Below are 55,526 nucleotides of genomic sequence, written 5' to 3'. Positions count from 1 at the left end.
CTGCCTTCTATGCTGTATGGCTGATCAGTGTAGACCGGAATACCGCAGCCGATACACCGGCAGTTACCCGAAGCAGCGCTTCTGACGGCAGCAGCTTCAGAAATCTTTCCTATAAGAAAAAAGAGGCCTGACTTTATTTTAGCTTTGATAAAATAAGAGGAAATGTGATCTGTTTTTACACTGTCACATTTCCTTTTTTGTTTACGCGTAAGCCCCTCTGGCGCTTACAGCTTATATGCGTTCGAAATCCAGTATCATGATTTTGAATGGCCGCAAATTGATTTCATCTATATTTCTCATACTATCCTCATAACATATCAATATGCTCTGTAACTTGTTTAAACATTCCACGGTATTTACATTGCGCTTACCGGGAAAATCTTTTATAATTATTCCAGAAATCATAAATCCTGCTATATATTTTTGACCGAACATGAATGGAGAATTGAAATGCCCAAAAGTATTTACGAAGATATCTATAAAGATCTGAAAATGAAAATAGAGGACAACACCTTTGCCTATCAGGAGCTTCTGCCTTCCGAAAACACTCTGATCCAGACTTACGGCTGCTCCCGCAATACCCTGCGACGTGCGGTCAGTCTTCTTGTCAGTGACGGCTATGTACAGACCATGCAGGGAAAAGGTGTCCGCAATATCTACCGTCCAAACGAGAAGACTGCTTTCACCATCGGAGAGATCGAAACCTTCAAGGAATCTGCTGCAAGGAACGGTCAGAATGCCCATACGGAGGTGGCTCTTTTTACAGAGCTTTGTATCAGCAAAAATCAGTCAGCTTACACAGGATTTCCCGCTGGTGCAGAAGTATATTATATTCAGCGTATCCATTATCTTGAAGATATCCCGCTGATCATCAACCATAATTATTTTCTGAAGGAATCCGTTCCCGGCCTTACTGCCGAGATTGCCAGTCATTCTATCTATGAATATCTGGAACAGGTGCTTCATATGACCATTGTCAACAGCAAACGTATCATGACTGTGGAAAAGGTTACAGAAATTGATGAAAAATATCTTCATCTGAATGTAAAGGATTATAACTGCGTGGCTGTGGTGTCCAGCCAGACTTATAACAGTGACGGTGTGATGTTTGAGTATACCCAGTCACGGCACAGACCGGATCATTTTCGATTTTATGATAATGCCCTGCGCCGATGAGCCCGGCTCATAACTGCTTCGCAGCTATACGGTTATGAGCAGGTGACAAATGTGGCTCACAAATATCCGCCTAGATCTGTATAGATACCTGGATCTGTATAGATGCTGCAGTTTCCTATTTTCCAAAATTATGTTATACTGAAACGATCAACGGAGAGAGGAAATTTTATTTTTATGAAAAAACGAGAATCTTTTAACAGCCGCTGGGGGTTCATTCTGGCCTGCATCGGGTCTGCGGTTGGAATGGGAAATATCTGGATGTTTCCCACCAGAGTTTCCCTGTATGGCGGGGGATCGTTCCTGATCCCGTATTTTATTTTTGTGGCACTGATCGGCTTTACCGGGGTGATCGGTGAGATGAGCTTTGGCCGCGGGACACGTTCCGGGCCCATTGACGCCTTCGGCATGGCCTGTGAAACCAAATGCAGACGAAGGCTGGGTGAAACACTGGGCTGGATACCGGTGATCGGTGCACTGGCCATGGCTATCGGTTATACCGTTGTTATGGGATGGATCTTCCGATATATGCTCGGAGCCTTTACAGGATCTACTCTGGCACCGGCAGATATTGAGTCCTTTGGCACCAAATTCGGAGGCATGGCCTCTGCCTGGGGAAATAATCTCTGGCAGCTGGCTGCTCTTGTGATCTGCATGTTTATCCTGATGTACGGCGTTGGAAGCGGCATCGAAAAAGCCAATAAAGTGATGATGCCCATCTTCTTTATTCTGTTTGTGATCCTTGGCATCTATGTTGCCTTTCAGCCGGGAGCTGCTGCCGGATACCGCTATATCTTCCGCGTGGAGCCGGAAGTTCTGGCAAAGCCTTCCACCTGGATCTTCGCACTTGGACAGGCATTTTTCTCCCTGTCTGTTGCAGGTAACGGTACACTGATCTACGGATCTTATCTTCCGGACAGCGAAGATATCCCTGCATCTGCTGCAAGGGTAGCACTTTTTGATACTCTGGCTGCTATGCTGGCAGCACTTGTTATCATTCCGGCCATGGCTACCACAGGTGCCAAGCTTGACCAGGGCGGTCCCGGACTTCTGTTCATCTACCTGCCGCACCTGATCAAAACCATGCCTGGCGGACGGATCATTGCCATCATCTTTTTCGTAGCTGTGTTCCTTGCAGGCATGACCTCGCTTATGAACCTTTATGAAGCTCCTATTGCCACAGTTCAGGAAAAAACAGGTCTTGGCAGGATTCCCTCCTGCATGGTGATCGCAGTGATCGGTGTTGTGGTTTCGCTTCTTATCCAGGGCATTGTTTCTGACTGGATGGATGTGCTTTCCATCTATATCTGTCCTCTCGGCGCGGGACTTGCAGGGATCATGTTCTTCTGGATCTTCGGCCGGAGCTATGTGGAAAGCCAGGTCAACAAAGGCCGCGAGAAACCATTCACGAAATATTTTTATCCGGTGTGTAAATATCTTTATATTCCGGTGTGCTTTCTGGTGCTGATCCTTGGTGTTGTGCTGGGCGGGATTGGATGATAAGGTGATAACATAAGTAAAATAAAAAATTATCTGCATAAACAAATCCCCCGAAAAATGATTTTTTAATCATTTCCGAGGGATTTTTATGTTTTATCTTATAATATTCGTAAAGCCAGGATTTTCGATTTGCTGCATATCCCGAATACACTCACTTCACAGTTTGTCAACAAGTTTAAGTTTTACACTGATTTTCAATTATTCTGCATTCTTAGAGTGTATCCGGTTTCTCCACTTCGTAGTCAGACCAGGATGCAGCCGTATCGCTGCCTGAGAAACGTAAAAAAATGTGAGTGATAAATTCCACTTCAGATTCTTTTCTGCAGAAAAGGCAAAAAAAGACCCGGCAGCTTGACGCCACCAGGTCATCTTTTACAATATTTCTTATTTATCTCTCCAGATGATTCTTCCTTTGGAAAGATCATACGGAGAAAGTTCGATCGTTACTTTATCTCCCGGGAGAATACGGATAAAATTCATACGGAGCTTGCCACTGATATGTGCAAGTACCACATGTTTGTTTTCCAGTTCCACTTTAAACATCGCATTAGGCAGTTTCTCCAGAACAGTGCCTTCTACTTCGATCACATCTGCTTTTGACATTTTTTACCTCCTATGTCATGACAACAATTGCTGCTTACAGATTCGTAAGCGTCAGAATCTCTGGTTCCCCATCGGTGATGAGGATCGTATTTTCATAATGGGCGGAAAGTGAACCATCCATGGTTACCACTGTCCACTCATCGTCCAGCCATGCCACGTCCGCACGACCAAGGTTGATCATGGGCTCGACGGCCAGGGTCATTCCCGGAAGGAGCTTGATGCCCCTGCGCTTCTGCGGGAAGTTTGGAATCTGCGGATCCTCATGAAGATGAGTTCCGATTCCATGTCCTACAAGGTCACGTACAATACCATAACGGTATTTCGCTGCGTGGGCTCCGATGGCTTTGGAAATATCATTTAAATGATTTCCGGCTTTTGCCATTTTCAGTCCTTCAAAAAAGCACTCTCTTGTAACCTTAATGAGCTGCTGTGCTTCTTTGGATACTTCACCTACCGCATAGGTACGTGCTGCGTCAGAATGGTAGCCCTTGTAAATCAGGCCGGCGTCGATCTTAACCAGATCCCCGTCCTGGATAATCTTCTCTTCGGATGGAATTCCATGCACAACCTCATCATTCAGGCTGATACAAAAAGAAGCCGGAAAACCTCCGTAATTCAAAAAGTTCGGAATACAGCCCATAGACCGGATCATTTCTTCTCCAATCTTATCAATCTCCTTGGTGCTGACGCCTGGTTTGATATAAGGGATCAAACCATCATGCACCTTCTCCAGAAGATGGCCGGATTCTCTCATAAGTTCTATTTCATGCTGTGTCTTAATTGTTACGGACATTCTTATTCTCCTAAGATGTCAACGATCTCCTGGAATACCTCATTCAGATCCCTGGTTCCGTCTACCGTCTTCAAAACACCCTGTCTGGTGTAATAGTCAATCAATGGCTGTGTCTGCTCATGATAAACATTCAGACGCTTCTGGACTGTTTCCGGCTTATCATCGTCACGGAGTACAAGCTTGTCACCACAGGTATCACAGACACCTTCTGTTTTCGGTGCTGCGAACTCAACATGATAAGTTGCACCGCATTTTACGCAGGCACGACGACCGCCCATACGTTTCACGATATTATCATCCGGTACATCCACATCGATTGCATAGTCAATTTTGCTTCCAAGTTTGTTCAGAGCCTCTGTCAGACATTCTGCCTGCGGAATTGTTCTCGGAAAACCATCAAGAACATATCCTTCTCTTGCATCCTCCTGCTGGATTCTGTCAACAACAAGGTCACAGGTCAGTTCATCCGGAACAAGAAGTCCCTGATCCATGTAAGTTTTTGCTTTGTTTCCAAGCTCGGTACCGTTTTTGATGTTGGCACGGAAAATATCTCCTGTGGAGATGTGCGGAATCCCATATTTCGCCGCAATTTTCTTGGCCTGAGTACCTTTGCCTGCCCCCGGTGCACCCAACATAATAATTCTCATAGCATACCCTCCATTTTCCTGTTTGCTGCCTGATTTTCAGACAGTCCTGTTTACAAATCAAGGCTGCGACACTTTCGCACCGCAACCTTCATTTTCAATTAGTTCAGGAAGCCTTTGTAATTACGTACAAGCAGCTGAGATTCCATCTGCTTAACGGTCTCCAGGATAACACCTACGATGATGATGATAGATGTTCCTCCGAAGGAAACGTTCGCGCCAAATACACCGTTAAAGAAGAACGGAATAACGGCCACGATAACAAGACCTACTGCACCTATAAATATAATATAATTCAGGATTTTAGTCAAATAATCTGAAGTCGGTTTTCCCGGACGGATGCCTGGGATAAAACCGCCCTGCTTTTTGATATTATCGGCTACTTCCAACGGATTAAAGGTAATGGATGTATAGAAGTATGCGAAGAATACGCAAAGTACTACATACACGATCAGACCCCAGCTATACTGGATCTGACTTGGATTACACCAGTTATTAGAGGAAAGTCCTCTTAAGATCTCACTTCCAATGCCTGTTCCGTTTCCTTTGCCAGCAAACTGTGCAATGATTGACGGGAATGACATAATGGAAGAAGCAAAAATAACCGGGATAACACCGGCAGTATTTACCTTGAGCGGGATGTTTGTGGACTGACCGCCCATCATCTTACGTCCAACCATCTTTCTGGAATACTGAACCGGAATTCTTCTCTCTGCTCCGTTGAGGATAAGTACGAGCACTACAACAAACAGGATGATCACAGCAATAATGCAGGCTGCGAGCATGCCTTTTGCAATTGTTTTGCCCTTGACGAAGTTCTCATAAAGAAGGGATACATCGCTCGGGATCCTGGACACGATATTGATTGTCAGGACGATGGAAATACCATTTCCAACACCCTTCTCTGTAATACGCTCGCCCAGCCACATAAGCATTGCGGAACCCGCTGTTAAACTTGCAACAACTACGATTCCTTTAAGGAAGTTCATGTTCGGGATCATACCCTGACGTCCGAATCCGATTGCCATGGCAACAGACTCAAACAGAGCAAGACCAACGGTTACATAACGTGTGATTGCTGTAAGCTTTTTTCTGCCTTCTTCTCCGTCACGCTGCATTTCTTCCAGTGCCGGAATGGCAATGGTAAGAAGCTGAATGATAATGGAAGAAGTAATGTAAGGTGTGATGTTCAATGCAAAAATTGACATCTGAGTAAAGGAACCGCCGGTGAACGCATCAAAGAAATTGAATGCGTCACCGGTATTAGATTCAAACCACTGCTTGAAGAAGTCACTGTCGACTCCCGGTACAGGAAGCTGGGATCCAATTCTGATCACGAATATCATCCAGATCAGATAGAGAAGTTTCCTTCTCATTTCCTTTACTTTGAAAACACTCTTAAGAGTCTCAAACATTAGATCACCTCTACTGTACCACCAGCAGCTTCAATTTTTGTTTTTGCAGTCTCGCTGACAGCGTTTACTTTAACATTGAGTTTTTTTGTAAGCTCGCCGTTTCCAAGGATCTTAACACCATCACCGATCTTGGAGATTGCACCGCTTGCAAGTAAGCTGTCAACTGTAACCTCTGCGCCATCCTCAAAACGATTGAGAACGTCTACATTGATTGCGATAATTTCTTTGGAGTTTCTGTTAGTGAAACCTCTCTTAGGAAGACGTCTGTATAAAGGCATCTGACCTCCCTCGAATCCCGGTTTCTTGTGTCCGGAACGAGCAAGCTGTCCTTTATGTCCTTTACCAGCAGTTTTGCCGTTTCCTGAACCATGTCCACGGCCTCTTCTGAAGTTATCGCTATGCTTGGAACCCTCTGCGGGTCTTAAGTTTGATAATTCCATTCTGGCACCTCCTTAATCTTCTACTTTTACCAGGTGCTGCACCTGCTGAATCATTCCTCTGGTTGCAGCGTTGTCTGGCATCTCAACTGTTTTATGCATCTTTGTAAGACCCATAGCTTTTACAGTTTTTTTGTGCTTCGGTACTGCACCGATTGGAGATTTTACCAGTGTAACCTTGATTGTATCTGCCATTTCCATTTCCTCCTTAACCCAGAATCTCATCTACAGATTTTCCGCGGAGCTTTGCAACCTCTTCCGGAGTCTTTAACTGGCTCAGGCCTGCGATTGTTGCCAGAACTACGTTCTGTTTATTTCTGGAACCCATACATTTTGTACGGATGTTTTTGATACCAGCAAGCTCGATTACGGCACGTGCCGGGCCACCGGCGATAACTCCAGTACCTTCCGGAGCTCTCTTCAGAAGCATCTCAGCGCTTCCGAATTTTCCGATGAAGTCATGTGTAATGGAATTGTTCTCGTCTCTTGCAACAGTAACAAGTTTCTTCATAGCGTCCTCTTTACCTTTGCGGATCGCCTCCGGAATTTCTGCTGCTTTTCCTAAACCTGCACCAACGTGTCCATTGCCGTCACCTACAACAACTAAAGCTGTGAAACGGAAGTTACGACCACCTTTAACAACCTTGGTAACACGCTTGATTGATACTACTTTATCTTCTAACTCTAACTGACTAGCATCAATAAGATTACGTTTCATGTGTTCTTTTCCTCCTCTTAGAATTTCAGTCCAGCTTCTCTTGCTGCATCTGCCAGTGCTTTAACTTTTCCGTGGTAGATATATCCACCTCTGTCGAAAACAACGTTCTCGATACCAGCCTCGATGGCTTTTTTACCGATTACTGTTCCGACTTTTGCTGCAGCCTGTACATCGTCAGTGTTCTCAAGCTCTGCTTTTACGTCCTTCTGGAGAGTAGAAGCGGATACTAAAGTCTTACCAACTGTGTCATCAATAATCTGTGCATAGATGTGCTTGTTGGAACGAAATACTGCCAGACGAGGAGTAGTTGCAGTTCCGTTTAAATGATGACGTAATCTTCTATGCTTCTTTTCGCGAATTTCGCTTCTGGATGCTTTGTTAATCATATTCTCACTCTCCTTAATTATTTCTTACCGGTCTTACCGACTTTACGTCTGATAACTTCGTCAACGTACTTGATTCCCTTGCCCTTGTATGGCTCAGGTCTTCTCTTGTCTCTGATCTCAGCTGCGTACTGGCCAACTTTTTCTTTGCTGATACCAGATACGATGATCTTGTTTCCATCAACTGTGGACTCAAGACCTTCTGGATCTTCCATTTCTACCGGGTGAGAATATCCAAGGCTAAGTACGAGCTTCTTGCCCTGCTTAGCTGCTTTATAACCAACACCGTTAACCTCAAGCTCTTTTTTGTAGCCTTCGCTTACACCAACAACCATGTTGTGGATAAGGCTTCTTGTTAATCCGTGAAGGGATTTGATTCTCTTTAAGTCGTTCGGTCTTGTTACTACTACATGACCGTCTTCAACTTTGATCTCTAACTCTGTCGGGAGTGCTCTCTCAAGTGTTCCCTTAGGTCCTTTTACTGTTACAACGTTTCCATCAGCGACTGTAACCTCAACGCCAGCTGGAATTGCAACCGGAAGTCTTCCGATTCGTGACATAAATTTGTCCTCCTTACTTAGATTGTCGGAGAGGGCCCATGCCCTCTCTGTTTTCAGTTTAAAAGCTATATGACTGCCCTGTATGGACTACCATACGAATGCAAGTACCTCGCCACCAACCTGAAGCTTACGAGCCTCTTTGTCAGTGATAACGCCTTTGTTTGTGGAAAGGATTGCGATACCAAGTCCACCAAGAACCTTCGGAAGCTCATCCTTGCCTGCGTATACACGAAGACCTGGTTTGGAGATTCTCTTAAGTCCTGTGATGATCTTCTGATTTTTGTCCTCACCGTATTTCAGTGTGATGTGAAGAGTTTTAACAACTCCATCCTCAACCAGATCATATTTTGCGATGTATCCCTCATCTACAAGGATGTTTGCGATAGCAATTTTCATCTTGGATGCCGGTACGTCTACAGTGTCATGTTTTGCAGTGTTTGCGTTACGGATTCTTGTAAGCATATCTGCGATCGGATCGCTCATTGTCATGTAAGTTTCCTCCTCTTTCTTCAGACTTTACATGTCGTGTGAATTAATATATATCTAATCAAAAAGTTGCTTGCAGCCTACCAGGACGCTTTTTTAACACCCGGAATCTGACCTTTGTATGCCAGCTCACGGAAGCAGATTCTGCAAATTCCGTATTTTCTCAGGTATGCATGTGGACGGCCACAGATTCTGCAGCGAGTATACTCTCTTGTGGAGAATTTAGCTTTGCGCTGCTGTTTAATTTTCATTGCTGTCTTAGCCATGAATCTTTTCCTCCTATTTAGCAAATGGCATGTTGAATAATGTCAGTAATTCGCGTGCCTCTTCATCTGTTTTAGCAGTTGTAACGAAGATAACGTCCATTCCTCTTACTTTATCAACCTTATCGTACTCAACCTCTGGGAAGATCAACTGCTCTTTGATACCAAGAGCGTAGTTTCCTCTGCCGTCGAATGCGTTCGGGTTAACACCACGGAAGTCACGTACACGTGGAAGAGCAAGGTTGATAAGACGATCAGCGAATTCATACATCTTCTCACCTCTCAGAGTAACTTTACATCCGATCGGCATACCCTCTCTGATTTTGAAGTTAGCGACAGATTTTTTAGCTTTTGTAGCGATTGCTTTCTGTCCTGTAACAAGTTCCATATCTGCGATTGCAGCGTCAAGAAGTTTAGCGTTCTCTTTCGCCTCGCCAACACCCATGTTAACAACGATTTTCTCGAGTTTTGGCACTTCCATTACGTTTTTGTATCCGAATTTCTTGGTCATGGCATCCATGATCTCGTTCTTGTAAAGATCTTTTAATCTACTCACCTTTATATGCCTCCTCTCTTAATTAATCGATTGTCTTTCCTGTTGCCTTTGCAACACGGACTTTTTTGTCTCCATCCATCTTGAATCCAACTCTTGTAGCTTTTCCGTCTACAACGAGCATTACGTTGGAGATGTGAAGCGGAGCTTCTTTTGTCACGATTCCACCGTTCTGATTAGCTGCGGACGGTTTAGCGTGCTTTGTAACCATGTTTACGTTCTCAACAACTACTGTGTTGTCTTTTACGTTAACTGCAAGAACTTTTCCGTCCTTACCTTTATCTTTTCCAGCGATAACTTTTACAGTATCACCTTTTTTAATTTTCATAGCTGACATTCGGCACCCTCCTATAATACTTCCGGAGCTAAGGAAACGATCTTCATGAATTTCTTCTCACGAAGCTCTCTGGCAACTGGTCCAAAGATACGAGTTCCTCTCGGAGTTAAGTCATCCTTGATAATTACGGCAGCATTTTCATCGAAACGGATGTAGGATCCGTCTTTACGACGAGCGCCTTTTTTAGTTCTAACAACTACAGCTTTAACAACGTCACCTTTTTTAACAACGCCGCCTGGTGTTGCATCTTTAACCGTAGCAACGATTGTATCACCGATGTTTGCATATCTTCTTGTAGAGCCGCCCATAACACGAATACAAAGGATTTCTTTTGCACCAGTGTTGTCGGCAACTTTCAGTCTAGTTTCCTGCTGAATCATACTGGTTTCCTCCTTATTTAGCTTTCTCTACGATTTCAACCAGTCTCCATCTCTTGTCCTTGGACAGCGGTCTGGTCTCCATTACCTTAACGGTATCTCCGATGTTGCACTCATTGTTCTCATCATGAGCTTTTAATTTATATGTTCTCTTCACGATTTTTTTGTAAAGAGGATGTTTTACATGGTCTTCAATTGCAACTACGATGGTCTTATCCATTTTGTCGCTGATAACCTTACCCACGCGGGTTTTTCTCAGATTTCTTTCCACGATCTATGTCCTCCTGTCCTATTTGGAAGCGTTTGCCTGCTCAGTGATTACTGTCTGGATTCTGGCAATATTTTTACGAACCTCTTTGATTCGTCCTGTATTGTCTAACTGGTTTGTTGCATTCTGAAATCTCAGATTGAAAAGCTCTTTTTTAGCAGCTACTAATTCTTCATTCAGTTCTGCAACTGACTTTGCTTTTAAATCTTCAACGAACTTATTAATTTTCACTGTTATCACCGCCTTCTAAGTCTGCACGAGAAACTATTTTACATTTACATGGTAACTTGTGCATTGCAAGACGTAATGCTTCACGGGCAACCTCTTCGGACACGCCTGCAATCTCAAACATAACACGACCTGGTTTAACTACTGCTACCCAGTACTCCAGAGCGCCTTTTCCGGAACCCATTCGAGTCTCAGCTGGTTTAGCTGTTACCGGTTTATCCGGGAAAATCTTAATCCAAACTTTACCGCCACGTTTGATGTAACGGGTCATAGCAACACGGGCTGCCTCGATCTGATTAGATCTGATCCAGCACGGCTCAGTAGCAACAAGACCGAAATCACCATAGTTGATAGCATTGCCTCTCAGGGCTTTTCCTCTCATGGAGCCACGGAATTGTTTACGACGTTTTACTCTTTTTGGCATTAACATTATTTATCGCTCCCTTCCTTAGTTCCTTTTGTCGGAAGAATCTCACCATTGTAGATCCATGCCTTAACACCAACTTTACCGTATGTGGTGTCTGCTTCCGCAAAGCCATAATCGATATCTGCACGAAGTGTCTGAAGCGGGATTGTTCCCTCGCTGTAGAACTCTGTACGAGCCATATCAGCTCCACCGAGACGTCCGGATACGGAAGTCTTGATTCCCTTAGCGCCAGCCTTCATTGTTCTCTGCATTGTGGACTTCATAGCACGTCTGAAAGAAATACGGTTCTCAAGCTGAAGAGCAATGTTCTCAGCAACCAGCTGTGCATCTTTGTCCGGTCTCTTTACTTCTTTGATGTCAACGATAAGCTTCTTGTCTGTGTATTTCTGAAGCTCAGCTTTAACTTTCTCGATCTCTGCGCCGCCCTTACCGATTACGATACCAGGTTTTGCTGTGTAGATGATGATCTTAACTCTGTCAGATGCTCTCTCGATCTCGATCTTGGAAACACCTGCGCTGTATAATTTCTTTTTAAGGAATGTTCTGATGTTGTAGTCTTCTACCAGGTAGTCAGCAAATTTATCTTCTGCATACCATCTGGAATCCCAATCCTTGATAACTCCGACTCTAAGGCCATGCGGATTAACTTTCTGTCCCATGCTTTTCCTCCTTACCTTTCATCAAGCACAACAGTGATATGGCTTGTTCTCTTCTCGATTCTGTAAGCTCTACCCTGTGCTCTCGGCTGAATTCTCTTCATTGTAGGTCCCTTATCTGCATAGCATGCTGCAACATAAAGGTTGTCTGCGTTCATTCCGTTGTTGTTCTCAGCGTTTGCTACTGCTGACTCAAGCAGTTTTTTGATCACGCTGGAAGCGTATCTCGGATTGTATGTCAGGATACCAAGTGCTGTCTGTACATCTTTGCCACGGATTGCATCTAATACGTAGCATGCTTTCTGAACAGAAATTCTTGCATAAGATAACTTTGCAGACGGCCTTGTCTCTCTATTATTCTCATTTCTGGCTCTCTTTATCTGGCTTCTATGTCCTTTTGCCATCTTAAAGTGCCTCCTTTCCTAAATTCGATATCTGAGTTATCTGCCAGCTGTCTTAAACTGACAGCGGGCAGTTATAAATCTGATGACTAGCGTACTCCGGACTTCTTCTCGTCTTTTCCGTGTCCTCTGTAAGTTCTTGTTGCAACGAACTCACCAAGTTTGTGTCCTACCATATCCTCTGTGATATATACCGGCACATGTTTTCTTCCGTCATGAACAGCGATTGTGTGTCCTACGAAAGACGGGAAGATTGTGGAACGGCGAGACCAAGTTTTGATTACGGATTTATCATTTGCAGCGTTAAGAGCGTCTACTTTTTTAAGTAAGCTCTGGTCTGCAAAAGGTCCTTTTTTCAGTGAACGAGACATGCTTTCTCCTCCTTATTATTTCGATAATGCTTTTCCATCGCGTCTTCTTACGATGTACTTGTTGGACTGTTTGTTTTTCTTTCTGGTCTTCAGGCCGAGAGCAGGTTTGCCCCACGGTGTGCAAGGACCTGGGCGTCCGATACCGGTCTTACCTTCACCACCACCATGTGGATGATCATTCGGGTTCATTACGGAACCACGAACTGTAGGTCTGATACCCATGTTACGTTTACGTCCGGCTTTACCGATGTTAATAAGGTTGTGATCTCCGTTTCCGATTACACCAACAGTTGCGCGGCATACGATCGGAACCATTCTCATCTCACCGGAAGGAAGACGAAGTGTTGCGAACTTTCCTTCTTTAGCCATGAGCTGTGCGCCGTTTCCTGCAGAACGAACCATCTGTCCGCCTTTTCCAGGATGAAGCTCAATGTTGTGAACCATAGTACCAACCGGGATAAGCTCCAACGGGAGGCAGTTTCCAACACGAACCTCAGCTTCCGGACCATTGTAAACCTTCTGGCCTACTTTAAGTCCCTCTGGAGCGAGGATGTAAGCTTTCTCGCCATCTGCGTAGCAGATAAGAGCGATGTTAGCTGTTCTGTTCGGATCGTACTCGATTGTTTTAACTGTTGCAGGGATTCCATCTTTTCTTCTCTTGAAGTCGATGATTCTGTATTTTCTTCTGCTTCCGCCACCCTGATGTCTTACAGTGATCTTACCCTGATTGTTACGTCCGGCGTTCTTCTTAAGGGAAGTAACGAGGGATTTCTCTGGTTTTGCAGCTGTAATCTCAGAGAAGTCGGAACCAGTCATATGTCTTCTTGACGGTGTATATGGGTTATAGCTTTTGATTCCCATGATGTTTCTCCTTTCAATCTTTATCATCACGCTTTTGACTGCGTATATTCGCGATAATCAGAGTGACACAGATTCATGAGGAAGCAGGCTCGTCATGCTTGCATGTAAGAGACTGATTACTTATGAAGCTGTAGAAGCGTGAAACGCGACCGAGGAAGCTTCTGCTTCCGAGGTGTCACTCGTACCGCTTGATGCTGATCTTCTAATTAAAGTCCTTCGAAGATCTCGATATCTTTGCTCTCTTCTGTAAGAGCTACGATAGCTTTTTTGGTCTTAGCAGTTTTTCCAACTACCATTCCACGGCGTTTTTTCTTTCCATCGTTGTTGATGGTGTTTACGCTTTTAACTTTGGTTCCCTCGAACATCTTCTCAACAGCCTCTTTGATCTGAGTCTTGTTTGCTTCCGGATGTACAAGGAATGTATATTTTTTCTCACCCATGGCGTTCATGGATTTCTCTGTGATAACCGGACGGATGATTACGTCATAGTACTGAATACTTGCCATTATGCGTATACCTCCTCGATAGATGCAACGGCATCCTTTGTAACAACTACGGTGTTGTGTTTCATAACATCGTATGTGTTGATTGTAGCCGGTGTTGCAGTTTCCACGTCAGCGATGTTTCTTGCAGAAAGAATTACGTTCTGATCGTTATCAGCTGTGATTACAAGAGCTTTCTCTGCTTTCAGGTTTGTAAGGACCTTCTGCATCTCTTTTGTCTTAACCTCAGCAAGTGCAAGGCTGTCAACAACAACAAGTTTATTATCCTGAACCTTGGATGTCAGAGCGGATTTAAGAGCTGCTCTTCTTTCCTTCTTGTTCATTTTTACTTCATAGTCTCTCGGAACCGGAGCGAATACAACACCGCCGCCTGTCCACTGTGGTGCACGGATGGAACCCTGTCTTGCATGACCTGTTCCTTTCTGTCTCCACGGTTTTCTTCCGCCGCCTCTTACCTCAGAACGAGTTTTCGCTTTCTGAGTTCCCTGACGGTTATTTGCAAGCTGACGAACAACTGCAAGATGAACGAGATGCTCGTTGATCTCAACGCCGAATACTGCGTCATTCAGCTCCATTGTGCCAACTTCATTGCCTTCCATATTATAAACAGTTACATTAGCCATTCTGATGCTCCTCCTTTCCTATTATAAGGACTTTACTGTCTCTTTGATTGTAACCAAAGATTTCTTAGGTCCTGGAACAGCACCTTTAACTAACAGTAAGTTATTTTCTGTATCTACACGTACGATCTCAAGATTCTGAACAGTTACCTGAACATGTCCCATGTGACCTGGCATATGTTTTCCTTTGAAAACCTTGCTCGGATCGGAGCAAGCGCCGTTGGAACCTGCATGACGATGATATTTAGAACCGTGAGCCATAGGTCCTCTGGACTGGCCATGTCTCTTGATGGCGCCCTGGAAGCCTTTACCTTTGGAAACTGCAGTAGCATCGATGTGATCTCCTGCTGCAAAGATGTCAGCCTTGATTTCCTGTCCAACCTCATACTCGCCGGCATTGTCAAATCTGAACTCTTTTACAAATCTTTTTACAGCTACACCAGCTTTATCGAAGTGGCCTTTCTCCGGTTTGTTGACCAGTTTCTCTCTGATCTCGCCGAATCCAACCTGAACTGATGTGTATCCATCGTTCTCCTCAGTTTTAACCTGAGTTACAACGCAAGGACCTGCCTGTAAAACAGTTACCGGAATTAACATTCCATCTTCATTGAAGATCTGAGTCATTCCGACTTTAGTAGCTAAAATAGCTTTCTTCATTTCTTTCTTCCTCCTTATAGCGGATTACCATTCGGCAATCATATAGTTAATGTCAAATGACATTATTAGCGGTTTTTCATCTTGATATCGATGTGAACACCAGCCGGCATTTCCAGTCTGGAAAGTGCGTCTACTGTTTTCTGAGTTGGTGTCAGGATATCGATAAGTCTCTTATGAGTTCTCTGCTCAAACTGCTCTCTGGAATCTTTGTATTTATGAACAGCTCTTAAGATTGTAACAACCTCTTTCTTAGTAGGAAGCGGAACCGGTCCACTTACCATTGCTCCGTTCTTCTTTACTGTCTCGATGATCTTTGCTGCAGATGCATCAACGAGCTGATGATCATATGCCTTTAATGTGATTCTCATTACCTGATTTGCCATAAAAAAAGTCTCCTCCTATTCGTACTTATATAGCAGTACGACAAGCGGCGACTGTACACATCTCCGTGTGTGTCATGGTATATTTGCACACACGTCCCATCCCAAGATGGTTATTGAACTTTGTACAGTGACTTGTCGTCAGTTTCCTAACTTGACATTCGCTCCACGGAAAACCTGCCAGTGTGGCAGCAACCTCGCGCTTCATAGCTATCAATGTCACAGCAAGGATTAGTATATACGATGATTCTTCAGAATGCAAGCCTTTTTTTAAATTTTTTTGATTTTTTTTAAAAAAGAAGAAAATGGCTCATTTCTGAACCATTTTCTTCTTATATAATAGGTACTTATTTTATTCTTCCATATCGTCCACATCACCACTGATGATATCCGAGTAATCAAACAGTGTAACCTTCGTGATGTCATCCTTAACGATATCCGGTGCATCACCGGCCTTCTTTACGCGGCTTGCAAGCTGCGCTGCGGAATAAGACGGCATCGCAAGGCTTCCAATGGTAACCGGCTCCTCTTCCTCTTCCGGAACCTCTTCGACCTTTCCGGCCGGATGCGGCTTTCTGTTTTCTTCAACCGTACGTTCTGCCATTTCCAGTCTGGAAAGCATATCTGCTTCTTCTGAAGTGGCTGCTGCAATCTCTTTCTTAAGTTCCGCATGAGCTTCACTTGCGGCAGTCTGTGCAGTCTGCTGTATGGCAACCTTCTTTTTATTCTCCGAATAGCCTGTAACATCCTCCTCGTCAATCTCATCTACGAAACCGCCCGTACGGACCTTACGCTTATCTGCTTTTTTATTTTTGTGTTTTCGTGCCTTTTCTTCCTGAATGATCTCTTTTTCTTCTTCCTTCATTCTTCTGGCACGTGCTTTTTCTTCCTGCTTCAGTTCTTTCCTGGACTTCACATAACCCGGTTCCGGATCGTTCACATCTTCCTCAATATCATCCGGCTCTTTCTTCCAGAGTTCTGCGATCACATACAGGATGATCAGGAACAATACGACCAGACCAAGAATGATCAGGCCTTCAATACTTTCTGTAGCCACCATAAGATATCCCACATAGCCAATGGTAACTACAACTTTTGGAACATAATCTCCAACCTTAATGGTAAAAGTCTTTCCTCCGGAAACGGACTGATCTGTTACTGTTCCGGTTCCCTTGGAGGCATCGAGATTGGTGATCGTATATTTATATGTCTCGGAATCTTTCTGTACAAGGATCGGAGTACCTGCGCTGATCGCAGAACTCTTCTCCGGGATCGCATATGTAACAGATCCGACTGGGAGGTTCGTTGCCTTATCGGATTTATCCACGATCACTGTTCTCACCCCGAAGAACGGCGGAAGAGCAAGTCCCAGTACACAGATCAGTGTGCATATCACAACAAAATGTACGATAAATTTCAATACTTTTGACATAGGTAATCTTCCTCTTTCATATTTGTAGGTACTTTGAAGCGTAAAGGGATACAGCGGGAATCGGTCTTCCTTTCCGTCTGTATCCCTTTATATTCCACATCCGCAGGAATCTACCCTTTTCCGCGGACTGCTCTGTCCCAACTGATTACTGGTTGCTTAAATACTGTTCAATGCTCTCCATCGCTGCATTCTCATCATCACCGTTGGCAGACAGTGTAATCTCTTCTCCAGCGTCAAGTCCCAGGGTCATCATTCCCATAATGCTCTTTGCATTGACTCTTTTTTTGCCAATCTCAACATAAATTTCACTGTTAAACTGGCTTGCCACCTGAACAAGCTGTGCTACAGGTCTTGCCTCCAGTCCAGTGGATAAGTTGATAGTGATTGTTTTTTTAATCATAATAGCTCCTCCTTGTTCTCCCGCAGCTCATCTGCGATCTCACTCAGCTTGCGAAGCCGGTGATTCACACCTGATTTGCCCACCTGCGGATTCAACATCATACCTAATTCTTTCAGTGTGGCATCCGGATACTGCAGTCTCAGCCTGGCTATCTGTGCCAGTCCATCGCTTAAGCTCTCAAAGCCGATAGTTCTGCTGATCAGCTGTATATCTTCCACCTGTCTCACTGCCGCATTTACCGTTTTATTGATATTCGCAGCCTCACAGTTCACCTTACGGTTTACCGTGTTACGCATTTCCTTAAGTATCCGGATGTTCTCCAGATCCATAAGGGCTACGTTCGCCTCCATGACTGCCAGCATGTCAACGATCTGCGCGCCTTCCTTCACATAGACCACATATGATTTCTTGCGCACCACAATTTTAGCTTCTACGTGAAAACTGCGGATAATCCCCTGTAATTGTTCCGCTTTCCTGCTGTCCGGACACACGATCTCAAAATGATACCCTTTCTCTGGATCACTGATCGAACCGGACGACAAAAAAGTACCGCGAATAAATGCCCGCTTGCAACAGTTCATCTGAACCACAAGCGAATTATCCATTTCAAGTAAACCGGTTTCGTTATCCACAGAAAGCTTTGTCCCCTGCAGTACTTCCTCTGTTCTGGCAGGATCCGTAACCTCAACAAGATATACCTTACCCCGTTTGAGATGAGACCCTTCCCGGATAACAATCGCTGTCTCTATATTAAAGGTTTTTCGCAATAATGTAAAGCTTTTTCTTGCAACTGCTTCATTTTCTGTCTGGATCCATAGTTTTCTGTTTCCATCCGACATTTTTTCCACACGGCCGCAGCCGCAGAGCAGTGCCGCCAGTTCTGCCACCTGACAATGCCTGGCCAGACTAAGCTGTCCTGCAAGTTCTTCTTTGACTTTTCCTGAAAATGACATCCCGAACCCTCTTTTACTGTTTCCCTGCCACCCTTTTCATCGCGGCAGTTATTTTTTCAGAAGTCTGTCCTTCTCCGCATCCCTGTGCTCCAGGCGGATGCCGTATTCATCCGATTTGGAAAGCCTGGAAAAAAGTTCTCTGGCAATAGTAACAGAACGATGTTTTCCCCCTGTACATCCGATACCGATCACAAGGCTTGTTTTCCCTTCTTTAATGTAGTTAGGGATCAGAAAACGGATCATATCCTCCAGTTTGTCCGCGAAGGCTTTCGCCGTATCACTGGCCATCACATAATTGAACACTTCATCGTCAAGGCCTGTCAGAGGACGCAGTTCATCCACATAATAGGGATTGGGAAGAAATCGCACATCAAACACAAGATCTGCATCTGCCGGGATTCCATACTTAAAGCCGAAGGAAAGCACAGAGATCATGATATTGCTGAACTCTCTGTCATCCACAAAGATCTTTTCGATTTCCTGGCGAAGCTCCCTGGTAAGCAGATGGCTGGTATCAATGATATAATCCGCACGTTTCCGGAGAAATTTTGTTTTCTCACGTTCCAGGCGGATTCCCTCATCCACTCTCCCTGCTCTTGCCAGCGGGTGGCTTCTTCTGGATTCTTTATAGCGTTTTACAAGGACAGAATCCTCTGCATCCATAAACAGGATCTCGTAATCATACCCGGTCTGCTTCATACGGTCCAGAACTACTTCCAGTTCATCAAGGGCACTTCCGCTTCTGGCATCGATCCCCAGAGCCACATTTCTAACATTTTCGCTCTGCATCTCAGGAAGAAGGGAAGCAAATTTTTCCAGAAGCTGGATTGGAAGATTATCCACGCAGAAATATCCCATATCCTCCAACATTTTAAGTGCAGCTGTTTTTCCTGCTCCTGACACTCCTGTAACGATCACAAAACGCATAGTCTCTCTTCCTTTCCATTTCTTCTTCCGTTATCTGCAAAGCGTACATACGCATTCCTGTTCCCTCTGTTTCATATCCTGGGTACCTGAAAGCCGGACTACGCTGAGCCTTTTAGGTCTGTGCGATCGGATCCACAGACAAGTAAGTGGTATAATTATTTTGAAAACGATGTACCAGAAATGGTCATCAGGCTTCAAAATCACCCAGGAACTTCACCTCCGGTTCCAGCGTAACTCCATATTTCTTATAAACGATATCCCTGACATTATCCATCAGCGTGCGGACATCCCTGGCAGTTGCACCGCCTGCATTGATCACAAAGCCACAGTGTTTCTCAGAAACCTGTGCACCACCTACCTGATATCCAGCAAGACCGCTGTCCATGATCAGCTTACCTGCAAAATATCCCTCCGGTCTCTTAAAGGTACTTCCAGCACTGGGATACTCCAACGGCTGTTTGGTGGTACGACGGATCGTCAGATCTTTCATGGTCTCACGGATCACTTCCGGATTTCCCTCCTTCAGCTGTAGCTTTGCTTCCAGCACGATATAACCTGCGGTTTTGATGATGCTGGTACGATATCCCAATTCCAGTTTATCTGCCGGAAGGGTAACGATCTCTCCCTCCTCATCCATCACAGTTACCTCTGTGAGAACATCCTTCATCTCGCCGCCATAGGCACCTGCATTCATCACAACCGCACCGCCCATAGTTCCCGGGATCCCGCCTGCAAACTCAAAGCCTGTAAGAGCTGCATTTTTTGCTGCTGCTGCCACCGATGAAAGCAGCGCACCTGCCTGTACGGTGATCTCTGTTCCTTCTACGGTAACGGCAGACATATTTTTGTAGATCTGGATAACCGCGCCACGGTAACCGCCGTCTCCTACCAGAAGATTGCTTCCGTTTCCGAGGATAAAATAAGGGATCGCACTTTCTTTACAGATTTTTACGATACGACCCACATCTGTGTCTTTATCCGGCATCAGAAAATAATCCGCCGGACCTCCGATCTTAAAAGTTGTATGACGGCTCATTGCTTCGCCTGTAAAAACACGTTCTTCTCCAAGAAGATCGCAGAACTTTTTTATGATTTCTGAATTCACTTTTTATTTCCTCAGTCTTTCTGTTTTATTTCTGTAAAGCAGACATTACTGTTCCGCCTTGACTCATGCTCATGAACTGGATCTGTCCGTGATCTGCGCTCAATTTCTCATTTGCTGTCAGCTGTGTGAAGCGTTTCCGGCTGACAGTATATCCCGCACAACTTCTCCCGCCAGCAGATATCCCGCAGTCCCTGTCACAAAGGAAATATTTCCTTCGGCAGGCTTCTTCACCATAGTTCTTCTCCGTCTGAAAAGCTTTTCTTTTGCCGGTTGTTCTCTGGAATACAGTACTTTGAGTTTACGTATTCCCTGTTTACGCAGTTCTTTTTTTATGATCCTGGCCGCCGGGCATACTGTGGTCCTGCTGATATCCGCAACCTCAAGTCTAGACGGGTCTATCTTGTCCCCGATGTCCAGGCAGGAGATCACAGGCACACGTCCCTCCCTTGCTCTGCTGATCAGAAGCAGTTTTGACGACAGTGTTCCCATTGTATCCACAATATAATCAAAGGAACGTAATTCAAACATTCCCGCAGTCTCCTCATTATAAAAGGTTTCGTAGGTATGCACCAAAATATTCTCATCAATATCCCGGATTCTCTTCTTGGCCGCCTCTACCTTGCTCATTCCCAGAGTAGAATGAAGTGCCAGCACCTGGCTTCCGATATTCGTCAATGTGATCTTTTCATGATCGATCAGTGTCAGACTCCCTACACCGCAGCGCGCAAGTGACTCTGCCACCTGTGATCCGGCTCCGCCAAGACCGAATACTGCAATTTTCGCCCTGCTGAGTTTTTTTACACCTGTATTTCCAACGAGCAATTCCATACGTGAAAAAGCATCCTGCATATCCGTCCTCCTGACACTGTTTTTTCTTTTGATTGAGAAAGACAGCGCCTGTCCGCCGCTGTCCATATTCTTTTTTATTATACTATCTCTGTCCGTAAATGTACAGATATTCTTGTTTTTTAAGATTTTCGCATAAAAAATTTATATTTTCTCATACTATTCCCATACAATCCCACAAGGAGGTTCTGTCCATGCTTCAACAGCTGATTCTGTGCTTTATCGGTTTCTGTGCCGGGATCATCGTTGCAGGAGGTGTCTCCGGACTGCTGATCGGCCTTTCCATTGTTCCCCGCTATGCAGGTATCACGCATACAGCTGACCAGATTTTTCTTTATGAAGATCTGACACTTCTGGGAACAGTTGCCGGAACCGTCGTCACCCTGTTTCCGATCAGAATTCCGCTGGGACCTTTTTTCCTGGCTGTCTGCGGAGTATTTTTCGGAATTTTCCTGGGCGGCTGGATCCTTGCACTGGCAGAGATCGCAAAAGTCTTTCCCGTCTTTGCCAGACGGCTGAAGCTCTCTCAGGGGCTTTCTCCGGTAATAATTTCCATTGCTGCCGGAAAAGCCCTGGGCTCCCTGTTTTATTATGCCATGAGCTGGATGTAATTCTTACTGTCACTCTACCATCTCACGAAAGGATTTTCCATATGCAAAATATCAACAAAAAAAAATATGAACAATATGTCAAACAGCTTACTCCCACCCACAGTCTGCCGCTGAATATGGCAAAAGCTTTTCTCACAGGCGGACTGATCTGTCTTCTTGGACAGGTTATCTTAAACACAGCACGGGCTCTCGGTGCAGATGCTTCCGATTCCAGAACCTGGTGTTCTGTCCTTCTCATTCTCTTAAGCGTCCTTCTCACAGGCTTTGGTATTTATCCCAAAATCGGCAAATTCGGCGGTGCAGGAAGTCTTGTTCCCATTACCGGATTCGCCAACTCAGTGGCTGCATCCGCCATTGAGTTCCGGGCAGAAGGACAGGTTTTCGGCATAGGGTGCAAGATCTTTACTATTGCAGGTCCTGTGATCCTCTACGGCATCTTAAGCGCCTGGGGACTGGGTGTGATCTATTATATCCTGAAGATCCTGGAGGTGATATCATGAGCAAAAATCTCAGACTTGGCGCAGCCAGCATTGCATTTTCACAGCCTTTGTATATCGAAAGCGCCGCATCCATCGTCAGTCAGAAAGAGGCGGACGGTCCTCTTGGAAATCTTTTTGACCTGGTCTGTGAAGACCCCATGTTTGGCTGTGACACCTGGGAATCTGCGGAAAGCACACTGCAGAAAGAAACTGCCACTCAGGCCATAAGCAAAGCCGGACTGAGCTCCGAAGATATCCATCTGATGTTCGCCGGAGATCTTCTCGCTCAGACATCAGCCACCTGTTTCGGCTCCGCTGGACTTGGAATTCCCTTTTACGGTCTTTACGGCGCCTGCTCCACCATAGGGGAAGCACTTTCTCTCGGTTCCCTTGCTCTGACCGCCGGATTCGGCACACGGGTCTTATGTGCCACCTCCAGCCATTTCGCAAGTGCGGAAAAAGAATTTCGTTTTCCTCTGGGATACGGAAACCAGCGGCCGTTTTCTGCCACCTGGACAGTAACCGGAAGCGGTGCCTGTATCCTAAGTACATCTCCTCCCGGAGAAAAAGCTCCTCTGCGCTCCGGCAAAGGCTGTGCTGCTATCACCGGCCTTACTGCCGGCCGTGTGATGGATTACGGTCTCAGGGATTCCATGAACATGGGAGGCTGTATGGCTCCTGCAGCCTGCGATACCATTGCACGAAGCTTTTCGGATTTCGGGCGGACGCCTTCGGATTATGATGCCGTCTTTACCGGGGATCTAGGAATCATCGGGCAGAAAATTCTCCTAGATCTTCTGGAGGAACAAAATATCCGACTTTCTCCCATTCATAAAGACTGCGGTATCCTGATCTATGACGATCCTTCTCAGGACACCCACGCAGGAGGAAGCGGCTGCGGCTGTTCTGCTGTAGTCCTTGCCTCCTATATCCTTCCGAAGATTGTATCCGGAGAATGGAAGCGGATCCTTTTTGTACCAACAGGAGCGCTTCTTTCCAAAGTAAGCTTTAATGAAGGTGACAGTATTCCGGGTATTGCCCACGGAGTTGTCATCGAGCATATGGAGGTATGAGCATGGATTACTTTAACGCATTCTGGTTCGGCGGCCTTGTCTGTGCCCTGATTCAGATCCTTCTGGACAAGACAAAGCTGATGCCTGGCCGTGTGATGGTACTTCTGGTATGTAGCGGCGCCCTGTTAAGTGCCGTTGGCGTCTACCGGCCGCTGGTGGATTTTGCAGGTGCCGGGGCCTCCGTCCCGCTGATCGGTTTCGGACATGTATTATGGGAGGGTATGAAAAAAGCCATTGAAGAAGACGGCATCCTTGGGCTTTTTACAGGAGGCTTCACTGCCTGTGCTGCCGGAGTTTCCTCCGCCCTGATCTTCTCTTATCTGGCCAGTCTCTTCTTCCGTCCAAAAATGAAAAAATAATATTCCGGGAAAGGAGTTTTTTCTCATGAGTGATACTCTTTATCTGCAGCTGGATCAGAACATTGAAGTCACCAACCCACATGTATATCTTCAGGATATCGCTGCACTTTCCATGAGTGACCCCAAAATCCTCAATCGTCTGCGGGTCATGCCTGTGATCGTTCTGGATGCGAAAAAGCCCGGACGCTATGTGATGTCTGTCTCGGATCTTCTGAAAAAGATCCAGAATCGGGAACCCTCCATTGATATTTCTCCCATCGGGGAAACGGATTTTATCATCACCTACTGCATCAGCTCTGCCACAGGGAAAATTTTCCGGTATGTGAAAATCCTTTTTGTATGCCTGGTTTCCTTTTTCGGCGCCGCTTTTTCCATTATGACCTTTAATAATGACGTAGATATGGGCAGCCTTTTTAGCCAGTTTTACACTCTTGTTACGGGAAAAAGTTCCTCCGGCTTTACCATCCTGGAGATTTCCTACTCCATCGGGATCGGCCTCGGCGTACTGATCTTCTTTAATCATTTCGGGCATCTGAAGCTAAGCGATGATCCCACACCTATGCAGGTGCAGATGCGGACCTATGAGGATGATGTAAACCGGACACTGATTGAACAGGCTGCACGAACAGAAAATCCAGAAACTGACTCATAACCAGAGTCCACTCTCATATCCGTACAATTCCGCCGCCTGTCGCACAAAAAAAGCTCCCTGCAGATTTCTCTGCAAAGAGCTTTTTTTATATAATATGGGTTTACTTTTTTTCTGAAATGATATTTACAGAAGTCCTCCGATGGATAAGAACAGAGGAGCAAATACCAGTGATACAATAGTCATAAGCTTGATCAGGATGTTAATGGAAGGCCCTGATGTATCTTTGAACGGATCGCCGACTGTATCGCCGACAACGGCTGCTTTGTGCGCCTCGCTGCCTTTTCCGCCATGATGACCTGTCTCGATGTATTTTTTTGCATTATCCCATGCACCACCTGCGTTGGACATGAAGATCGCCATCAGTACACCTGTTACAAGAGCACCGGAAAGAAGTCCTCCAAGAGCCTCAACGCCAAGAACAACACCTACGATAACCGGAACAACGACCGCCATGATTCCAGGAAGCATCATTTCGTGAAGAGCTGCTGTTGTGGAGATCGCAACGCATGATTTGTAATCCGGTTTCTCGGTACCCTTCATGATACCCGGTTTCTCACGGAACTGGCGTCTTACTTCCTCGATCATCTTGTAAGCAGCCTTGGAAACGGATTCCATTGTGAAGGCCGAGAAGAGGAATGTAAGCATACCACCGATAAAGATACCGATCGTAACACGAGGAGCAAGGATATTGATTGCATCCAGATTTACTGCATTCGCATAAGATACAAACAGAGCAAGCGCTGTAAGAGCTGCGGAACCGATTGCGAAGCCTTTACCCATAGCTGCTGTTGTGTTACCTACAGAATCAAGCTTATCTGTGATCTCACGAACTGACTCATCCAGACCTGACATCTCTGCAATACCACCGGCATTGTCAGCGATGGGTCCATACGCGTCAACGGCAACTGTGATTCCTGTTGTGGAAAGCATACCAACTGCTGCAAGAGCGATTCCGTATAATCCATCCACACCGTATGCTACAAAAATACCAACACAGATCAGCAGGATCGGGAATGCTGTAGATTTCATACCTACTGCGATACCACTGATGATAGTTGTAGCTGCACCTGTCTCAGACTGCTCGCCGATTCCCTGAACCGGTTTATAATCTGCAGATGTGTAATACTCTGTAATGTTTCCGATGATGACACCGACAACAAGACCTGCGATCACAGCAATGGCTGCCTTCATGTCTCCGAAGAGAGTCTTGCTGAGGATCAGGGACACGATGATAACAAGTGCTGCAGATACATAGCTTCCTCTTGTGAGGGCTTTCTGCGGATTGGAATTATCATCACCTTTTACAAAGAATGTTGCAATGATGGATGCGATCAGTCCACAGCCTGCAATAGCCAGCGGATAGAGAACACCGGAAACTGCTCCGGCTACCGCACCAAGTGTAAGGGCAGATACCAGAGATCCTACATAGGACTCAAAAAGGTCTGCACCCATACCGGCAACATCACCTACGTTATCACCTACGTTATCCGCGATAACAGCCGGGTTACGAGGGTCATCCTCCGGGATTCCTGCCTCAACCTTACCTACAAGGTCAGCTCCTACGTCAGCTGCCTTTGTATAGATTCCACCACCAACACGTGCAAACAGTGCGATGGAAGAAGCACCAAGGCTGAATCCAGAAAGTACGTCAACGTTCTTTGTGATGATATACACAACGCTGACACCCAGTGCACCAAGACCTGCAACACACATACCCATAACAGCACCGCCGGAGAATGCAATGGAAAGAGCCTTGTTCATTCCTCCCTCTTTTGCTGCATTTGCTGTTCTTACATTAGCCTTTGTTGCAACGGTCATACCGCAGTATCCTGCGATTGTTGAAAACAGAGCACCTACTACGAAGCAGATTGCTGTTACCCAGCTTCCAACTCCGATTCCGATCAGTACAAAAAGTACGGCTACAAAAATAACCAGGATCTTGTACTCTGCTGTTAAGAAGGCGCGGGCACCTTCTGCGATCGCACCTGCGATCTCCTTCATTCTGTCTGTTCCTGCATCCTGCTTGCTGACCTTCGCTGCAAGGTATGCTGCGAACAGAAGTGCCAGTACTGCTGCCACCGGCACCAAATACATGTAGTTTTCCACTCTTTTTACCTCCGTTCATGTATTGTTAATACTTTATCACATTATTTTGCATATTTCAAATAGAATTTTCACTTAGTTTTTTGTTAATATTGTGATATAATAAAAATTTATATAAATGGGATAAAAATTTTTTATATTATTGCTCGCATTTTTTCAGTTTCAGACAGCTTATATAATAGGAAGTTTTTTATATCTCTATTTGGACAAAATTTCCATTTTTCTTTCCAGAAGATTTTTTTCCAATAATTGTTTTTCTGCATTTTCGAATCCAATTCGTTCTATAGTCTCGGCAAAACGTTCTCCCTTTAATCCCTGGTCCTTAAAAAGCAGGATTGCCTTCTCAATAACATCCAGTGCCTCTTCCTCTGACGTAAAGATCCGGTTCAGGGCCTTTCCATGAGAAATTTTCTTTCCCCAGCGTCCACCGATATAGATCTTGAATCCGTAGGTACCGTCCGGGATGGAATGGAATGGACATTTTCCCACACACCTTCCGCAGTGTCTGCAAAGCTCCTCATCAATATGCAGTTTCCCGTCAACGACTTTCGCCACTTTGTTTGGACATGCAGCTTCAATGGCACATTTTTTACAGCCCTTGCAGGCCTCGCTGTCAAAGTGCGGAATCCTCTGTCCGATGATCCCCACATCGTTCAGATTTGGTTTCACACAGTTATTCGGGCATCCGCCTACTGCGATCTTAAATTTATGCGGCAGTGCAACCTGACGGTAGCCTTTATAGAATCTCCGGAAAATCTCTTCTGAAATTGCATAGGAATCCAGAAGTCCATACTGACAGGTGGTTCCCTTGCAGGATACTACCGGTCGGACCTTTGCTCCTGTTCCTCCTGTCTCAAGACCTTCCTTCGCAATAAATTCCTGAAACTCTTCGATCTTTTCATAGGGGATTCCCTGGATCTCCACGGAGAGCCTGGTCGTGTAGGTAAGATTTCCGTTGCCGAATTTCTCTGCTGCTTCCGCCATACATCTGTGCTGTGCCGCTGTCACCTTTCCGTTTACAGTGATCACCCGTGCAGAAAATTCATCGGTTCCCCGGTTATTTAAAAAACCCTGCCCCTTCAGTCTTTTCTCTTCCTCTTTGCTTACAGTTAATGCTGACATATTTCCTCCTCCTGGTCTCACCGGTATTCCGATACTTTCCCATGGTATCGTTGCCCTGTATTTTGCAATGTTGAAATCGTTTTCACGTACTTCCTACTATACCACTTGAAGATGTATTTGAGAAATGATATTATTTTATAAAAATGATAGGTTTTACCTATATACCAATTTACAATAAAAGGAGATTCCATATGACCATCCGCCATCTCACTGTTTTTGCGGCCGTTGCGGAACAGGGCTCCATGAGTGCTGCTGCCAAACATCTTTATCTTTCCCAGCCAACAGTCAGTCAGGCCATCCGTGAGCTGGAAGCTCATTATAACGGCCTTCTCTTTGAACGTCTTGGAAAAAAGCTTTATCTCACAGAACGGGGAAAGCTTCTTCTTCCCCATGCCCGTGAAATGATCCGCCAGTTTCAGCAGCTGGAAGAGCTGATGCAGAACCAGGGACAGTCTTCCACCCTGAAGCTTGGCTCCACCCTCACTGTGGGAACCTGCCTGACCCCATCCATTATCCTGGATCTGCAGAAAAAAATCCCGGACCTTGACGTTTACTCCTTTGTCACCAACACGCAAAATATCGAACAGAAGCTTCTGCGTTCTGAGCTGGACGCTGCTGTGGTAGAAGGTGAGATTCATTCCCCGGACCTTGTCGTTCTTCCCATCATCGACGACTGTCTGGTCCTTGCCGCCGGAAAAAAACATCCGTTTTACCGCAGAGGACGCATCCATGTCCAGGAGCTAAACAACCAGAAATTTGCAGTCCGGGAATATGGAAGCGGTACCAGACAGCTTTTTGAGGATTACACCCTTCGCCATGATCTGAAAATCCGGACTGCCTGGGAAGCCAACAGTCCGCAGGCACTGCTGAACGCAGTGCTGTATAACCAAATGCTCTCTGTTATGTCCATACGTCTTATGCATCATGAGATCCGTCACCGTTCAGTCCGGGTCTTCTGCAACGAAGCAGGGGAATGGAACCGGAAATTCAAGCTGGTCTATCACAAGAATAAATTTCTTACCCCTGCTATCTTTGAGCTGGAAAAGATCCTTCACACCTATCAGCAGCTAGAACTGCCCTCTGTCATGGGTGTTCTGGAACAGGAATAAGCAGGGGACTTACCTGATCCAGTAAAAAAACGGCCGCACATATCGCTCTTACGATATGTACAGCCGTTTTTCGTTTTTTTCTCACCCGACAGGGTCGGATCTTTTTTTGAACCGGATATTTAGTTTGATTCGTTGAACACGTTTTTATCCAGTGCACCGTTCTGGTGTGCAACGATGGTTGTGCAGACTGCATCACCGGTAATGTTAACCGCTGTTCTGGTCATATCCAGGATACGGTCAATACCCATGATCAGACCAATTGCCTCAACCGGAAGTCCTACAGAGTTAAATACCATGGTCAGAGTAACAAGACCAACACTTGGTACACCGGCAGTTCCTACGGAAGCAAGGGTTGCAGTTCCGATAACTGTCACATAATCCATCGGACTTAAGTGGATACCAAAAGCCTGTGCCGCAAATACTACGGCAACACCCTGCATGATAGAGGTACCGTCCATGTTGATGGTAGCTCCAAGAGGAATGGTGAATGAAGAAATCTTCTTGGAAACACCCACTTTTTTGGACAGGGTATCAATGGACATCGGGATCGTGGCATTGGATGTAGCTGTTGAGAATGCAAATGCCATAACCGGGAAAAATTTCTTGATGAATTTTATCGGATTCAGTCCTGTGAAGATCTTCAGCAGGATCTGGTATACGCCGAAGCACTGGATCGCCAATGCAAGGAGAACACCGATCATATATTTTGCCAGCGGGATAAACGCGCTGAAACCGATGTTTGCAAAGGTTCTGCTGATAAGGCAGAATACACCGATCGGTGCAAGTGCCATGATCATCATGGTCATCTCCATCATGATGTCATTGAACTGGCTGAAAAAGTTCGCTACTGTCTCTGCGCGCTCTCCCATTTTCGCAAGGATCACACCCACGATCAGGGCAAATACGATAACCTGAAGCATGGTTCCGCTTGCCAGGGAATTGATCGGATTGTCCGGAATGATATTCAGGATGGTATCCGTAAGAGAGGTAGCCTCCATAGTCTCCACAGAGGAAGCGGAGGACTGAATAGAGCTCATATCAAGTCCCACACCCGGATTGATCAGATTACCTACCGTCAGAGCAACCGAAACAGCCAGAGCTGTAGTCGCCAAATAAAATACCAGTGTTCTCACACCTACGGTTCCAAGCTTCTTGGTATCACCGATGGACATACTTCCGCAGACAAGGGAACAGAATACCAACGGTACAACCAGCATTTTCATCAGACGGATAAATCCCTGTCCGATCACATAAAGGATTCCCTCCACGATCACATCTTTCTTGAAGCTGCTGTCAGGAACCAGGTAACAGAGAATGATTCCCAGTATCGCACCTGCGATCAGCGCCACAAAGATCTTCGTGGTAAGGCCCATTTTCTTTTTCTGCTGTGTTTTCTCTTTTATATTTTTCTCTTTCATTCTAGTCCTCCGCTCTTTCATCCATATATTCTTTCAGCGATGCTTTCCAGTCCGGCATGTCATACACTTCAATAATACGGAGGATAAAATTATCAAGGACAGCATATGGCGGTCTGACAGAAGAAAGATCTGACTGCTCTGTCGGCACGGATCTCAGTTCGATCTCCTTTCCTGCAAGGCGAAGGATCTCGGTTGCAAACTCATAACGGTTGCATACACCGCTGCAGGTTACGTGATAAGTTCCATATTCGTTGGTATCGATAAGATACAGGATCATTCTTGCCAGATCCTTGGCGCTGGTCGGTGATCCGAACTGATCCGAAGCAACGGAAAGCGCCTGGCCTTTTTCTGCTGTCTCCAGCACACGGTTTACAAAATTGTTTCCGCCTTTTCCGTATACCCAGTTGCTTCGGATAATGAAATGTTTGTGTGTAAACTCTTTTACATAGTTCTCTCCGGCTCTCTTGGAACGGCCGTAAACAGTCAGCGGATTGGTATCGTCAAACTCTGTATACGGTTTTTTGCTCTTTCCGTCGAAAACATCATCTGTGGAAAGCTGGACGATCTTTGCCCCGCATTTTCTTGCCACGATGCTTAAGTTTCTTGCTCCCAGTGCGTTGACACGGTATGCATGTTCCGGATTCTTCTCACACTCATCGGTATCTGTGATACCGGTGCAGTTGATGATCACATCCGGACGGTTAATGGAACCGAAGTTGATCACTTCATCTGTGTCTGTGATATCCAGCTCATCAAGATCTGTGTTCAGAGTCTCGATCTGCATTGGATCCAGAACATCATTCAGTGCCCGTCCGATCTGTCCGTTGGCACCTGCGATCCATACTTTTAACATCTTTCTACCTCCCTGGTGTAATATGTGTGATATATAAAATAAAGAGACATTGATTTAGATCAAAACCAATGCCCCTTTAACCTATATACTGAAATATATTTTATCAATATCACAAAAAACTGTCAAGAAAAAAGCCCCTGTTTCCATAAGGTTCCTGCTGCTGATGTTACTGCCCACCGGCAGTATTTCCTCAAGATGTTTTTGTGAACAGAATTTACAGAAATCCTGAGGATCGAAAGTTCCATAACTCCCGATTTTGTATTGTAAATTCTGTCCCATGAATTATAATCTAAACAGGAGATCATCTAAAAACACATACAAAGGAGAAACTTATGAAAAAGCTAAAAGAATTAACATCTCTGCTATTTCTGTTCTGCTGTCTTTGCTTCTGTCTGATCCTGTTTCCACAGACAGCCAGGGCAGGCTCTCTTACGCCAACCGCACAGGACAATCTCAATGTCAGGTTACGCCGTACCTCTGATCTTATTCCTGTTTCCGGCGGATACATGAGGGTCTTCCACCAGAAAAATTCTGTCGGCGTTGAATATTACGATAATGATCTGAAGATCAGAAGCAAGCGCAAGATCAACATGGAGCTTCCACTGTGGGGTGGCTTTTATGCCGGATCTGACGGATATTATCTGGTAGAAGGCCAGACAAACAACCAAGAAAACGATTCCGCTGAGGTCATCCGCGTTATCCGCTACGATACAAACTGGAACCGGAACGGTGCAGCAGCAATTACCAGTAACCCGAAGCTTTTTGGCGGTGAGGTCCGCACGCCCTTTGACTATGGCTGTGTGGAAATGACAGAAAGCAACGGCAAGCTCTATGTTGTTACCGGTCACGAAGGATATGTGGATTCCTCTGTCGGTCAGGGACATCAGGGCTTCCTTATGGTCGAGATCGACCAGGCAACCATGAAAGGAAAGATCGTTTCCTGCGATCTGTGGCATTCCTTTGCACAGTATATCAAATCACAAGGTTCTTATCTCTACGTACTGGAGCAGAGTGAGGGTTCACGATGTACAATTCTTTCCAGATACGACAGCACTACACTTGCCTGCACCACCATAGAGCTTTTGCCATACGGAGGCTCACATACTTCTGTGTGGGCACTGGCCTGCTACGCAAGCGTTGACGGCATGGCTGTTTCCTCTGACAGTGTATTATGCGTTGGCACTTCCATCGATCAGTCCAAATATGATAAGGTATCTGAAAACACGCCTCATAACCTTTATCTGTCCGTCACACCAATGTCTGACTTTTCCGAAAAAGCAACCATTACCAGGAAGCTTACCAACTTTACAGGCGGAGGAAAAAGCTTTGCGGGCGTAAAGATCACCAAAATAAATGACAACCGTTTTATGATTTCCTGGGAAGAATACGTCTCCGACGATAACAAGAAAAACTCTTCCGCTAACGATCCGCTCTCTTCCAGCACCCTTCATTATCTTTTTGTGGACGGAAAGGGAAAGAGTCTCAGCAAAGAGTTTACAACAGCTGCTCCGATTTCTGACTGTCAGCCTGTGGTAAAGGATTCCAGGGTCGTTTATTATGCTTCAAACTCCAACACCTTGAACTTTTATTCCATTAATTCCGACAACGGAAAAGCTGACAAAAAAACTTACCATATCGCAGGTGACAACGCAACCTGGAATTTCAAAAACGGTATCCTTACGATCTCCGGCTACGGACCACTTTCTATTTCCACAGAGGAAAACCACCGATACCCGGTCTCTTCAACAAAAGGCTGGTTTACCTTCTACAGCGATTCCTCCTGGAAAGCTATCAAAAACCAGATCAGAAAGGTAATAATAAAGCCCGGGATCACAAGTATTTCCGAAAGGGCCTTTGTTTATCTTCCTGAGCTGAAAGAAGTGGACATCCAGAAAGGGGTCACAAAGATCGGAAAAGAAGCTTTCGCCTACTGTGACAAGCTATCCAGGATCAACATACCTGATACTGTTAAAAGCATTGGAACGGATGCTGTGTGGGGCGGCTACGGGTATGTCAACTCTCATGCATATTTTTGCAAGATCCATGCTCCGTACGGCTCTTACGCAGTTACATATGCCAAGAAAAACAATATCAGCTATGCATGCAATATTTCCGATGCAGCTGTAACAGGGATCAAAAAAACATATACCTATACAGGCTCTGACATAAAGCCCGTTCCAACCGTAACTCTTGGAAAAGCAAAGCTTTCTGGCATCAATGATTATCATGTGACATACCAGAACAATAAAAAAGCAGGAACTGCTACCCTGAAGATCATCGGTGATTACCATTTCTACGGAACCATCACCTTAAATTTCCAGATCACTCCTGCAGCCACACCAAAGCCACAGACTGCAAAAACATTCCGGGATGCTTATAATGTCTACACAGTCAATACCACCGGGACTTCCGTAGCACTGAAGGGACCACGTTCACGCAATACTGTCACTGCAAAGATTCCGGCCACTGTCAAAGCTAACGGAAAAACCTACAAAGTCACAGCCATTGCAGCCAATGCCTTCAAAAACTGTAAAAACCTGAAACAGGTAACGATTTCAGGAAATATCACAAGCATAGGTGCCGGAGCCTTCCAGGGATGCACAAGTCTTCGTACTGTAAAAATCGGTTCCCGAGTTTCTGCGATCGGCACAAAAGCTTTCTGTGACTGTAAGGCCCTTACCTCTGTCACCATACAGACAGGACGTCTTACTTCCAAAAGCTCAGGTAAATATATCTTCACAAGAGCAGGTCAGAATAATTACAAAAAACTGACTGTAAAGGTTCCGGCAAGCAGACTTTCCTCTTACAAAAAGCTGTTTCAGAGCCAGGGTCTGTCCACACAGGCCAGGGTTATCAAATAGTCAGGATCGTACCTTGCATTTCCACGCCCCTTATGCTATACTCAGTTTCGCTGCAAAAGCCCGCAAAAACCAAGGTCGTACAGGGCTTACAAGGCGGTCACCGCCTATAAATGTGCCGAGTGTTCGTGACCTTCCACTCGTAAAACAAAACTAAAGGAGAATAAAAAACATGAAAAACAAAGGTACTCATTTTCTGGTACAGGGAGCTGCCATTGCAGCTGTATATGTTGTCCTGACACTGGTATTCGCGCCACTTAGCTTCGGTGAAGTTCAGATCCGGTTTTCCGAGGCGCTGACCGTTCTTCCGTTCTTCACACCGGCTGCCATCCCGGGACTGTTCGTGGGATGTATCATCGCCAATCTTCTTGGCGGTGCGATTCCGGTTGACATCATTTTCGGAAGCATTGCCACACTTATCGGTGCATTCTTTACCTACAAGCTTCGCAATACAGGCAAATGGACAGCCCCAATCCCGCCGATCGTTTCCAACATTGTGATCGTTCCTCTTGTGCTTCGTTACGGATATGGCATTAACCTTCCTATCCCGTTTATGATGCTCACAGTAGGAGCCGGCGAATTTATCTCAGCCGGTGTGATCGGTATGATCCTTCTTGGAGCACTTTCCAAATACAAAAATGTACTTTTTCATAAAAAAGCAGCAGTCTGACTAAATCTGCTGCCCACAAAAAGGAGCCATGAGAAAACAGCAGCATTTCTCATGGCTCTCTTTTATTTTTTCTCTGCGGATTCCTGCAGACTGCGCAGGATCCTCTTTTCCATTCTGGATACCTGTACCTGGGATACGCCAAGCTCATGGGCGATCTCCATCTGGGTCATGTTCTGAAAATACCGCATATAGATCAGCCTCCGCTCCTTTGCCTCCAGAGTTCCCAGTATCTCTTCCAGAAAAATCCTGTCCAGTACTTTTTCCTGCCGGTTTTCTTTTTCCGGAAGCTTGTCCATCAGAGAAATCTCCGTTCCCTCACCCTGATAGATCGTTTTGTGAAGAGATTCCACCTCTGCACCGGATTCCATGGTCATTACCAGTTCTTCTATGGAAATTCCCATTTCCTCTGCCATTTCTCCCGTCGTAGGTTCCCGCTCCAGCCGGCGTGTCAGTGCTTCTCTCACCTGATAGATCCTGTAATGGTTTTCCTTCAGAGAACGGCTTACCTTCAGTATCCCGTCGTCCCTGAGATAACGTTTGATCTCTCCGATGATCATGGGAACGGCATAGGTGGAAAATTTCACATCATAGGACATGTCAAACTTATCCACAGCTTTCAGAAGTCCGATGCTGCCGATCTGGAACAGATCCTCCATCTCCACCCCTCGTCCCAGAAAACGCTTTGCCACACTGTATATCAGTCCTGTATTTTCCTCAAACAAAAGATCTCTTGCCGCTTTATCCCCCTGGTGTGCACGCCCGATGAGGACAAGAGTACGATCCATAGTTACCTCCTGATGATCTTTTTCATGTGCACTGTAGTTCCACGGCCAACCTCCGATTCCACCTGAAGCTCATCCATAAACGCCTCCATGAATGTAAACCCCATACCGGAGCGGTCTTTATCAGCCTTTGTGGTAAACAGAGGCTCCATGGCTTTTTTGATATCCGGGATCCCGGCTCCGTGATCTGTCACATCTACCTGAAGCTCCTGCCCCCGGAGACGACATTCTACCCGGATCTTATGTATCTCCCCTTCATACCCGTGTATGATGCAGTTGGTCACTGCCTCCGATACTGCGGTCTTCAGATCCGAAATTTCCTCCAGCGTAGGATTCAGCTGTGTGCAGAATGAAGCCACAGCAACTCTTGCCAGTGCTTCATTTACCGGTCTGCTGTCAAAAATGATCGTCATTTCATTTGTGTTTTCCATCATAAACACCCTCCTGTTCACCTGCCGATTTTTTAATTCCACAGATTTCAATATATTTTCCCACTCCGGATAGCCGTAAAAGCTTTGCAATATGACTGTTCACATTGACAACCTGCACACATTTCCCCCTCATGCCAAGTGCCCGGTACCTACCCATCAGCAGACCGATCCCGGAACTGTCCATAAAAACGGTCTCTGAGAAATCAAAAATCATATTTTTTATATAGTTATGTCCAATAATCCGGTCTGAATCTCTCCGGATCTCATCAGAAGCCGGATGATCCAGTTCCGCCGGAAGATGTACAGTCAGCACGGTTCCGGATTTTTCAAAACCTGATGTCATTCTATCATTCCCCCATTTTTGATTTTTTATTCCATTTCTCATGACCAAAGGGTAAAAAAAGAGGAATGCGCCAACGCACATTCCCCTTATCCGAGGTTTCTCCTCTGTATGAATTATGATATTTTTTATTCTGTATAACCTCCATCGTAAGAGGAATCCTCATATCCTCCGTCACTGTAGCTGCTGTCTTCTCCGGAATCTCCGTCAGAGCTCTGTGTATCTTCTCCATCCGAAGCTGCGGCATCCGCTCCAGCTTCAGCTGTTCCATCTGTACTGCTGTCAGCACTGGACGTTCCGTCAGAAGCTCCGCTCCCGATCCCGCTTACACCGGTCTTTCCGCTGATAGTACTGTAAATCCCCTTTGCAGAATCTGACAGTGTATCCACATATACCTTCTGTAGTTCCAGCGCCGCTGTATCCAGATCCTCCTGCTGCATGGCAGTATATGCATTAAACAAAGCCTCATAGCTCTGACTGCGTTTCTGCTCTTCCTCTGCCTGCTTGGCAACTGCATCTGCCGTATCACTGGACTGGGCAGCTTCTCCCTGAGCTTTGGTAAGCTCCACGCTCTGGCTGGAAAGAGAATCACTGTACTGTATGATCTGCTGATTGGCCTGCCTGTAAATATCCTGTTTCACAGCCGGCAGTACAAGGAGCCAGAATGCTGCCGCCCCTGCCGCAAATCCAAGTACCGTGGTAAAGAAAAGTGATATCTTTGATCTTTCTTTATAAGACGACGGCCTTACAACGATTTCTCCTGAAATATTATCATTCTCATTTTTTTCATTTCCAAACAAGCCCTTACGCCGTTTTTCCATCTTTGTGGTAACACCCGTCTGCTCGTCAACTTCACGCAGGAAACGAAGTGTGGTGGTATTGGTCTTGTCGATCCTGGCTGCTTTTTTCAGGGTTCTTCTCGCCTTATTCCACTCCTGATTCTTCATCTGGATCAGAGCAAGAAGATGATACCCCTTGATCAGCTTGGGATTCTGGGACAGGATCTTTTTCAGGCGGATGGCCGCCATATCCTCATGGCCTTCCCTGCACATGGCGAGGGCATTGTTATATTTCTTGATGCTTTCGTTGATTGTTTCCAGTTTGTTCTGGTTTGCCTGAAGCCTGGCAATATATTCTGAAGCCAGATTTCGGTTCTTCTGGATATTCTTGCTGATGACCCACTCACTCAGTGCGGCAACCACCTCACCGGTCTCAAAATATACAAGACCAAGAAGATTTCTTGCACGGATATTCCGTTTGTCATAAGCAAGACTTTGCTTCAGACAGCTGATCGCCCCGGACAGATCCCGGATGCTGGCTTTTTCCAGCCCCTGATTATAATAAAGCTTGGAAAGATAATCCACCTTCTTCTGGATCAGTACATTGGCTCCACAGTGCGGACAATAATCCAGATCTGTATCCGTCAGGAACGCTCCACAGTTTATGCAGTTCATCCACTTCTCCTTATCTTACACGTCTGTTGCTCTTGACCTCACGCAGCATCTCCTGGAGTACATCCATGATATCTGTGATCTCCCGGTCATAAATGACACCTTCTACATCTGCCACATCCAGACATGGTTCAAATTTCTTCAGTTCCTCTTCGTAATCGATCATAATTTTTTCCTCCTGATCACAGCCTTGATCTCACCGACCAGATAAAGGGATCCTACACAGAACAGCATTCCATCCTCACCTTTTTCCTTTACTGCCCGTTCAAAAGCTGCTGGAACATCCTCTATTGCTTCCACTTCCGGTACTCCGTCTTCACGGAAGATCTCCGCAAGCTCTTCTACCGGAACTTTGCGGTATCCGCCTACCTGTGTGACAATCACATGTTGAAAACGGATCCTGCTACAGATCGTGCGGATCATATCCGTATAGTCCTTGTCATCCACTGCGGAAAACAGCAGAGTCAGCGGAAATTCCTTCTGGAAATGTTCTGCTGTCTCTACAAACTTCTCAACACCGTCTTCGTTATGTGCGCCATCCACGATCACACCCGGAAGAACCGTTTCCATCCTTCCCTGCCAGCGTGTTTTTGCCATACCAGCCTTCAGAGCCTCCAGAGATACCGGAATCTGATCTTCCAGTACCTGAATGGTTTTCACCGCAAGAGCTGCATTCATAACCTGATAACGGGCGATAAACGGTATATCAAATACGGTATCGCCATATGTCTCGTCCTTAAGAGAAAATCGGATTCCGTCCTTTGTGATCTTATGGATCTCTGTATCTTCCCGTTTCAGCTCATAATATGGACATCCCAGCTTCTCTGCATGCTCACGCATCACTCCGGCCGCATCCGGATCATTTCCATCGTAGATCACCGGAACACCCGGCACCATGATCCCTGCCTTCTCTCCTGCGATCTCGGAAACTGTATTTCCAAGATACTGCATATGATCGAGGCTGATGGATGTGATCACACAGGCTGCCGGATCCTCCACAGCAGTGGTTGCATCCAGACGTCCGCCAAGACCGGTCTCCAGTGTTACATAATCCACGCCGGCTTCTGCAAAGATCACCATTCCCATCAGAAGGAGTGTCTCAAAATAGGTGGGATGATAGCTTCCCTCCGCAACCAGCTCATCGGAAAGCTTTTTAACTTTTTCAAAAGCACGAAGGAAAGTATCGTCATCGATCACTTCCTCGTTGATCTGAAAACGCTCGTTGATTTCCACCAGATGAGGAGATGTAAAAAGTCCGCAGGAATATCCTGCTTCCCGAAGGACCGATGTGATAAAAGCACAGGTACTTCCCTTTCCGTTGGTTCCTGCCACATGGATCACACGGAATTTCCTCTGCGGATCTCCAAGTCTTCTTAAGCATTCTCTGGTATGGTCCAGGCTGTTCTTAGTAGTAAATCTCGGTATATCTTCAATATACGCAACTGCTTCTTCGTAATTCATAAAAAAAACCATCACTTATCTATAATGTATTCGTAAAGAACTTTTGGGGAGAAAAGTTTCTCCCCTCCTGTTCGTTACGATACCATTATATAATAGTGGTGGAAGATGTCCAGTCCTAATCGTAATATTTTATCCGACATTTTTTGTATCGGAGTATCTTTTCTATGCCATTTACTGGTTGTCTGTACTGTTTTCTTCACCGGAATCTTCTGTGGATTCCGTTTCTGACGCTGTATCCGTTTCCTCCATTGACCCTGTATCAGAACTGCTCTTTTCACTGTCAAGCTTCCACTTGCTGTCAGCGAGCAGCGCATAAACCGCCCGGTCATGGCTCTTTGTCATGGCCTTTCTTGTGGAACTGTTGCTTCGCTGCACTACCGAGAGCCGGTCAAAATCATCCAGTTCCTTTCCGGTAATGATCAGCTTGGTAGGATTCACGTAAACCGTATCATACCATTCTCCGTTGATCTTCACCTGGCTGGACGGCGTAAAGTTTGTTCCCTGGATATAATAGGTGTGATCCGTCTCAGACACAACCTGAATGGAATCCAGCGTGGTATCATAGATTCCCATACGCATCTTTGTCCGCTCAAAAGGATTCGCTCCGTCATATGTATACTGCTTTCCGTAGAGAAGATCGTACTGCAGGGTCTCCAGATCCACCTGATAATTTTTGGTATTTCTTCTTGCCTGATGATACTTGAAAACATTTCCCTCATGGATACCTACACGGTCCATAACCTCTGCTGCCATCTGGTATGCCGCAAGATTTTCTTTCTTTTTCTTAAGTCCGAAATTATCCCACATCACATACTCTGTCTGGAACAGATATTTATTCTCCACATCCTCCACGGTCAGTCCCATGGTCGGCAGATGATCACCATACATGACCAGTACCACATCCTCCGGATAATCTGCCAGCCTGTCAGTCAGCTCTTTGACAAAATTATCCATCTCATGGATCTGATTTACATAATACTCCCACTTATTATTCAACTCGTCAGTAGGTGCCCCGGAAACTGTGATCTCCGGATTTTCCAGTACCGGTTCTGAAGGATAATCTCCATGTCCCTGCACGGAAATAGTATATACATAATCAGGTCCTTCTGTGGAATCCAGACACTTGACGATCTCATCGGTGAGGACACTGTCCTTGGTCCAGCCCAACGGGTTCTTCTGATTTTCATCCTTCATGTACTCTGCCGAAGTGAAGGTATCAAATCCCAGATTCGGAAAAATGCTTCTTCTTCCGTAGAAATTCGCCTCATTGTTATGTACTGCATGAGCAGTATAGCCCAGATTCTTCAGAACATACGGTGCGCTCTCACAGGTAGTTTCCTTAAGGATACTCTTGTACGGATATTCACCCGGTCCAAAATAATGAAGGCTCATTCCGGTAATGGATTCAAACTCAGTATTTGCGGTTCCAGCTCCTACGGAAGGTACCTTATAATATCCGGAGGAATACGCCTTCATCAACTTTCTGAAATTCGGAATAGGATCTTCTGACAGCTCCAGATAATTTACCAGCGTAGGATCAAAAAAGGACTCCAGCTGTAAAAACAGAATATTCGGATGACTGCCTTCTTTCGTTTCCGGAAGATTTTCTTCCGACTTCTCGATCCTTTTGATCTCGCTTTTGGAATAGTCTCTCGGGGCACTGATTCCAGTATTAAAGATCGTCGTTGCCAGACAGTAAGGATATCCGTAATCCTCATAAGCTATGGCAATGTTTCCAAAATAATTGGAAAGAACTCTTTTTTCCAGAGCAAGCTGTGTGATTCCTCCAAAGGCAAGGACCCCGACCAGGACCAGCGGAATATTCACCTTGTATTTCAGCTTGCCTCTGTACTTCGGCGACCTTATCAGGATGATCAGAAGGATCAGAACCGCAATTCCCAGAAGAACTGCACCTATGGTCATCTGGGTATGGGTCAGATATTTTTTTGCAATACTGAGACCATCTGTCAGATTCTTCACATCCGGTCCTGTAAACGGTGTGACACGGTTGAGAAGAAGCACACCGTTTACGATTCCCAGAAACAGCCATAAGCTACCCACAAAGATACGCCAGAAAATTCTCTTTCGGAAGAGATAAACAATCAGCATCGTCGTAAAGATAAACGCTGCATTATAAGCAAATACAAGCGGCCTTGTGGTCATGTAGGTCCACGCCTCTGTGAACGAGTGCCTGCATATGGCCTCGATCACAAAGTACAGGACTGCACAGCCCAGAGCCTGAAGTATCAGCGAAATCTTATTGAAAAAGTTACACCACTTCATTAAAACACTCCTTCGTTATTTCACCATCTGTGTTAACTGCAGGTTCACTTTCTCTTTCATCTCTTTGTATTTCTCAAGTTTCTCCTTCTCTGCCTCTACCTTGGCTGCAGGTGCCTTGTTCACAAAATTCGGATTGTTCAGCATTCCCTCGCAGCGTGCGATCTCTTTTGTAAGTCGCTCCTGCTCTTTTGTGAGACGTTCGATTTCTTTTTCACGGTCGATCAGATCCTCCAGCGGCAGATAAACCACACCGTCTGCCACAACGATGGATACCGCATCCTCACCGATTCCGTTCTTATCCTGCTGTACGTGGATCTCTTTTGCAAACGCAAGGTTTGTAAAGGATTTCTTGCAGGACTCAAAACGTGCACAGCACTCTGCATCCTTGCCTACGATGTAGATATTGGTCTTTCTATTCTGCGGTACGTTCATCTCGTTTCTGGTGTTACGGATTCCACGTACAACCTCCTGGAAGCTTGAAACTGCTTTCTCAGCATCTGCAAAATCCATCTCGTCTCTGTATACCGGCCAGTCAGAGATCATGATGGACTCTTCCTCCGGAAGCAGTGTGCAGTAGATCTCTTCTGTGATAAACGGCATGAACGGATGAAGAAGCTTCAGTCCCTGTGTCAGCGCAGTGCGGAGTGTCCACAGTGCATCGTTTGCTGCTGCCGGGTTTTCCTCTGCCTTCCACAGTCTTACCTTTGCCATCTCGATATACCAGTCACAGAGCTCATCCCACAGGAAATCATAGACCTTCTGTACGGCAATTCCAAGCTCATATTTATCCATATTCTCAGTAACATCACGGATCACTGTGTTCAGTCTGGAAAGGATCCATTTATCCTCGTTGCACAGTGCGTTCAGGTCTTCCGGCGCTGTTACTGTCTTGCCCTCCAGGTTCATCATAATGAAACGGGAAGCATTCCAGATCTTATTTGCAAAGTTACGGCTGGATTCTACACGCTCCCAGTAGAAACGCATATCATTTCCAGGTGCATTACCTGTCATCAGTGTCAGACGAAGGGCATCTGCGCCGTATTTGTCGATAACCTCCAGCGGATCGATACCGTTTCCAAGAGACTTACTCATCTTACGTCCCTGTGAGTCACGTACCAGACCGTGGATCAGTACATGGTGGAACGGTGTCTCACCGGTCTGCTCCAGTGCGGAGAATACCATACGGATAACCCAGAAGAAGATGATATCATATCCGGTTACCAGAACATCTGTAGGATAGAAATACTCAAGCTCCGGTGTCTTATCCGGCCATCCAAGTGTGGAGAACGGCCACAGTGCGGAACTGAACCAGGTATCCAGAGTGTCCTCATCCTGATGCATATGTGTGCATCCGCATTTCGGGCATTTCTCCGGCATCTCTCTTCCAACCACCATCTCACCGCACTCATCGCAGTAATAAGCCGGGATTCTGTGTCCCCACCAAAGCTGACGGGAAATACACCAGTCACGGATATTCTCCAGCCAGTGCAGGTAAGTCTTGTCAAAACGTGCCGGAACAAACTGAAGGTTTCCGTCGTCCAGAGTTTTGATAGCAGCTTTTGCCATTTCGTCCATTTTTACAAACCACTGTGGTTTGATCATCGGCTCTACCGTTGTACCGCAGCGGTCATGGGTACCGACACTGTGGCTGTGCGGAACAACCTTTACAAGAAGTCCCTGCTCCTTCAGGTCCTCTACCATGGCCTTACGTGCCTCGTAACGGTCCATACCTGCATATTTTCCGCCAAGGCTGTTGATGGTGGCATCATCATTTAAGATGTTGATCTCCTCAAGGTTATGACGGCGTCCAACCTCAAAGTCGTTGGGGTCGTGTGCCGGTGTGATCTTAACGCAGCCTGTTCCGAATTCCTTGTCAACATACTCATCGGCAATAACCGGGATCTCTCTGTCTGTAAGAGGAAGCTTCAGCATCTTTCCTACAAGGTCTTTATATCTTTCATCCTCCGGGTTTACAGCAACTGCTGTATCGCCGAGAAGTGTCTCCGGACGAGTGGTCGCGATCTCAACAAAACGTCCTTCCTCACCTACGATGGGATAATTGATGTGCCAGAAAAATCCGTCCTGGTCTTCATGCACAACCTCTGCATCAGAAATAGAGGTCTGGCATACAGGACACCAGTTGATGATCCTGGAGCCTTTGTAGATATAGCCTTTCTCATAAAGGCGGATAAATACTTCCTGAACAGCCTTGGAGCAGCCCTCATCCATGGTAAAGCGCTCACGCTCCCAGTCTGCAGATGCTCCCAGCTTTTTCAGCTGATTGATGATCTTTCCGCCGTACTCCTCTTTCCATGCCCAGGCATGTTTCATAAATTCGTCACGGCCGATCTCGTTCTTGTCAATCCCTTCCTTACGAAGCTTCTCTGTTACCTTAACCTCTGTAGCGATGGCTGCATGGTCAGTTCCCGGCTGCCAGAGAGCCTCATAGCCCTGCATTCTTTTGAAACGGATCAGGATATCCTGCATGGTCTCATCCAGTGCATGTCCCATATGCAGCTGTCCGGTTACATTGGGCGGCGGCATTACAATTGTAAAAGGTTTTTTGTCCGGATTAACTTTTGCATGGAAGTATCCGTTATCCATCCATTTTTTGTACAGACGATCCTCAATACCCTTGGGATCATAAGTCTTTGCAAGTTCTTTACTCATGTTTTCCTCCTGAATCTTTCTGATTATAGGAACCTTAAAATGCTCCTGTTCTCTGCAAGAAAAAACACGCCCTCCACACAAAAGCCAATAACTAATGTGCGAAGGGCGATCATTCTCGCGGTACCACCTTCATTATCCGGAAAAAACATCTGTTATTCCCGTCTATCTCTTGTCCCTTAACGCGGGGTACGTGAAAACCTACACAGCAGCATCTGCATCTGTTCTGCATTTCTGCTTTCAGTTTCCCGGCTCCTAAGCTACCTTCTGCAGTCCTCCATCTGAAAATGCCTTTCAGCCTGCGCTTCTCTTGCGTCTGTGCATTTCTCTCTGTCAGCGTAGATCTGCATACTCCTCTTATTCAACACCTTTGCCATGTTCCTACTATAATGAAATTTTCTTTTTTTGTCAAGACAGAGGCCTTATTTCAAAACTAAAAATCAAAATAAAAAAGAATATCTCCACCGGTTATTTTTTCCAATGGAGATATTTTTTTATCTATCTTTCTTTTATTGTTTTGTACTCCTTCTCAATGCCTGCGATCAGTGTTTTCATTGTATATTCCAGAATTTCATTTCCGAATGCTTCCGATGATTCTCGGACCGGATGACGTCCTGCAATACCGATCAGATTACTCTCATCTTCTTTTACCTGTCCAAAGTCAACCAGTTCCGGCCGAACAGCCATTACAATAGATGTCTCATTTGCTCCGGCATGATCATTCTGATATTTCAGTCTCTCATCATCCGCATAGGTCCATGCTGTCATAATGCACAGTCCGTATTTTTCTTCTGCCTCTTCCTTCATTTCCTGAAATGCATTTGTTGACGGACCGTGTCCATGTCCCACAACGATGCGGACTCCTGCTCTGGAAAGCTGTGCAAAAATACTGCGCAACAGATCCTGAAACAGTCCCTTTTCCATCCAGTAAGCACTGCCCTTCATCTGCTGGGCACAATAAGTATTCAGTGCGCCCTCTGTATTGATATCCATTCCATAAAATACAGTTCCCCGATCATCAAATAAACGGTCAGGTCCCATGAACAGCATCGGAAGCACTACACCACCGACCTTTTCTGCCACCCGGACAAACAGTTCTTTTGACTGGATCCCGTCAGCTCCAAGAGGCATATGCGGACCATGCCATTCCAGTGTGCCAAGTGGCAGATAGGCAACCGGCATCTCCTTTATCCTCTGTACACATTCTTCCGGAAGTAATTCCTCGTATAATACTTTTTTCATGCTCGTCTCCTCCTTATCCTTTTACCGCTCCGGCAATTACTCCCTGTATGATCCATTTCTGGCAGACCATATAGAAAATAACGATTGGTATGATCGCCAACACCAGCATAGCCATCATAAGTCCCAGATCGATAGAGCCATATCCTCCTCTAAGATACTGGATCGCTACAGAGATCGTTTTGTATTCAGAGCCAATTACAAGATATGGAAGCAGATAGTCGTTCCAGATCCACATGGCATTCAGGATCGCAACTGTCATGACGGTAGGACGTATCACAGGAAGCACGACATTAAAGTAGATTTTCATAATAGAACAACCATCGATCATTGCCGCTTCTTCCAAAGAAACCGGGATTGATTTGATAAAACCTGTAAACATAAACACTGACAAGCCGGCGCCAAATCCTACATAGATAAACACAATGCCGATCAGATTGTCCAGCTTAAACATATTTGACACTTTAACAAGAGTAAACATAACCATCTGGAACGGTACGATCATTGCAAAAGCGAACAGATAATACAGTACCTTTGTAAAATGACTTTTTACACGTACCAGATACCATGCTGTCATCGAAGTCAGCAGAACAATAAGGACCACAGATGCTACAGTTATAAATAAAGTAATAAAAAATGCCTGTATAAAACCAGTCTTGATCAGACCCTCTCCATAATTCGCCATTTTTACAAAGGAGTCAGCATTAGGAAGTGCAAACGGTGTACTGTTGATATACAGCTTGCTCTTAAAGGAATTCATAAATACAATAATGATCGGGGCAATAAATAAAACCGAGATCACTGTAAGAATTACGATCATTGCTATTTCGCTTTTCTTGTTTTTCATCAGCTTTCAACCTCCTTACGCCGTGTGACAACAAGCTGCGTTACTGAGATTGCAGCTACGATCAGCAAGAACAGCACCGCTTTTGCCTGTCCTATTCCCTCATATCCCATCCTGTTGTAGAATGAATTATAGATGTCCAGTGCAACCAGCGAAGTTGATTTTCCCGGAAGTCCTGCTGTCAGAGCAAGGTTTAAGTCGAACATTTTAAATGCATTTGTCGTTGTCATAAACAGACAGATCGTAATTGCAGGCATGATCAGAGGCAGGATGATCTTTGTAACCATCTGTCTCCGGTTTACTCCATCGATAAGAGCCGCTTCCTTTACATCCTCTGAAATATTCTGGATAGCCGCAATGTAAATAACCATCATATATCCGATCATCTGCCAGTTCATGGCGATCACCATTCCCCAGAATCCGTATGAGGCCTTCACAGTAAGCGTTGTTTTGAAAAAAGCAAGAACACCATTGATGATCAGCTGCCAGATATAACCAAGTACGATTCCGCCCAGGAGATTTGGCATAAATATAACTGTTCGAAAAATATTTGTTCCACGGAGCTTTCTCGACAGCACATAGGCCAGTGCAAAAGCGATCAGATTGATAGTCACAAGATTTACAAGCACAAATTTAACGGTAAACCAGAGAGAAGCCAGGAAATCCTTATCCTGGAATGCAACTATATAATTGCTCAGTCCAACCCACTGTGCATCTGCCACAGTCGTAAATTTAGTAAATGAAAGATAAATTCCCAGTATAAATGGAATAATAAATGCAACTGTAAATGCGATCAGTGTTGGCAGTACCAATATCACAAATCTCTTTTTAAAAGCTTTTTCCATCTTTTACAAACCCTCTCTTTTATTACACAGGGCAGAAACATTTCTGTCTCTGCCCATGCTCTTCTACTATTGTGCGATCAGAGCTTTCTCCGATGCCCAGCAGTCGATTGTCTTCTTCACTACATCATCCCATTCCATACTTCCCTGTGCATACTCAAGAAGATAGCTTCCAAGCTGGTTTTTAAATTCCTGGCTCGGGAATGTTGCAAAATCCCAGTTGACCGTGTATAAAGAATCATCGTTCATATAAGTCAGCATATCCTGTACAAGCGGGTTATCCGGTCTTTCATCCTCTCCAAATGTGGTAAACGGAGGAATCATTCCAAGGATTCCATTACAGTATGCTTTTCCGCTGTCACTGTTGAACAGCCACTCAAGGAACTTCTGAGAAGCTTTCTGGTCAGCTTCATTAGCCTTGCTGTTTACACAGATATAGTTTTCTGTTCCAACACAGAGTCCCTGTTTTTCTTCTCCCTCTACTCCTGTGTAGATTGGAAGGAACTTAATATCATCCTCTTTGACTACGTTTCCATCCAGGTCATAGATCATTGCCCATCCCCAGTTTCCATTCTGGATCATAGCCACATCGCCCATTGCAAATTCTGCCATGGATTCCTCAACATTTTTAGCACCGACCATAGTTGGCTCTGTACATGAATTGTTCAGATAAAGATCAAAAATATTTTTGAAATTCTTATTGTATGTAAATTTGATCTCATCCAGATTATCTACGTCATCATCTTTATACTCATAGTAGATCGGAAGATTCATAAGATGTGTCTGCCAGCGCCAGTCTTCTCCAGGAGCAAATGAAGTAGATCCGAAAACTCCCTGGATTCCAAGATCATCTTTATGCTTTGTCATATCCTCTACTACAGTTTTAAGTGTGTCGAAATTTTTGATCTCTTTTGTATCTGAAATATCAACGGCTTTATCCGGAAGTGCAAAATACTTCTTCATAATTGCATCATTGTAGATGATTCCATATCCTTCTACCGCATACGGTATAGCATATACGCCATCTCCGTCTGTGATCGCCATATCTTTGTCAGTCAGCCATTCATAAATCTGGGAATCCTTCAGATCAGCACAGTAATCTTTCCAGGTCTGATAGCCGATCGGTCCGTTAACATTGAAAAGTGTCGGCATTTCTTTTTTGGAAAGCTCGGATTTTAATGTCTGCTCATAGGTTCCGCTTCCTGCCGTAACTACTTTCATATTGATTCCGGTTTCTTTTGTAAAGCTTCCTGCTACTTCTTCCCATTCAGCGGAAAGCTCAGATTTAAAATTCAGGAAATATACAGAGCCTGTATCTTCTTCGTCTGTATCTTTTTTGGCTGTATCTTCCTTGACGGTATCTTCTTTGGCGGTGTCTCCTCCGGAATTGCCAGTATTTCCGGCTGTTCCGCATCCTGCAAGAGTCAGCAGTGACATTGATGCCGCAATACCAGCGGCAATTAATTTTTTCGCTTTCATATTTTTCCTCCTATTTTTCATAATGACCAGGAATCCCCACACTGTCACGGATCTGCAGCAGATATTCATTTTCCTTTTCATCACATGGTCTCTCGACTCCATCCTGTAGATACAGCATGCCGTTTATGATACTTTTTGCCTGATATTCTACCGGCTGACTGATCGTAGACAGTGAGGGCGTTATGCGTTCCGAAAACGGAATACCGTCAAACGAAACTACAGATACGTCCTCCGGAATTCTGTAACCATGCTTCATGATCCAGGACATTACCTCTATCGCAACTTCATCGCTAAAACAAAACAATGCCGTTGGCAGCTTCTGAGGTACAAATATCTTCTCTATCACAGAAATCAGACTGCTTTTTTCATAGTCTCCATGGATCTGACCGATCAGGGACTCTTCTTGATCCAGCTGCATCTGCTTTACAGCTCTTAAAAATCCCCGTTTCCTTGCAATAAGGAAGCTGTCGTCCATTTCGTCAATGCAAAAGATGCCCCCTATCCTTCTGTGGCCAAGCTGGGCAAGATAGCATATGGTCTCATAGACAGAGCTTTCATTTTTTTCCATGATATTCAAACGCATTTCCGGTGACTGCATATGACAGACTTTAATCCTAAAATGTTCTTTTATATACGCTTCCTCTTCCCGTGAGAGCAGAAAAAGGCTAAAGCAGACTTCGATTCCTCTGATCTCCAGTTCTCTTAATGCTTCCAGTTTTTCCTCAAATCCTGAATTGCAATAACGGATAATACAGCCATATCCCATCTTACATGCAAACTCATTCAGATACCGAAACAACAGAAGCTGATACTGATTAATGTAGTTTGTCATTATAAAGCCGAACAGTTTTGACTTCTTACCAGCCAGATACTGTGCGTGAACGCTGGGATTATAATTGTACTTTCTGATGGTATCTACCACTCTTTTCTGCAGCTTCTCGCTGACTGGTTTGGAACGGTTGATAACACGGGAAACTGTAGCGATCGAACACCCGCTTTTTTTCGCGATAAATTTAATATCTATATTTGCCATATTTAAAATTCCTCCGGAAGAATTCTATGGTTACATCTTACAGGAAAACGTTTACATTTCAATTGTGAAATACTTACAAAATTAGCTTCAGGCAGATCATGGTCATCCCAGTCTTTCAGGATATTCATTACAAAACTGCCTGCATACAGGGAAATATGTAAAATTCCTGTATGCAGACAGTCTTATCATTTCATTATTTTATTCCACGCTCTTCAGTGACTCTACCATATTGATCTTTTTCAGCTTAAAATGCATCACCATATTTACAAACATGGAGAACCCAAAGGTAATGATTCCACTATAAACAAAGCTTATTGGCTTGATATTTCTTCCGAACATCACCGCATCTACCTCAACGGTTGTGATCACATACCGGTGAAGGAGGATTCCAAACACTGCGCCTGCCAGAATCCCTATGAAGGACAGCAGGATATTTTCCCGAAATACATACTGGGAAACCTCGCCATCATAAAATCCCAGGACCTTCAATGTTGCAAGCTCTCTCTGCCGCTCTGTGATATTGATGTTGTTCAGATTATACAGTACCACAAATGCCAGCATTCCGGCAGAAATGATCAGGACCCAGATCACCGCTCCGAGGGATCCCAGCATTCGCTCTACCTGACCTGCTGTGCTGCTTGTATAGCTGATACTTAAAGCTGCCGGATATTTCAGGATCGCATTTCCAAGAGTTTCCAGATCACTCTCTGCATCCTCTTTCATAGTATATACTGTACTTGAATACTTCGGTTTCTCCCCGAATGTTTTTTCATAGCAGGATGGGGTCATGTAAACGTAATGTCCCATATAGTTCTCTGTGACAGCAGTGATCTTTACTTTATACTTTCTGTTGTCTTTCTCCAGGGTGATCTTGTCTCCTGCTTTCACACCGATAAGAGAAGCCGTTTTTTCACAGATCACCGCTCCATCATCGGTAAGCTCATACTGCTCGTGGGACTTTCTGTCACGTAATGTTACATCCTCTTTAAAATTTTCCGTATTTTCCGGAACATACACATAGATACTGACACTTCCCTTTTCTTTTGGTGCCGTCATCTTGGTGAGCTGCACACGGGTATAGTGATCGATCTCGCTGTTTCCGTCCAGAAATTTCAGAAGATCCTTTTCCTGGCTGTCTGTGGCATCCTCATCATTGATCACCATGGCATCATAGTGCTGGATCTGGTCATATTGGAGAATCGCAATATCCATAATGGAGTCATAAAGTCCGAATCCTACAAGCATCAGTCCCATGCTTCCTGCAATTCCGAAAATGGTCATAAAAAGACGCTTTTTATAACGGAAGAGATTTCGCATGGACGATTTCCAGGAAAAGCTCAGATGCTTCCATATAAAGCCGATCCGCTCAATAAGTATCCGTTTTCCCTCTTTCGGTGCAGGCGGCCGCATCAGGGATGCCGGCGTCTCTGCCAGGGTTCTTGCACTGGAAAAAAGTGTGGCACCCATAGTACAGATCACTGCTGCTCCGGAAGCGATCAGTGCATATTGTAACTCATAATCCAGCTGCATGTGATCGCCAATATTCCAGTACATGATTCCATACGCCTGGATAATGATAAACGGAAGAACCTTTTCTCCGAAAAGTACTCCTGCGATACTTCCGCCTACTGTAGCCAGAAATGCGTAGCTGAGATACTTGGATGCAATGGATGCTTTTCCGTATCCTAGCGCTTTCATGGTTCCGATCTGGGTTCGCTGTTCCTCCACCATTCGTGTCATCGTGGTAAGACTGATCAGAGCCGCTACAAGGAAGAATATCATCGGGAAAACCTTTCCGATGTTTTTCAGTCGCTCTGCGTTATCACCAAAATCCGAATATTCCGGAAGGTCATTGCGGTCTGAGATGATCCACTCCGGTGTTTCAATATCATCCACCTCTTTCTGGGCATCCTCGATCTTCTGCTGGGCTTCCGCAATTTTGTCATCGGCTTCTTTTTTGCCGTCCTGATATTCTTTCTTTCCATCGGAAAGCTTCTTTTTTGCGTCCTCCAGGTCTTTTTTGGCGTCTTTTAATTTCTGTTCATTTTCCCGGATCTCTTTTTCACCATCCAGGAGCTTCTGTTCATTTGCATCCAGTTCTGCCTGACTGCTGGTAAGCTTTTCTGTGTTGGCCTGGATCTCTGCCTGACCGGCATTTAACTGGGCTTGTTTTTCCTCCAGCTGCTGCCGCCCTGAGTTGAGCTGGGCTCTGGCCGAATCCAGCTGGCTCTGGCCATCATCCAGAGTTGCCTGGTTTGCCGCAATTTCTTCTTTTGCCGCGGAAAGCTCTGCTTTCTTTGTTTCCAATTCTTTTTTCCCTTTATCCAGTTCTTCCTGGCCTTCGTTCAGCTGTGCCTCTGTCCCGGAAAGTGTCTCTTCCTGTTCTTTGATCTGGCTGAAGCCCTCATTGATCTGACCTAGGCTGCTCTCCAATTCAGCTCTTGTCTGGGCCAGCTCTGATTTTTTTGCAGTAAGCTCTGCCTGCGCCCCGTCGATCTGGGCCTGACCGGCATTTATCTGTTCTTCCATTGCACTGATCTGACCATTTAAAGTCTGGATCTGCGTGGAAAGCTCCGCCAGCTCTTCCTCGGTTTTTCCTGCTTCCGCACCGGCGTCATACTGCGCCTGCAGCTCCGCCGCCTGACTGCTTAATGCCTCTTTCTGGCTGGTCAATTCATCCAGCTGTGCCTGCTGCCCGGAAAGGGCTTCTTCACTGGAACTGATCTGGGATTCACCCTCGGAAACCTGTACAAGTCCTGCCTCACACTGTTCTTTCTGACCGGTGAGAGCAGTCTTTGTTTCTTTGATCGTATTCTTTCCCGTTTCCAACTGTTCTCTTCCACTGTCAAGCTCAGCCTGTTTGCTTTCCAGTGTTTTTTCCGCTTCCCGGAGCTGGACCTCACCGTCACTTACCTGCTGTTTTGCGGCATTCAGCTGTTCATATCCGGCAGTCAGCTCTGCCTGCTTCTCATTTATCTGTGCTTCGGAGTCAGCAAGCTGGGATCTGGCAGCATTTAACTGGGACAGACCGTCTTCCACCTGCTGTTTTGCGCTGTTAAGCTGAGACCATCCATCTTCAATCTGTTTTCTTCCGTCAGCAAGCTGCTGTTTTCCATCGGTCAGCTCCTTTTTTGCATCACTGAGCTGCTGTTTTCCATCTTCGTACTCTTTTTTTCCATCCTCATACTTCTTCTGCCCATCATCCAGCTTTTTCTTCGCGTCGCCAAGTTTTTCCTCTGATTCCTTCTTTCCGTCCTCAAGCTCTTTTCTGGCATCATTCAGTTTTTCATTGGCTTCTACGACGATCTCATCGTAGCGCAGACTGCACTGTTCTTTTTCGATGCCTTCCACACGCTTCTGTATTTTCCTGATAAGATTGTCGTAAGCATCGGTATAGCTGATCACATCCCCAGATTCATGAACCATAATATAGATCTGGGTAAAAGCTTCCTGTTCAAAATCCTCAGGAAGAATGTATCCGAAGCCGCTGACCTCACCCGATCCAAGAGTCGTATTTCCTCTGTTAAATGAAATATAAAGAGGGCTGCTTCCGATTCCCACAACTGTATAGGTTGTTTTTTTCAAAAGCTCACTGTCACCATCCTCACTGACAGATATGGTATCCCCGATTTTATACCCCCGATTCTTTGCAAATGGCTTGTCCAGAAAAATCTCGCCGCTTTTTTCCGGTATCCTTCCTTCATCTGCTGTAAGCAGATTAAAATTGCTGCTGATAGATTCCAGATGAAGAACCTTCCTAGCATCGTCCTCTCCACTCATAACATCCGTAGAGTAGCTGCCCTCAGCCAGTTCCACACCGTCAATATCCGATACCGCTTTTACATCACGCTGAGTCAGTCCCAGGGTTCCCTGGATCTTCAGATCCATCAGCTTTGCTGCTTCATAATAAGCATCTCCGGAATATCTCATATCCGGAGAAGACGCCTGGATCCCGGAAAAAAATGCAACACCCAGTGCCACGATCAGAAAGATCGAGATAAAACGTGCTTTACTTTTCCGGATCTCCATCCAGAAATCTTTGTGTAATGCCTTCATTCCGTCACCTACCATTCAATCTCTTCCACTGGTGTGGGATGTGCATTTTCAGTCATCCTGGAAACCTTGCCGTTTTTGATCTTGATCACACGGTCGGCCATAGGTGTCAATGCAGAGTTATGAGTAATGACAATAACCGTCATGCCCCGTTCCCTGCAGGTATCCTGAAGGAGCTTCAGGATTGCCTTGCCGGTCTGATAATCCAACGCTCCTGTAGGTTCATCACAGAGCAGAAGCTTTGGATTCTTCGCCAGCGCTCTGGCTATGGAAACTCTCTGCTGCTCACCGCCGGATAACTGTGCCGGAAAATTGGTCAGTCTCTCCCTCAGCCCTACTTCCTCCAGAACTGTCCTAGCATCCAGAGGATCCTTACAGATCTGAAGAGCAAGCTCCACATTCTCCAATGCAGTCAGATTTGGCACCAGATTATAAAACTGGAATACAAATCCAATATCCTCCCGTCGGTATCCGGTCAGCTGCCGGTCTGTATATTTTGCAATATTTTTTCCATCGATCCAGACATTGCCGGATGTGGCCTTATCCATTCCGCCCAGGATATTCAGCACCGTTGTCTTTCCGGCACCGCTTGGTCCTACCACAACCACAAATTCTCCTTTTTTTATCCGGAAGCTGATCTCATCCACAGCTATGATCTTCACTTCTTTTGAGCCATAGATTTTGGATACATTCTCCAGCTTCACATATTCTTCCGTATGCTCCATTTCCACCCCTCCTCTTTACTCTCTATATGATTTCAGGGGGCTTTTATCTGCCCCCTTTTAATTCTCTCACTCACGTATCACAGCTGTAGAAAAATGTTTTCGGCTGTGATCGAATATTATTAATAACTATATTTATAAGTATATCGGTTCTTAATTCAAAATGCAATTTCTACTTATATTTTACAAAGATTTTTCATTCCTGCGCATTTGTATTTTACATTTCTTTTCTATAATACAGACAAATAAAGGAAATCAATATTATAGCTGACTGTTGCTGACAACAGCAGAAGTATAATTCCAGCAAAACAGGAGGAATGGATTATGTATAAAGTACTGTGGAATCACTTAGATCAAAATTTAAAAAAGGCCCCTGCGCCAGCTGTTTTTCTTGCACTTTTGACAGCTGGATGGAGTGCAGCCGGAATTCTTGCAGGATTACTTGTTTGTCTGGAACTTCAGACAGAACTGATGGTGAAGCTGACTGTGATCTTATGTGCCGGTGGATACGCCGGACTGATTCCCGGTTTCTTCGGTGGGATCTTTTATCTTTACCGAATGGATCTTCGGAAACCTTCTGCGGATCCTGTAGCTGATCTGGCAGCTGAAGCGGAAAAAGCTTCTGCCGATCCTGCTTCATTGATCTATTTTCACAATAATTGACAAAAAAGCAGAACTCTGCCTGGTTGTGCAGGGCTCTGCTTTTTTTATTGAATATGTGTATTAAGTTTGATTACTTTCTTATGGAATCATTATTAAAAAACATGTGGATCATACCCAGAAAGACATTGAATTTCATACAGCGATCGCGCTGAGTAGCAAAAATGTTGTTGTTCCGCGGCTGATTCCCGTAATTAACAGTTCTATTCCATTATTTGTCGAATCAACCAGTGGTGCTCTACACGAAGAAACAATTGAAACACATCGCGAAATCGCAGCTGCCATTGCAGAGCATGACGCTTTGCGTGCTCAGGATGCCATGTACCTTCATCTGGTTTATAATCGTAAACGAATCCTGCTTACGGAAAAAATTCCTGATCTGTCGGACAGCATCAGGAAAGGATGCTGTCCGATCTTCCAGAAGTCTGTCTTCACGGTCTTCAGCAAGTACATTTTTATAGGAAAAATAAGCCCTGGAAATTCATCTTTCCAGGGCTTTCTAAGAGGTGCCACCCGGATTTGAACCGGGGATAGAGGTGTTGCAGACCTTTGCCTTACCACTTGGCTATGGCACCATGCTCCCCCTGTTGGACTCGAACCAACGACACTGCGGTTAACAGCCGCATGCTCTACCGACTGAGCTAAGGAGGATTAC

At 45.3% G+C, this 55,526-nt stretch carries 63 protein-coding genes and 2 tRNA genes (1 of these 65 running past the window's edge); 13 read left to right on the top strand and 52 right to left on the bottom strand.

What is annotated here, in order from left to right; genetic code table 11:
* The 3 genes from ABCM67_RS10265 to ABCM67_RS10255 form a co-directional block, all read left to right on the top strand.
* Positions 1-131, top strand: the end of a protein-coding gene (locus ABCM67_RS10265; protein WP_342992836.1) for a YoaK family protein. The gene continues 601 nt to the left of window position 1, outside the view; only the last 131 of its 732 coding nucleotides appear in the window; the start codon falls outside the window, past its left edge; it ends in the stop codon at positions 129-131.
* A 319-nt stretch (positions 132-450) separates the two neighbouring features.
* Complete coding sequence (locus ABCM67_RS10260; protein ID WP_059085343.1) at positions 451-1,176, top strand: UTRA domain-containing protein; 726 nt, start codon at positions 451-453, stop codon at positions 1,174-1,176.
* Positions 1,177-1,350: 174 nt separating this feature from the next.
* Positions 1,351-2,673 carry a sodium-dependent transporter gene (locus ABCM67_RS10255; protein WP_250789500.1) on the top strand — a complete coding sequence of 441 codons (1,323 nt, stop codon included), beginning with the start codon at positions 1,351-1,353 and terminating at the stop codon, positions 2,671-2,673.
* 384 nt (positions 2,674-3,057) lie between these two features.
* Here the strand turns inward: ABCM67_RS10255 and infA are convergent, their stop codons facing one another.
* The 31 genes from infA to ABCM67_RS10100 all read right to left on the bottom strand — a co-directional run bounded on the left by infA (position 3,058) and on the right by ABCM67_RS10100 (position 21,280).
* Entirely contained in the window at positions 3,058-3,276 is a 219-nt protein-coding gene (gene infA, locus ABCM67_RS10250; protein ID WP_005428560.1) for a translation initiation factor IF-1, read from the bottom strand.
* Between the two features lie 34 nt (positions 3,277-3,310).
* Positions 3,311-4,069 carry a type I methionyl aminopeptidase gene (map, locus tag ABCM67_RS10245; RefSeq protein WP_021975812.1) on the bottom strand — a complete coding sequence of 253 codons (759 nt, stop codon included), beginning with the start codon at positions 4,067-4,069 and terminating at the stop codon, positions 3,311-3,313.
* A 2-nt stretch (positions 4,070-4,071) separates the two neighbouring features.
* Entirely contained in the window at positions 4,072-4,716 is a 645-nt protein-coding gene (locus ABCM67_RS10240; RefSeq protein ID WP_021975811.1) for an adenylate kinase, read from the bottom strand.
* A 98-nt stretch (positions 4,717-4,814) separates the two neighbouring features.
* Positions 4,815-6,128 (bottom strand): preprotein translocase subunit SecY, encoded by a 1,314-nt coding sequence (gene secY, locus ABCM67_RS10235; protein ID WP_021975810.1) that lies wholly within the window; start codon positions 6,126-6,128, stop codon positions 4,815-4,817.
* Entirely contained in the window at positions 6,128-6,568 is a 441-nt protein-coding gene (gene rplO / locus ABCM67_RS10230; protein WP_015526933.1) for a 50S ribosomal protein L15, read from the bottom strand. The genes secY and rplO overlap by 1 nt, the downstream gene beginning before the upstream one ends.
* A gap of 12 nt (positions 6,569-6,580) precedes the next feature.
* Positions 6,581-6,760 (bottom strand): 50S ribosomal protein L30, encoded by a 180-nt coding sequence (gene rpmD / locus ABCM67_RS10225; protein ID WP_015526932.1) that lies wholly within the window; start codon positions 6,758-6,760, stop codon positions 6,581-6,583.
* Between the two features lie 13 nt (positions 6,761-6,773).
* A complete protein-coding gene (rpsE, locus tag ABCM67_RS10220) occupies positions 6,774-7,283 on the bottom strand; it encodes a 30S ribosomal protein S5 (protein ID WP_015526931.1) in 510 nt (169 codons plus the stop codon).
* Between the two features lie 17 nt (positions 7,284-7,300).
* Complete coding sequence (gene rplR / locus ABCM67_RS10215; RefSeq protein ID WP_021975809.1) at positions 7,301-7,669, bottom strand: 50S ribosomal protein L18; 369 nt, start codon at positions 7,667-7,669, stop codon at positions 7,301-7,303.
* Between the two features lie 17 nt (positions 7,670-7,686).
* Positions 7,687-8,226 (bottom strand): 50S ribosomal protein L6, encoded by a 540-nt coding sequence (gene rplF, locus ABCM67_RS10210; protein WP_118062096.1) that lies wholly within the window; start codon positions 8,224-8,226, stop codon positions 7,687-7,689.
* A gap of 87 nt (positions 8,227-8,313) precedes the next feature.
* A complete protein-coding gene (rpsH, locus tag ABCM67_RS10205; RefSeq protein WP_015526928.1) occupies positions 8,314-8,715 on the bottom strand; it encodes a 30S ribosomal protein S8 in 402 nt (133 codons plus the stop codon).
* Between the two features lie 77 nt (positions 8,716-8,792).
* Positions 8,793-8,978: a type Z 30S ribosomal protein S14 gene (locus ABCM67_RS10200; protein WP_015526927.1), complete on the bottom strand. Its 186-nt coding sequence runs from the start codon at positions 8,976-8,978 to the stop codon at positions 8,793-8,795.
* 13 nt (positions 8,979-8,991) lie between these two features.
* Complete coding sequence (gene rplE, locus ABCM67_RS10195) at positions 8,992-9,531, bottom strand: 50S ribosomal protein L5 (RefSeq protein WP_021650765.1); 540 nt, start codon at positions 9,529-9,531, stop codon at positions 8,992-8,994.
* Positions 9,532-9,553: 22 nt separating this feature from the next.
* Complete coding sequence (gene rplX / locus ABCM67_RS10190; protein ID WP_021650764.1) at positions 9,554-9,865, bottom strand: 50S ribosomal protein L24; 312 nt, start codon at positions 9,863-9,865, stop codon at positions 9,554-9,556.
* A gap of 11 nt (positions 9,866-9,876) precedes the next feature.
* The gene (rplN, locus tag ABCM67_RS10185) at positions 9,877-10,245 is read right to left on the bottom strand and encodes a 50S ribosomal protein L14 (protein WP_019162495.1); all 369 of its coding nucleotides are present in this window, start codon (positions 10,243-10,245) and stop codon (positions 9,877-9,879) included.
* Between the two features lie 13 nt (positions 10,246-10,258).
* Positions 10,259-10,513, bottom strand: coding sequence for a 30S ribosomal protein S17 (rpsQ, locus tag ABCM67_RS10180; RefSeq protein ID WP_021650763.1), 255 nt, complete (start codon positions 10,511-10,513; stop codon positions 10,259-10,261).
* 18 nt (positions 10,514-10,531) lie between these two features.
* Positions 10,532-10,741: a 50S ribosomal protein L29 gene (rpmC, locus tag ABCM67_RS10175; protein ID WP_021650762.1), complete on the bottom strand. Its 210-nt coding sequence runs from the start codon at positions 10,739-10,741 to the stop codon at positions 10,532-10,534.
* The gene (gene rplP, locus ABCM67_RS10170; RefSeq protein ID WP_118062095.1) at positions 10,731-11,168 is read right to left on the bottom strand and encodes a 50S ribosomal protein L16; all 438 of its coding nucleotides are present in this window, start codon (positions 11,166-11,168) and stop codon (positions 10,731-10,733) included. The genes rpmC and rplP overlap by 11 nt, the downstream gene beginning before the upstream one ends.
* Positions 11,168-11,824: a 30S ribosomal protein S3 gene (gene rpsC / locus ABCM67_RS10165; RefSeq protein ID WP_015526923.1), complete on the bottom strand. Its 657-nt coding sequence runs from the start codon at positions 11,822-11,824 to the stop codon at positions 11,168-11,170. Before rpsC ends, rplP begins: the two co-directional genes overlap by 1 nt.
* An 11-nt stretch (positions 11,825-11,835) precedes the next feature.
* Positions 11,836-12,225 (bottom strand): 50S ribosomal protein L22, encoded by a 390-nt coding sequence (rplV, locus tag ABCM67_RS10160; RefSeq protein WP_015526922.1) that lies wholly within the window; start codon positions 12,223-12,225, stop codon positions 11,836-11,838.
* Between the two features lie 86 nt (positions 12,226-12,311).
* A complete protein-coding gene (rpsS, locus tag ABCM67_RS10155; protein WP_015526921.1) occupies positions 12,312-12,593 on the bottom strand; it encodes a 30S ribosomal protein S19 in 282 nt (93 codons plus the stop codon).
* A gap of 15 nt (positions 12,594-12,608) precedes the next feature.
* Positions 12,609-13,454: a 50S ribosomal protein L2 gene (rplB, locus tag ABCM67_RS10150; protein WP_118062094.1), complete on the bottom strand. Its 846-nt coding sequence runs from the start codon at positions 13,452-13,454 to the stop codon at positions 12,609-12,611.
* 206 nt (positions 13,455-13,660) lie between these two features.
* Positions 13,661-13,960: a 50S ribosomal protein L23 gene (gene rplW, locus ABCM67_RS10145; protein ID WP_021976670.1), complete on the bottom strand. Its 300-nt coding sequence runs from the start codon at positions 13,958-13,960 to the stop codon at positions 13,661-13,663.
* Positions 13,960-14,580 carry a 50S ribosomal protein L4 gene (gene rplD / locus ABCM67_RS10140; protein WP_021976669.1) on the bottom strand — a complete coding sequence of 207 codons (621 nt, stop codon included), beginning with the start codon at positions 14,578-14,580 and terminating at the stop codon, positions 13,960-13,962. Before rplD ends, rplW begins: the two co-directional genes overlap by 1 nt.
* Before the next feature lie 21 nt (positions 14,581-14,601).
* Positions 14,602-15,234 (bottom strand): 50S ribosomal protein L3, encoded by a 633-nt coding sequence (gene rplC, locus ABCM67_RS10135; RefSeq protein WP_015526917.1) that lies wholly within the window; start codon positions 15,232-15,234, stop codon positions 14,602-14,604.
* 65 nt (positions 15,235-15,299) lie between these two features.
* Positions 15,300-15,617 (bottom strand): 30S ribosomal protein S10, encoded by a 318-nt coding sequence (gene rpsJ / locus ABCM67_RS10130; protein ID WP_015526916.1) that lies wholly within the window; start codon positions 15,615-15,617, stop codon positions 15,300-15,302.
* 349 nt (positions 15,618-15,966) lie between these two features.
* Positions 15,967-17,046 carry a hypothetical protein gene (locus tag ABCM67_RS10125; RefSeq protein ID WP_342992835.1) on the bottom strand — a complete coding sequence of 360 codons (1,080 nt, stop codon included), beginning with the start codon at positions 17,044-17,046 and terminating at the stop codon, positions 15,967-15,969.
* Positions 17,047-17,191: 145 nt separating this feature from the next.
* On the bottom strand, positions 17,192-17,446 hold the full coding sequence (locus ABCM67_RS10120) for an HPr family phosphocarrier protein (RefSeq protein WP_342992834.1): 255 nt from the start codon (positions 17,444-17,446) through the stop codon (positions 17,192-17,194).
* Positions 17,443-18,399 carry a DNA-binding protein WhiA gene (whiA, locus tag ABCM67_RS10115; protein ID WP_015526912.1) on the bottom strand — a complete coding sequence of 319 codons (957 nt, stop codon included), beginning with the start codon at positions 18,397-18,399 and terminating at the stop codon, positions 17,443-17,445. Before whiA ends, ABCM67_RS10120 begins: the two co-directional genes overlap by 4 nt.
* A gap of 48 nt (positions 18,400-18,447) precedes the next feature.
* Entirely contained in the window at positions 18,448-19,326 is an 879-nt protein-coding gene (gene rapZ, locus ABCM67_RS10110; RefSeq protein ID WP_015526911.1) for an RNase adapter RapZ, read from the bottom strand.
* A 187-nt stretch (positions 19,327-19,513) separates the two neighbouring features.
* Positions 19,514-20,431, bottom strand: coding sequence for a UDP-N-acetylmuramate dehydrogenase (gene murB / locus ABCM67_RS10105; RefSeq protein WP_021650759.1), 918 nt, complete (start codon positions 20,429-20,431; stop codon positions 19,514-19,516).
* A 117-nt stretch (positions 20,432-20,548) separates the two neighbouring features.
* Complete coding sequence (locus ABCM67_RS10100; protein ID WP_110103643.1) at positions 20,549-21,280, bottom strand: tRNA threonylcarbamoyladenosine dehydratase; 732 nt, start codon at positions 21,278-21,280, stop codon at positions 20,549-20,551.
* A gap of 191 nt (positions 21,281-21,471) precedes the next feature.
* Between ABCM67_RS10100 and ABCM67_RS10095 the strand changes: the two genes are divergently transcribed.
* Genes ABCM67_RS10095 through ABCM67_RS10075 form a run of 5 tightly spaced genes read left to right on the top strand, consistent with a single transcriptional unit; the run spans position 21,472 to position 24,451 of the window.
* Positions 21,472-21,888 (top strand): stage V sporulation protein AB, encoded by a 417-nt coding sequence (locus tag ABCM67_RS10095; RefSeq protein ID WP_015526908.1) that lies wholly within the window; start codon positions 21,472-21,474, stop codon positions 21,886-21,888.
* 41 nt (positions 21,889-21,929) lie between these two features.
* Positions 21,930-22,388 (top strand): SpoVA/SpoVAEb family sporulation membrane protein, encoded by a 459-nt coding sequence (locus ABCM67_RS10090; protein WP_173740435.1) that lies wholly within the window; start codon positions 21,930-21,932, stop codon positions 22,386-22,388.
* Positions 22,385-23,440, top strand: a complete 1,056-nt coding sequence (locus ABCM67_RS10085; RefSeq protein WP_114002458.1) for a stage V sporulation protein AD — start codon at positions 22,385-22,387, stop codon at positions 23,438-23,440. Before ABCM67_RS10090 ends, ABCM67_RS10085 begins: the two co-directional genes overlap by 4 nt.
* Positions 23,441-23,442: 2 nt before the next feature.
* Positions 23,443-23,799, top strand: a complete 357-nt coding sequence (locus ABCM67_RS10080) for a SpoVA/SpoVAEb family sporulation membrane protein (RefSeq protein ID WP_059085334.1) — start codon at positions 23,443-23,445, stop codon at positions 23,797-23,799.
* A gap of 25 nt (positions 23,800-23,824) precedes the next feature.
* Positions 23,825-24,451: a stage V sporulation protein AA gene (locus ABCM67_RS10075; protein ID WP_195274664.1), complete on the top strand. Its 627-nt coding sequence runs from the start codon at positions 23,825-23,827 to the stop codon at positions 24,449-24,451.
* Positions 24,452-24,574: 123 nt separating this feature from the next.
* Here the strand turns inward: ABCM67_RS10075 and ABCM67_RS10070 are convergent, their stop codons facing one another.
* Entirely contained in the window at positions 24,575-26,557 is a 1,983-nt protein-coding gene (locus tag ABCM67_RS10070; RefSeq protein ID WP_044961021.1) for a sodium-translocating pyrophosphatase, read from the bottom strand.
* A 195-nt stretch (positions 26,558-26,752) separates the two neighbouring features.
* Positions 26,753-27,676 (bottom strand): 4Fe-4S binding protein, encoded by a 924-nt coding sequence (locus ABCM67_RS10065; protein WP_021977051.1) that lies wholly within the window; start codon positions 27,674-27,676, stop codon positions 26,753-26,755.
* 191 nt (positions 27,677-27,867) lie between these two features.
* On the opposite strand from ABCM67_RS10065, the gene ABCM67_RS10060 reads away from it, so the two are divergent.
* The gene (locus ABCM67_RS10060) at positions 27,868-28,785 is read left to right on the top strand and encodes a LysR family transcriptional regulator (RefSeq protein WP_173776197.1); all 918 of its coding nucleotides are present in this window, start codon (positions 27,868-27,870) and stop codon (positions 28,783-28,785) included.
* Positions 28,786-28,904: 119 nt separating this feature from the next.
* Here ABCM67_RS10060 and ABCM67_RS10055 read toward each other — a convergent pair whose 3' ends face one another.
* Together ABCM67_RS10055 and rfbD are read right to left on the bottom strand one after the other, a co-directional pair.
* A complete protein-coding gene (locus ABCM67_RS10055) occupies positions 28,905-30,203 on the bottom strand; it encodes a dicarboxylate/amino acid:cation symporter (protein WP_015526900.1) in 1,299 nt (432 codons plus the stop codon).
* A 1-nt stretch (position 30,204) separates the two neighbouring features.
* Entirely contained in the window at positions 30,205-31,056 is an 852-nt protein-coding gene (gene rfbD, locus ABCM67_RS10050) for a dTDP-4-dehydrorhamnose reductase (protein WP_015526899.1), read from the bottom strand.
* Between the two features lie 332 nt (positions 31,057-31,388).
* On the opposite strand from rfbD, the gene ABCM67_RS10045 reads away from it, so the two are divergent.
* Both ABCM67_RS10045 and ABCM67_RS10040 read left to right on the top strand, forming a co-directional pair.
* Positions 31,389-33,917: a leucine-rich repeat domain-containing protein gene (locus tag ABCM67_RS10045; RefSeq protein ID WP_195656941.1), complete on the top strand. Its 2,529-nt coding sequence runs from the start codon at positions 31,389-31,391 to the stop codon at positions 33,915-33,917.
* Positions 33,918-34,086: 169 nt separating this feature from the next.
* Complete coding sequence (locus tag ABCM67_RS10040) at positions 34,087-34,584, top strand: QueT transporter family protein (protein WP_015526895.1); 498 nt, start codon at positions 34,087-34,089, stop codon at positions 34,582-34,584.
* Positions 34,585-34,646: 62 nt separating this feature from the next.
* Here ABCM67_RS10040 and ABCM67_RS10035 read toward each other — a convergent pair whose 3' ends face one another.
* From ABCM67_RS10035 to ABCM67_RS09965, 15 genes are all read right to left on the bottom strand, one after another.
* The gene (locus tag ABCM67_RS10035) at positions 34,647-35,369 is read right to left on the bottom strand and encodes a SigF/SigG family RNA polymerase sporulation sigma factor (protein ID WP_021650746.1); all 723 of its coding nucleotides are present in this window, start codon (positions 35,367-35,369) and stop codon (positions 34,647-34,649) included.
* 2 nt (positions 35,370-35,371) lie between these two features.
* Positions 35,372-35,797, bottom strand: coding sequence for an anti-sigma F factor (gene spoIIAB / locus ABCM67_RS10030; protein WP_015526893.1), 426 nt, complete (start codon positions 35,795-35,797; stop codon positions 35,372-35,374).
* Entirely contained in the window at positions 35,781-36,140 is a 360-nt protein-coding gene (locus ABCM67_RS10025) for an anti-sigma factor antagonist (protein WP_044961012.1), read from the bottom strand. The genes spoIIAB and ABCM67_RS10025 overlap by 17 nt, the downstream gene beginning before the upstream one ends.
* Positions 36,141-36,265: 125 nt before the next feature.
* Positions 36,266-37,591, bottom strand: coding sequence for a tetratricopeptide repeat protein (locus tag ABCM67_RS10020; protein WP_021650743.1), 1,326 nt, complete (start codon positions 37,589-37,591; stop codon positions 36,266-36,268).
* Between the two features lie 10 nt (positions 37,592-37,601).
* Positions 37,602-37,754 (bottom strand): hypothetical protein, encoded by a 153-nt coding sequence (locus ABCM67_RS10015; RefSeq protein WP_015526890.1) that lies wholly within the window; start codon positions 37,752-37,754, stop codon positions 37,602-37,604.
* Positions 37,751-39,049, bottom strand: coding sequence for a folylpolyglutamate synthase/dihydrofolate synthase family protein (locus ABCM67_RS10010; protein WP_173741630.1), 1,299 nt, complete (start codon positions 39,047-39,049; stop codon positions 37,751-37,753). Before ABCM67_RS10010 ends, ABCM67_RS10015 begins: the two co-directional genes overlap by 4 nt.
* Before the next feature lie 171 nt (positions 39,050-39,220).
* Positions 39,221-41,332: an LTA synthase family protein gene (locus ABCM67_RS10005; protein ID WP_342992833.1), complete on the bottom strand. Its 2,112-nt coding sequence runs from the start codon at positions 41,330-41,332 to the stop codon at positions 39,221-39,223.
* A 15-nt stretch (positions 41,333-41,347) separates the two neighbouring features.
* A complete protein-coding gene (locus tag ABCM67_RS10000; protein ID WP_118752599.1) occupies positions 41,348-44,002 on the bottom strand; it encodes a valine--tRNA ligase in 2,655 nt (884 codons plus the stop codon).
* 495 nt (positions 44,003-44,497) lie between these two features.
* Positions 44,498-45,241 carry a creatininase family protein gene (locus tag ABCM67_RS09995; RefSeq protein WP_059085324.1) on the bottom strand — a complete coding sequence of 248 codons (744 nt, stop codon included), beginning with the start codon at positions 45,239-45,241 and terminating at the stop codon, positions 44,498-44,500.
* Positions 45,242-45,254: 13 nt separating this feature from the next.
* Positions 45,255-46,085: a carbohydrate ABC transporter permease gene (locus tag ABCM67_RS09990; protein ID WP_059085323.1), complete on the bottom strand. Its 831-nt coding sequence runs from the start codon at positions 46,083-46,085 to the stop codon at positions 45,255-45,257.
* Entirely contained in the window at positions 46,085-46,927 is an 843-nt protein-coding gene (locus tag ABCM67_RS09985) for a sugar ABC transporter permease (protein ID WP_059085322.1), read from the bottom strand. The genes ABCM67_RS09990 and ABCM67_RS09985 overlap by 1 nt, the downstream gene beginning before the upstream one ends.
* A gap of 66 nt (positions 46,928-46,993) precedes the next feature.
* On the bottom strand, positions 46,994-48,403 hold the full coding sequence (locus ABCM67_RS09980; protein WP_059085321.1) for an ABC transporter substrate-binding protein: 1,410 nt from the start codon (positions 48,401-48,403) through the stop codon (positions 46,994-46,996).
* Positions 48,404-48,413: 10 nt separating this feature from the next.
* Complete coding sequence (locus tag ABCM67_RS09975; RefSeq protein WP_059085320.1) at positions 48,414-49,436, bottom strand: LacI family DNA-binding transcriptional regulator; 1,023 nt, start codon at positions 49,434-49,436, stop codon at positions 48,414-48,416.
* A gap of 198 nt (positions 49,437-49,634) precedes the next feature.
* On the bottom strand, positions 49,635-53,507 hold the full coding sequence (locus ABCM67_RS09970; RefSeq protein ID WP_342992832.1) for an FtsX-like permease family protein: 3,873 nt from the start codon (positions 53,505-53,507) through the stop codon (positions 49,635-49,637).
* On the bottom strand, positions 53,501-54,214 hold the full coding sequence (locus ABCM67_RS09965; protein WP_021977039.1) for an ABC transporter ATP-binding protein: 714 nt from the start codon (positions 54,212-54,214) through the stop codon (positions 53,501-53,503). Before ABCM67_RS09965 ends, ABCM67_RS09970 begins: the two co-directional genes overlap by 7 nt.
* A 321-nt stretch (positions 54,215-54,535) precedes the next feature.
* Between ABCM67_RS09965 and ABCM67_RS09960 the strand changes: the two genes are divergently transcribed.
* Positions 54,536-54,874: a hypothetical protein gene (locus ABCM67_RS09960; protein WP_279200661.1), complete on the top strand. Its 339-nt coding sequence runs from the start codon at positions 54,536-54,538 to the stop codon at positions 54,872-54,874.
* Positions 54,875-54,977: 103 nt separating this feature from the next.
* The gene (locus tag ABCM67_RS09955) at positions 54,978-55,394 is read left to right on the top strand and encodes an FCD domain-containing protein (protein WP_334297993.1); all 417 of its coding nucleotides are present in this window, start codon (positions 54,978-54,980) and stop codon (positions 55,392-55,394) included.
* Here the strand turns inward: ABCM67_RS09955 and ABCM67_RS09950 are convergent.
* Positions 55,376-55,446, bottom strand: a tRNA-Cys gene (locus ABCM67_RS09950). The two genes, ABCM67_RS09955 and ABCM67_RS09950, sit on opposite strands and share 19 nt — an antisense overlap.
* Before the next feature lie 3 nt (positions 55,447-55,449).
* A tRNA-Asn gene (locus ABCM67_RS09945) sits at positions 55,450-55,522 on the bottom strand.
* Between the last annotated feature and the right edge of the window lie 4 nt (positions 55,523-55,526).

Origin of the sequence: Blautia sp. 2227st1_G12_2227SCRN_220401 (genome assembly GCF_039062885.1) — a bacterium.
Taxonomy (GTDB): domain Bacteria; phylum Bacillota; class Clostridia; order Lachnospirales; family Lachnospiraceae; genus Blautia_A; species Blautia_A fusiformis.
The sequence above is the reverse complement of the archived record's forward strand: the minus strand, read 5'-3'. Positions and strand labels throughout refer to the sequence as shown.

What these genes read in the sequence shown, in the direction of transcription:
- ABCM67_RS10260 (WP_059085343.1), top strand. Translation starts at nt 451, where the DNA reads ATGCCCAAAAGTATTTACGAAGATATCTATAAAGATCTGAAAATGAAA.
- ABCM67_RS10255 (WP_250789500.1), top strand. Translation starts at nt 1,351, where the DNA reads ATGAAAAAACGAGAATCTTTTAACAGCCGCTGGGGGTTCATTCTGGCC.
- infA (WP_005428560.1), bottom strand. Translation starts at nt 3,276, where the DNA reads ATGTCAAAAGCAGATGTGATCGAAGTAGAAGGCACTGTTCTGGAGAAA.
- map (WP_021975812.1), bottom strand. Translation starts at nt 4,069, where the DNA reads ATGTCCGTAACAATTAAGACACAGCATGAAATAGAACTTATGAGAGAA.
- ABCM67_RS10240 (WP_021975811.1), bottom strand. Translation starts at nt 4,716, where the DNA reads ATGAGAATTATTATGTTGGGTGCACCGGGGGCAGGCAAAGGTACTCAG.
- secY (WP_021975810.1), bottom strand. Translation starts at nt 6,128, where the DNA reads ATGTTTGAGACTCTTAAGAGTGTTTTCAAAGTAAAGGAAATGAGAAGG.
- rplO (WP_015526933.1), bottom strand. Translation starts at nt 6,568, where the DNA reads ATGGAATTATCAAACTTAAGACCCGCAGAGGGTTCCAAGCATAGCGAT.
- rpmD (WP_015526932.1), bottom strand. Translation starts at nt 6,760, where the DNA reads ATGGCAGATACAATCAAGGTTACACTGGTAAAATCTCCAATCGGTGCA.
- rpsE (WP_015526931.1), bottom strand. Translation starts at nt 7,283, where the DNA reads ATGAAACGTAATCTTATTGATGCTAGTCAGTTAGAGTTAGAAGATAAA.
- rplR (WP_021975809.1), bottom strand. Translation starts at nt 7,669, where the DNA reads ATGATTAACAAAGCATCCAGAAGCGAAATTCGCGAAAAGAAGCATAGA.
- rplF (WP_118062096.1), bottom strand. Translation starts at nt 8,226, where the DNA reads ATGTCACGAATCGGAAGACTTCCGGTTGCAATTCCAGCTGGCGTTGAG.
- rpsH (WP_015526928.1), bottom strand. Translation starts at nt 8,715, where the DNA reads ATGACAATGAGCGATCCGATCGCAGATATGCTTACAAGAATCCGTAAC.
- ABCM67_RS10200 (WP_015526927.1), bottom strand. Translation starts at nt 8,978, where the DNA reads ATGGCTAAGACAGCAATGAAAATTAAACAGCAGCGCAAAGCTAAATTC.
- rplX (WP_021650764.1), bottom strand. Translation starts at nt 9,865, where the DNA reads ATGTCAGCTATGAAAATTAAAAAAGGTGATACTGTAAAAGTTATCGCT.
- rplN (WP_019162495.1), bottom strand. Translation starts at nt 10,245, where the DNA reads ATGATTCAGCAGGAAACTAGACTGAAAGTTGCCGACAACACTGGTGCA.
- rplP (WP_118062095.1), bottom strand. Translation starts at nt 11,168, where the DNA reads ATGTTAATGCCAAAAAGAGTAAAACGTCGTAAACAATTCCGTGGCTCC.
- rpsC (WP_015526923.1), bottom strand. Translation starts at nt 11,824, where the DNA reads ATGGGACAGAAAGTTAATCCGCATGGCCTTAGAGTCGGAGTTATCAAG.
- rplV (WP_015526922.1), bottom strand. Translation starts at nt 12,225, where the DNA reads ATGGCAAAAGGACATAGAAGCCAGATAAAGAGAGCCAGAAATGAGAAT.
- rpsS (WP_015526921.1), bottom strand. Translation starts at nt 12,593, where the DNA reads ATGTCTCGTTCACTGAAAAAAGGACCTTTTGCAGACCAGAGCTTACTT.
- rplB (WP_118062094.1), bottom strand. Translation starts at nt 13,454, where the DNA reads ATGGGAATCAAAAGCTATAACCCATATACACCGTCAAGAAGACATATG.
- rplW (WP_021976670.1), bottom strand. Translation starts at nt 13,960, where the DNA reads ATGGCAAGTATTCAGTACTATGACGTAATCATCCGTCCGGTTATCACA.
- rplD (WP_021976669.1), bottom strand. Translation starts at nt 14,580, where the DNA reads ATGGCTAATGTAACTGTTTATAATATGGAAGGCAATGAAGTTGGCACA.
- rplC (WP_015526917.1), bottom strand. Translation starts at nt 15,234, where the DNA reads ATGAAGAAAGCTATTTTAGCTACTAAAGTCGGAATGACTCAGATCTTC.
- rpsJ (WP_015526916.1), bottom strand. Translation starts at nt 15,617, where the DNA reads ATGGCAAATCAGGTAATGAGAATCACATTAAAGGCATATGATCATCAG.
- ABCM67_RS10125 (WP_342992835.1), bottom strand. Translation starts at nt 17,046, where the DNA reads ATGTCAAAAGTATTGAAATTTATCGTACATTTTGTTGTGATATGCACA.
- ABCM67_RS10120 (WP_342992834.1), bottom strand. Translation starts at nt 17,446, where the DNA reads ATGATTAAAAAAACAATCACTATCAACTTATCCACTGGACTGGAGGCA.
- whiA (WP_015526912.1), bottom strand. Translation starts at nt 18,399, where the DNA reads ATGTCATTTTCAGGAAAAGTCAAAGAAGAACTTGCAGGACAGCTTAGT.
- rapZ (WP_015526911.1), bottom strand. Translation starts at nt 19,326, where the DNA reads ATGCGTTTTGTGATCGTTACAGGAGTGTCAGGAGCAGGAAAAACAGCT.
- ABCM67_RS10100 (WP_110103643.1), bottom strand. Translation starts at nt 21,280, where the DNA reads ATGCAGGATGCTTTTTCACGTATGGAATTGCTCGTTGGAAATACAGGT.
- ABCM67_RS10095 (WP_015526908.1), top strand. Translation starts at nt 21,472, where the DNA reads ATGCTTCAACAGCTGATTCTGTGCTTTATCGGTTTCTGTGCCGGGATC.
- ABCM67_RS10090 (WP_173740435.1), top strand. Translation starts at nt 21,930, where the DNA reads ATGCAAAATATCAACAAAAAAAAATATGAACAATATGTCAAACAGCTT.
- ABCM67_RS10085 (WP_114002458.1), top strand. Translation starts at nt 22,385, where the DNA reads ATGAGCAAAAATCTCAGACTTGGCGCAGCCAGCATTGCATTTTCACAG.
- ABCM67_RS10080 (WP_059085334.1), top strand. Translation starts at nt 23,443, where the DNA reads ATGGATTACTTTAACGCATTCTGGTTCGGCGGCCTTGTCTGTGCCCTG.
- ABCM67_RS10075 (WP_195274664.1), top strand. Translation starts at nt 23,825, where the DNA reads ATGAGTGATACTCTTTATCTGCAGCTGGATCAGAACATTGAAGTCACC.
- ABCM67_RS10065 (WP_021977051.1), bottom strand. Translation starts at nt 27,676, where the DNA reads ATGTCAGCATTAACTGTAAGCAAAGAGGAAGAGAAAAGACTGAAGGGG.
- ABCM67_RS10060 (WP_173776197.1), top strand. Translation starts at nt 27,868, where the DNA reads ATGACCATCCGCCATCTCACTGTTTTTGCGGCCGTTGCGGAACAGGGC.
- ABCM67_RS10055 (WP_015526900.1), bottom strand. Translation starts at nt 30,203, where the DNA reads ATGAAAGAGAAAAATATAAAAGAGAAAACACAGCAGAAAAAGAAAATG.
- rfbD (WP_015526899.1), bottom strand. Translation starts at nt 31,056, where the DNA reads ATGTTAAAAGTATGGATCGCAGGTGCCAACGGACAGATCGGACGGGCA.
- ABCM67_RS10045 (WP_195656941.1), top strand. Translation starts at nt 31,389, where the DNA reads ATGAAAAAGCTAAAAGAATTAACATCTCTGCTATTTCTGTTCTGCTGT.
- ABCM67_RS10040 (WP_015526895.1), top strand. Translation starts at nt 34,087, where the DNA reads ATGAAAAACAAAGGTACTCATTTTCTGGTACAGGGAGCTGCCATTGCA.
- ABCM67_RS10035 (WP_021650746.1), bottom strand. Translation starts at nt 35,369, where the DNA reads ATGGATCGTACTCTTGTCCTCATCGGGCGTGCACACCAGGGGGATAAA.
- spoIIAB (WP_015526893.1), bottom strand. Translation starts at nt 35,797, where the DNA reads ATGGAAAACACAAATGAAATGACGATCATTTTTGACAGCAGACCGGTA.
- ABCM67_RS10025 (WP_044961012.1), bottom strand. Translation starts at nt 36,140, where the DNA reads ATGACATCAGGTTTTGAAAAATCCGGAACCGTGCTGACTGTACATCTT.
- ABCM67_RS10020 (WP_021650743.1), bottom strand. Translation starts at nt 37,591, where the DNA reads ATGAACTGCATAAACTGTGGAGCGTTCCTGACGGATACAGATCTGGAT.
- ABCM67_RS10015 (WP_015526890.1), bottom strand. Translation starts at nt 37,754, where the DNA reads ATGATCGATTACGAAGAGGAACTGAAGAAATTTGAACCATGTCTGGAT.
- ABCM67_RS10010 (WP_173741630.1), bottom strand. Translation starts at nt 39,049, where the DNA reads ATGAATTACGAAGAAGCAGTTGCGTATATTGAAGATATACCGAGATTT.
- ABCM67_RS10005 (WP_342992833.1), bottom strand. Translation starts at nt 41,332, where the DNA reads ATGAAGTGGTGTAACTTTTTCAATAAGATTTCGCTGATACTTCAGGCT.
- ABCM67_RS10000 (WP_118752599.1), bottom strand. Translation starts at nt 44,002, where the DNA reads ATGAGTAAAGAACTTGCAAAGACTTATGATCCCAAGGGTATTGAGGAT.
- ABCM67_RS09995 (WP_059085324.1), bottom strand. Translation starts at nt 45,241, where the DNA reads ATGAAAAAAGTATTATACGAGGAATTACTTCCGGAAGAATGTGTACAG.
- ABCM67_RS09990 (WP_059085323.1), bottom strand. Translation starts at nt 46,085, where the DNA reads ATGAAAAACAAGAAAAGCGAAATAGCAATGATCGTAATTCTTACAGTG.
- ABCM67_RS09985 (WP_059085322.1), bottom strand. Translation starts at nt 46,927, where the DNA reads ATGGAAAAAGCTTTTAAAAAGAGATTTGTGATATTGGTACTGCCAACA.
- ABCM67_RS09980 (WP_059085321.1), bottom strand. Translation starts at nt 48,403, where the DNA reads ATGAAAGCGAAAAAATTAATTGCCGCTGGTATTGCGGCATCAATGTCA.
- ABCM67_RS09975 (WP_059085320.1), bottom strand. Translation starts at nt 49,436, where the DNA reads ATGGCAAATATAGATATTAAATTTATCGCGAAAAAAAGCGGGTGTTCG.
- ABCM67_RS09970 (WP_342992832.1), bottom strand. Translation starts at nt 53,507, where the DNA reads ATGGTAGGTGACGGAATGAAGGCATTACACAAAGATTTCTGGATGGAG.
- ABCM67_RS09965 (WP_021977039.1), bottom strand. Translation starts at nt 54,214, where the DNA reads ATGGAGCATACGGAAGAATATGTGAAGCTGGAGAATGTATCCAAAATC.
- ABCM67_RS09960 (WP_279200661.1), top strand. Translation starts at nt 54,536, where the DNA reads ATGTATAAAGTACTGTGGAATCACTTAGATCAAAATTTAAAAAAGGCC.